This is a genomic window from Campylobacter estrildidarum (assembly GCF_005406205.1).
Taxonomy (GTDB): Bacteria; Campylobacterota; Campylobacteria; order Campylobacterales; family Campylobacteraceae; genus Campylobacter_D; species Campylobacter_D estrildidarum.
Genome location: NZ_NXLZ01000002.1, coordinates 115,343 through 163,417, shown reverse-complemented (window position 1 = coordinate 163,417; position 48,075 = coordinate 115,343). Strand labels below are relative to the sequence as shown.

The 48,075-nt window shown below is 28.9% G+C and carries 51 protein-coding genes, 2 tRNA genes and 1 pseudogene (1 of these 54 running past the window's edge); 23 read left to right on the top strand and 31 right to left on the bottom strand.

Annotation, left to right across the window (positions count from 1 at the left end; translation table 11 throughout):
- Nucleotides 1-182: 182 nt before the first annotated feature.
- Nucleotides 183-258 (bottom strand) — tRNA-Met (locus CQA69_RS02050).
- Nucleotides 259-270: 12 nt separating this feature from the next.
- Nucleotides 271-345: transfer RNA gene (locus CQA69_RS02045), tRNA-Gln, on the bottom strand.
- 109 nt (nt 346-454) lie between these two features.
- On the opposite strand from CQA69_RS02045, the gene CQA69_RS02040 reads away from it, so the two are divergent.
- From CQA69_RS02040 to lpxD, 3 genes are all read left to right on the top strand, one after another.
- A complete protein-coding gene (locus CQA69_RS02040) occupies nt 455-1,474 on the top strand; it encodes a bifunctional 3,4-dihydroxy-2-butanone 4-phosphate synthase/GTP cyclohydrolase II (protein ID WP_137620179.1) in 1,020 nt (339 codons plus the stop codon).
- Nucleotides 1,475-1,485: 11 nt separating this feature from the next.
- On the top strand, nt 1,486-1,929 hold the full coding sequence (locus tag CQA69_RS02035; protein WP_137620178.1) for a GatB/YqeY domain-containing protein: 444 nt from the start codon (nt 1,486-1,488) through the stop codon (nt 1,927-1,929).
- A 185-nt stretch (nt 1,930-2,114) separates the two neighbouring features.
- A complete protein-coding gene (gene lpxD, locus CQA69_RS02030; protein WP_137620177.1) occupies nt 2,115-3,068 on the top strand; it encodes a UDP-3-O-(3-hydroxymyristoyl)glucosamine N-acyltransferase in 954 nt (317 codons plus the stop codon).
- Here the strand turns inward: lpxD and queA are convergent, their stop codons facing one another.
- From queA to hemW, 4 genes and pseudogenes are all read right to left on the bottom strand, one after another.
- Nucleotides 3,069-4,097: a tRNA preQ1(34) S-adenosylmethionine ribosyltransferase-isomerase QueA gene (gene queA, locus CQA69_RS02025; protein ID WP_137620182.1), complete on the bottom strand. Its 1,029-nt coding sequence runs from the start codon at nt 4,095-4,097 to the stop codon at nt 3,069-3,071.
- Complete coding sequence (gene tatC, locus CQA69_RS02020; RefSeq protein WP_137620176.1) at nt 4,097-4,828, bottom strand: twin-arginine translocase subunit TatC; 732 nt, start codon at nt 4,826-4,828, stop codon at nt 4,097-4,099. Before tatC ends, queA begins: the two co-directional genes overlap by 1 nt.
- Nucleotides 4,821-5,227: pseudogene (gene tatB / locus CQA69_RS02015) on the bottom strand (Sec-independent protein translocase protein TatB). Before tatB ends, tatC begins: the two are co-directional and overlap by 8 nt.
- A gap of 59 nt (nt 5,228-5,286) precedes the next feature.
- The gene (gene hemW / locus CQA69_RS02010; RefSeq protein ID WP_137620174.1) at nt 5,287-6,354 is read right to left on the bottom strand and encodes a radical SAM family heme chaperone HemW; all 1,068 of its coding nucleotides are present in this window, start codon (nt 6,352-6,354) and stop codon (nt 5,287-5,289) included.
- A gap of 101 nt (nt 6,355-6,455) precedes the next feature.
- Here hemW and CQA69_RS02005 point away from each other — a divergent pair, with 101 nt between their 5' ends.
- Genes CQA69_RS02005 through cmoA form a run of 10 tightly spaced genes read left to right on the top strand, consistent with a single transcriptional unit; the run spans nt 6,456 to nt 15,590 of the window.
- Complete coding sequence (locus CQA69_RS02005; protein ID WP_137620173.1) at nt 6,456-6,926, top strand: RNA pyrophosphohydrolase; 471 nt, start codon at nt 6,456-6,458, stop codon at nt 6,924-6,926.
- Complete coding sequence (locus CQA69_RS02000) at nt 6,926-8,128, top strand: aspartate kinase (RefSeq protein WP_137620172.1); 1,203 nt, start codon at nt 6,926-6,928, stop codon at nt 8,126-8,128. The genes CQA69_RS02005 and CQA69_RS02000 overlap by 1 nt, the downstream gene beginning before the upstream one ends.
- On the top strand, nt 8,125-8,661 hold the full coding sequence (locus CQA69_RS01995) for a HobA family DNA replication regulator (RefSeq protein ID WP_137620171.1): 537 nt from the start codon (nt 8,125-8,127) through the stop codon (nt 8,659-8,661). The genes CQA69_RS02000 and CQA69_RS01995 overlap by 4 nt, the downstream gene beginning before the upstream one ends.
- 5 nt (nt 8,662-8,666) lie before the next feature.
- Nucleotides 8,667-9,272 carry a DNA polymerase III subunit delta' gene (locus CQA69_RS01990; RefSeq protein WP_137620170.1) on the top strand — a complete coding sequence of 202 codons (606 nt, stop codon included), beginning with the start codon at nt 8,667-8,669 and terminating at the stop codon, nt 9,270-9,272.
- A 1-nt stretch (nt 9,273) separates the two neighbouring features.
- Nucleotides 9,274-10,416 carry a dihydropteroate synthase gene (gene folP / locus CQA69_RS01985; protein WP_137620169.1) on the top strand — a complete coding sequence of 381 codons (1,143 nt, stop codon included), beginning with the start codon at nt 9,274-9,276 and terminating at the stop codon, nt 10,414-10,416.
- A gap of 1 nt (nt 10,417) precedes the next feature.
- Nucleotides 10,418-12,358 carry an NAD-dependent DNA ligase LigA gene (ligA, locus tag CQA69_RS01980; protein WP_137620168.1) on the top strand — a complete coding sequence of 647 codons (1,941 nt, stop codon included), beginning with the start codon at nt 10,418-10,420 and terminating at the stop codon, nt 12,356-12,358.
- On the top strand, nt 12,355-13,329 hold the full coding sequence (locus CQA69_RS01975; RefSeq protein WP_137620167.1) for a hypothetical protein: 975 nt from the start codon (nt 12,355-12,357) through the stop codon (nt 13,327-13,329). Before ligA ends, CQA69_RS01975 begins: the two co-directional genes overlap by 4 nt.
- Complete coding sequence (gene tlyA / locus CQA69_RS01970; protein WP_137620166.1) at nt 13,326-14,075, top strand: 23S rRNA (cytidine-2'-O)-methyltransferase TlyA; 750 nt, start codon at nt 13,326-13,328, stop codon at nt 14,073-14,075. Before CQA69_RS01975 ends, tlyA begins: the two co-directional genes overlap by 4 nt.
- Nucleotides 14,041-14,889 (top strand): bifunctional riboflavin kinase/FAD synthetase, encoded by an 849-nt coding sequence (locus CQA69_RS01965; protein WP_137620165.1) that lies wholly within the window; start codon nt 14,041-14,043, stop codon nt 14,887-14,889. The genes tlyA and CQA69_RS01965 overlap by 35 nt, the downstream gene beginning before the upstream one ends.
- Complete coding sequence (gene cmoA / locus CQA69_RS01960) at nt 14,886-15,590, top strand: carboxy-S-adenosyl-L-methionine synthase CmoA (RefSeq protein ID WP_137620164.1); 705 nt, start codon at nt 14,886-14,888, stop codon at nt 15,588-15,590. Before CQA69_RS01965 ends, cmoA begins: the two co-directional genes overlap by 4 nt.
- A 2-nt stretch (nt 15,591-15,592) precedes the next feature.
- Here cmoA and CQA69_RS01955 read toward each other — a convergent pair whose 3' ends face one another.
- The 4 genes from CQA69_RS01955 to nth form a co-directional block, all read right to left on the bottom strand.
- On the bottom strand, nt 15,593-15,817 hold the full coding sequence (locus CQA69_RS01955) for an EexN family lipoprotein (protein WP_137620163.1): 225 nt from the start codon (nt 15,815-15,817) through the stop codon (nt 15,593-15,595).
- Nucleotides 15,818-15,911: 94 nt separating this feature from the next.
- Complete coding sequence (locus tag CQA69_RS01950) at nt 15,912-16,550, bottom strand: trimeric intracellular cation channel family protein (protein ID WP_137620162.1); 639 nt, start codon at nt 16,548-16,550, stop codon at nt 15,912-15,914.
- A gap of 9 nt (nt 16,551-16,559) precedes the next feature.
- On the bottom strand, nt 16,560-17,210 hold the full coding sequence (locus CQA69_RS01945; protein WP_137620161.1) for a DNA/RNA non-specific endonuclease: 651 nt from the start codon (nt 17,208-17,210) through the stop codon (nt 16,560-16,562).
- The gene (nth, locus tag CQA69_RS01940; protein ID WP_137620160.1) at nt 17,210-17,833 is read right to left on the bottom strand and encodes an endonuclease III; all 624 of its coding nucleotides are present in this window, start codon (nt 17,831-17,833) and stop codon (nt 17,210-17,212) included. The genes CQA69_RS01945 and nth overlap by 1 nt, the downstream gene beginning before the upstream one ends.
- Before the next feature lie 86 nt (nt 17,834-17,919).
- Between nth and CQA69_RS01935 the strand changes: the two genes are divergently transcribed.
- From CQA69_RS01935 to CQA69_RS01915, 5 genes are all read left to right on the top strand, one after another.
- On the top strand, nt 17,920-18,741 hold the full coding sequence (locus tag CQA69_RS01935; protein WP_137620159.1) for a peptidylprolyl isomerase: 822 nt from the start codon (nt 17,920-17,922) through the stop codon (nt 18,739-18,741).
- The gene (fbaA, locus tag CQA69_RS01930) at nt 18,741-19,805 is read left to right on the top strand and encodes a class II fructose-bisphosphate aldolase (RefSeq protein WP_137620158.1); all 1,065 of its coding nucleotides are present in this window, start codon (nt 18,741-18,743) and stop codon (nt 19,803-19,805) included. The genes CQA69_RS01935 and fbaA overlap by 1 nt, the downstream gene beginning before the upstream one ends.
- Before the next feature lie 86 nt (nt 19,806-19,891).
- On the top strand, nt 19,892-21,310 hold the full coding sequence (locus CQA69_RS01925) for a MotA/TolQ/ExbB proton channel family protein (protein ID WP_137620157.1): 1,419 nt from the start codon (nt 19,892-19,894) through the stop codon (nt 21,308-21,310).
- Nucleotides 21,307-22,260 (top strand): OmpA family protein, encoded by a 954-nt coding sequence (locus CQA69_RS01920; RefSeq protein WP_137620156.1) that lies wholly within the window; start codon nt 21,307-21,309, stop codon nt 22,258-22,260. The genes CQA69_RS01925 and CQA69_RS01920 overlap by 4 nt, the downstream gene beginning before the upstream one ends.
- A 9-nt stretch (nt 22,261-22,269) precedes the next feature.
- Nucleotides 22,270-23,130, top strand: a complete 861-nt coding sequence (locus CQA69_RS01915; protein ID WP_137620155.1) for a 1-aminocyclopropane-1-carboxylate deaminase/D-cysteine desulfhydrase — start codon at nt 22,270-22,272, stop codon at nt 23,128-23,130.
- Here the strand turns inward: CQA69_RS01915 and CQA69_RS01910 are convergent.
- Entirely contained in the window at nt 23,123-23,593 is a 471-nt protein-coding gene (locus tag CQA69_RS01910; RefSeq protein WP_137620154.1) for a low molecular weight protein-tyrosine-phosphatase, read from the bottom strand. The two genes, CQA69_RS01915 and CQA69_RS01910, sit on opposite strands and share 8 nt — an antisense overlap.
- 55 nt (nt 23,594-23,648) lie before the next feature.
- On the opposite strand from CQA69_RS01910, the gene CQA69_RS01905 reads away from it, so the two are divergent.
- Nucleotides 23,649-24,833: an MFS transporter gene (locus CQA69_RS01905; RefSeq protein WP_137620153.1), complete on the top strand. Its 1,185-nt coding sequence runs from the start codon at nt 23,649-23,651 to the stop codon at nt 24,831-24,833.
- 17 nt (nt 24,834-24,850) lie between these two features.
- On the opposite strand, the gene CQA69_RS01900 is transcribed toward CQA69_RS01905, so the two are convergent.
- The 6 genes from CQA69_RS01900 to CQA69_RS01875 form a co-directional block, all read right to left on the bottom strand.
- Nucleotides 24,851-25,336, bottom strand: a complete 486-nt coding sequence (locus tag CQA69_RS01900; protein WP_137620152.1) for a DNA-deoxyinosine glycosylase — start codon at nt 25,334-25,336, stop codon at nt 24,851-24,853.
- Nucleotides 25,333-27,477 carry a polyribonucleotide nucleotidyltransferase gene (locus CQA69_RS01895; RefSeq protein WP_137620181.1) on the bottom strand — a complete coding sequence of 715 codons (2,145 nt, stop codon included), beginning with the start codon at nt 27,475-27,477 and terminating at the stop codon, nt 25,333-25,335. Before CQA69_RS01895 ends, CQA69_RS01900 begins: the two co-directional genes overlap by 4 nt.
- 69 nt (nt 27,478-27,546) lie before the next feature.
- Nucleotides 27,547-29,598: an LPS-assembly protein LptD gene (locus CQA69_RS01890; RefSeq protein ID WP_137620151.1), complete on the bottom strand. Its 2,052-nt coding sequence runs from the start codon at nt 29,596-29,598 to the stop codon at nt 27,547-27,549.
- On the bottom strand, nt 29,588-30,040 hold the full coding sequence (locus CQA69_RS01885) for an RDD family protein (RefSeq protein ID WP_137620150.1): 453 nt from the start codon (nt 30,038-30,040) through the stop codon (nt 29,588-29,590). The genes CQA69_RS01890 and CQA69_RS01885 overlap by 11 nt, the downstream gene beginning before the upstream one ends.
- Nucleotides 30,037-31,287: a phosphoribosylamine--glycine ligase gene (gene purD, locus CQA69_RS01880; protein WP_137620149.1), complete on the bottom strand. Its 1,251-nt coding sequence runs from the start codon at nt 31,285-31,287 to the stop codon at nt 30,037-30,039. The genes CQA69_RS01885 and purD overlap by 4 nt, the downstream gene beginning before the upstream one ends.
- 232 nt (nt 31,288-31,519) lie before the next feature.
- Complete coding sequence (locus CQA69_RS01875) at nt 31,520-32,980, bottom strand: hypothetical protein (protein WP_137620148.1); 1,461 nt, start codon at nt 32,978-32,980, stop codon at nt 31,520-31,522.
- A gap of 154 nt (nt 32,981-33,134) precedes the next feature.
- On the opposite strand from CQA69_RS01875, the gene CQA69_RS01870 reads away from it, so the two are divergent.
- Complete coding sequence (locus tag CQA69_RS01870; protein WP_137620147.1) at nt 33,135-33,692, top strand: class I SAM-dependent methyltransferase; 558 nt, start codon at nt 33,135-33,137, stop codon at nt 33,690-33,692.
- Here the strand turns inward: CQA69_RS01870 and guaA are convergent, their stop codons facing one another.
- Entirely contained in the window at nt 33,693-35,228 is a 1,536-nt protein-coding gene (gene guaA, locus CQA69_RS01865) for a glutamine-hydrolyzing GMP synthase (protein ID WP_137620146.1), read from the bottom strand. It abuts the gene before it with no gap.
- Nucleotides 35,229-35,367: 139 nt separating this feature from the next.
- Here guaA and CQA69_RS01860 point away from each other — a divergent pair, with 139 nt between their 5' ends.
- A complete protein-coding gene (locus tag CQA69_RS01860; RefSeq protein ID WP_137620145.1) occupies nt 35,368-35,841 on the top strand; it encodes a hypothetical protein in 474 nt (157 codons plus the stop codon).
- Nucleotides 35,834-37,651, top strand: a complete 1,818-nt coding sequence (gene uvrC / locus CQA69_RS01855; protein ID WP_137620144.1) for an excinuclease ABC subunit UvrC — start codon at nt 35,834-35,836, stop codon at nt 37,649-37,651. The genes CQA69_RS01860 and uvrC overlap by 8 nt, the downstream gene beginning before the upstream one ends.
- Here uvrC and CQA69_RS09265 read toward each other — a convergent pair.
- The 10 genes from CQA69_RS09265 to CQA69_RS01820 all read right to left on the bottom strand — a co-directional run bounded on the left by CQA69_RS09265 (nt 37,627) and on the right by CQA69_RS01820 (nt 44,397).
- A complete protein-coding gene (locus tag CQA69_RS09265; RefSeq protein WP_281275558.1) occupies nt 37,627-37,755 on the bottom strand; it encodes a hypothetical protein in 129 nt (42 codons plus the stop codon). The two genes, uvrC and CQA69_RS09265, sit on opposite strands and share 25 nt — an antisense overlap.
- Before the next feature lies 1 nt (nt 37,756).
- On the bottom strand, nt 37,757-38,158 hold the full coding sequence (locus CQA69_RS09120; RefSeq protein WP_342773380.1) for a hypothetical protein: 402 nt from the start codon (nt 38,156-38,158) through the stop codon (nt 37,757-37,759).
- Nucleotides 38,145-38,303 (bottom strand): ankyrin repeat domain-containing protein, encoded by a 159-nt coding sequence (locus CQA69_RS09295; RefSeq protein ID WP_342773379.1) that lies wholly within the window; start codon nt 38,301-38,303, stop codon nt 38,145-38,147. The genes CQA69_RS09120 and CQA69_RS09295 overlap by 14 nt, the downstream gene beginning before the upstream one ends.
- A gap of 98 nt (nt 38,304-38,401) precedes the next feature.
- A complete protein-coding gene (locus CQA69_RS09115; RefSeq protein ID WP_246023101.1) occupies nt 38,402-38,740 on the bottom strand; it encodes a hypothetical protein in 339 nt (112 codons plus the stop codon).
- A 100-nt stretch (nt 38,741-38,840) separates the two neighbouring features.
- Nucleotides 38,841-39,743 (bottom strand): radical SAM protein, encoded by a 903-nt coding sequence (locus CQA69_RS01845; RefSeq protein ID WP_137620143.1) that lies wholly within the window; start codon nt 39,741-39,743, stop codon nt 38,841-38,843.
- Nucleotides 39,740-40,762 carry a uroporphyrinogen decarboxylase gene (hemE, locus tag CQA69_RS01840; RefSeq protein ID WP_137620142.1) on the bottom strand — a complete coding sequence of 341 codons (1,023 nt, stop codon included), beginning with the start codon at nt 40,760-40,762 and terminating at the stop codon, nt 39,740-39,742. Before hemE ends, CQA69_RS01845 begins: the two co-directional genes overlap by 4 nt.
- A gap of 197 nt (nt 40,763-40,959) precedes the next feature.
- Nucleotides 40,960-41,277: an invasion antigen CiaC gene (gene ciaC, locus CQA69_RS01835; RefSeq protein WP_137620141.1), complete on the bottom strand. Its 318-nt coding sequence runs from the start codon at nt 41,275-41,277 to the stop codon at nt 40,960-40,962.
- Nucleotides 41,278-41,329: 52 nt separating this feature from the next.
- Nucleotides 41,330-42,520, bottom strand: a complete 1,191-nt coding sequence (locus tag CQA69_RS01830; RefSeq protein ID WP_137620140.1) for an MFS transporter — start codon at nt 42,518-42,520, stop codon at nt 41,330-41,332.
- A 9-nt stretch (nt 42,521-42,529) separates the two neighbouring features.
- Complete coding sequence (pdxA, locus tag CQA69_RS01825; protein ID WP_137620139.1) at nt 42,530-43,630, bottom strand: 4-hydroxythreonine-4-phosphate dehydrogenase; 1,101 nt, start codon at nt 43,628-43,630, stop codon at nt 42,530-42,532.
- The gene (locus CQA69_RS01820) at nt 43,627-44,397 is read right to left on the bottom strand and encodes a pyridoxine 5'-phosphate synthase (RefSeq protein ID WP_137620138.1); all 771 of its coding nucleotides are present in this window, start codon (nt 44,395-44,397) and stop codon (nt 43,627-43,629) included. The genes pdxA and CQA69_RS01820 overlap by 4 nt, the downstream gene beginning before the upstream one ends.
- Nucleotides 44,398-44,453: 56 nt before the next feature.
- Here CQA69_RS01820 and CQA69_RS01815 point away from each other — a divergent pair, with 56 nt between their 5' ends.
- Nucleotides 44,454-45,413 (top strand): Ppx/GppA phosphatase family protein, encoded by a 960-nt coding sequence (locus CQA69_RS01815; RefSeq protein ID WP_137620137.1) that lies wholly within the window; start codon nt 44,454-44,456, stop codon nt 45,411-45,413.
- On the opposite strand, the gene CQA69_RS01810 is transcribed toward CQA69_RS01815, so the two are convergent.
- The 3 genes in view from CQA69_RS01810 to glyS are tightly spaced (each overlapping or abutting the next) and all read right to left on the bottom strand, a layout consistent with a single transcriptional unit that may run on beyond the window.
- Nucleotides 45,408-46,358 carry an SAM-dependent methyltransferase gene (locus tag CQA69_RS01810; RefSeq protein WP_137620136.1) on the bottom strand — a complete coding sequence of 317 codons (951 nt, stop codon included), beginning with the start codon at nt 46,356-46,358 and terminating at the stop codon, nt 45,408-45,410. The genes CQA69_RS01815 and CQA69_RS01810 overlap by 6 nt on opposite strands.
- Nucleotides 46,348-47,178, bottom strand: a complete 831-nt coding sequence (pgp3, locus tag CQA69_RS01805) for a peptidoglycan metallopeptidase Pgp3 (protein WP_137620135.1) — start codon at nt 47,176-47,178, stop codon at nt 46,348-46,350. The genes CQA69_RS01810 and pgp3 overlap by 11 nt, the downstream gene beginning before the upstream one ends.
- Nucleotides 47,175-48,075: the 3' end of a glycine--tRNA ligase subunit beta gene (glyS, locus tag CQA69_RS01800; protein WP_137620134.1), read on the bottom strand. The gene runs 1,091 nt beyond the window's last position; 901 of the gene's 1,992 nt are visible here — the last part of the coding sequence; its start codon lies off the right edge, out of view — the gene reads right to left on this strand; it ends in the stop codon at nt 47,175-47,177. The genes pgp3 and glyS overlap by 4 nt, the downstream gene beginning before the upstream one ends.

Below are 48,075 nucleotides of genomic sequence, written 5' to 3'. Positions count from 1 at the left end.
AATAGAGTCAATAAGAAAATTTAACTAGGTCAATAATAAAGTCAATAAAAAATTTTTGTAAAGTATAATAAATTAAAATAAATTAAAGATAATCTAAAGTAATATAATGTTTGTCAAAATGTTATTTTGCGGCAAGACAAAAACAAATAAAAAAAGTTAAAAGAAATGAAAAAATAAACAACTGGTTGCGAAGGGGAGATTTGAACTCCCGACCTTCGGGTTATGAGCCCGACGAGCTAACCACTGCTCTACTTCGCGATAAGTAAATTATGGATGGGGTAAAGGGATTCGAACCCCTGAATGACAGGACCAAAACCTGTTGCCTTACCGCTTGGCGATACCCCAGTGTTTTGAGTGTATTAAAAGATTTTAAGAAAGGAGATTATATTAAAATTTAATTTATTTGTCAAGCAAATAAGGTTATAATTTTTATAAATTTTAATGTGGAGAAAATATGAAATTTATAAACATCGAGCAAGCTATTGAAGAAATAAAGCAAGGTAAGATGCTTGTAATGGTAGATGCAGAAGATAGAGAAAATGAAGGAGATTTAATTTTTCCAGCTCAATTTAGTACAAAAGAAAATGTTAATTTTATGATTAAAGAAGCAAGAGGTGTTGTTTGTGTAGCACTTGGAGAAGAGCTTGCAAGAAAATTTGAGCTTCCTTTAATGGTGCCAAAAAATACCTCCAATCACGAAACCGCTTTTACTATAACTGTTGATGCAAAAAATGCTACTACTGGAGTGAGTGCTTACGAACGTAATATGACTATAAAAATTTTTGCAGATGATGATGCCAAGGCAGATGATTTTGTCCGGCCTGGTCATATAAATCCATTAATAGCTAAAAGTGGAGGAGTATTAGAACGAACAGGACATACAGAAGGAACTGTCGATCTTTGTCGTTTGGCTGGTTTAAAAGAAGCTTGTGTGATTTGCGAAATAGTCAAAGATGATGGTGATATGGCTCGTAGAGAAGATTTAGAGAAATTTTGCGAAAAACATAATCTCAATATGATTGCAGTTTCTGATATTATAGAATATAGATTAAAGCATGAAAGTCTCATTACTTTAAAAGAAAAAAGCGATAGTTTTTTAGCAGGTCTTAAGGCTAAAAAATTTGTTTTTGTTGATCATAATAATATACAGCATGTTGTATTTGCTTTTGGAGAAATTCAAAAATGCACCAACGTAAAATTTCATATCAGTGGAAGGGATTTTGAGCTTTTAACGTCGGATAAATTTTCAAAACTTTTAGAACAGATTAAATTTTTGCATGAAAATAGCGGGGTGATTGTTTTCATGCAAGGAGAAAAATCAAGTGCAACTCAATTTAAAAATTATGGCATAGGGGCGCAAATTTTAAGATATTTCAAAATAGAAGAAATCAAACTTTTATCTCAAAGTTGTGATAAAGATTATATAGGTTTACAGGGCTTTGGATTAAATCTTAAAGCTTGTAATTTTAATTAAAAAGGAAAAACATGGCACTTAAAGAACAAATTTTAAACGATATTAAAGAAGCGATGAAGCAAAAGGAAGATTTTAAACGAGATGTTTTGAGAACTTTAAATGCAGCATTAAAACAGGTTGAAGTTGATGAAAGAATAACACTTGATGATGAAAGAATTTATAAAATTATATCAAGTGAAATAAAAAAACGCAAAGATGCAATTGAACTATATTCTAAAGGAGGGAGGGAAGATTTAGCTCAAAAAGAGAAAAATGAAATTTTAATTCTTGAAATTTATTTACCAAAACAATTAAGCGACGAAGAATTAAAGAGAGTGTTAAAAGATTTAATTGAAAAACTAGGAGTAAGCTCTTTGAAAGATCAAGGGCTTGTCATGAAAGAGGTAAAAGTTCAATTTGGAGCCAAGGTAGATGGAAAAAGAGCAAATATGATATTAAGAGAAATTTTAAGCTGATTAAATATCATTGGTGATTTTGATATTTTTGGTACAAAAAAAGACTATTAAAAATGATTTTATAAAAAAATTTTATATTTTGTAAAATAAAATATTATTGTTAATTTTTAAATTTGATGCCAACTAGAAAGTTTATGATGATATCATTTTAAAATAATTAAACATTTATTTTAGCGAGGTTTAAAATGAAATTAAAAGAAATAGCAGAATTTTTAAGCTTAGAATATAACGGAGAAGATATTGAAATCACTGCTTTAAATTCTCTATTAAGGGCAAATTTTACAGAGCTAACATATTGTGATGGAGAAAAAAATGCTAAAGATATTCCCAATACTGGAGCCGCTGCTATATTGGTAACCAAAGAATATGAAAATTTAGTTCCAAAAGATACGAAAGTATTGATCACTCAAAATCCACATTTAAGTTTTGCTTTTTTAAGTAAACTTTTTGCAAAACCTTTGTTTGAGCAAGTTAAAGAAAAAAAACAAAATATTGCTAAGAGTGCTAAAATTATGCCTAATGTTTATATAGGCAATAATGTTGATATTGGAGAAAATGTAGTTATTATGGCAGGAGCTTTCATTGGCGATAATGTTAGCATTGGAGATGAAAGCGTGATCCATCCTAATGTAGTGATTTATAATGATAGCAAAATTGGAAAAAAATGCCATCTTTTAGCAAATTGCGTTATAGGAAGTGATGGTTTTGGTTATGCACACAATAAAAATGGAGAGCATTATAAAATCTATCACAATGGTAATGTTATTTTAGAAGATTTCGTAGAAATTGGAGCTTGCACGACAATTGATAGAGCCGTATTTGATAGTACAATTATTAAAGCAGGAACTAAAGTAGATAATCTTGTTCAAATAGGGCATAATTGTGATATTGGACAAAATTGTATTATTGTGGCACAAACAGGTATTTCAGGTTCAAGTCAATTAGGAAGAAATGTGGTTATGGGTGGTCAAAGTGCTACAAGTGGACATTTGAAAATAGGAGATTTTAGTACAATAGCCGCACGAGGTGGAGTGAGCAAAAGCCTTGAAGGAGGTAGAGTTTATGGAGGTTTTCCTATCATGCTTCAAAAAGATTGGCTTAAGCTTCAAGCCAAAATTGCTATAAAATTTAAAGAATGATTATAAAATAAGCATAGCATCGCCATAAGAGTAAAATCGATATTTTTCTTTTATGGCTAATTCATAAAGTTTTAAGCATCGCTCCCTACCTATAAAAGATGAAACAAGCATGATAAGAGTTGATTTAGGCAGGTGAAAATTAGTTAAAAGATAATTTTGTCTTATGGGCGGATTATTTGGGTGTAAAAATAAATCACAAAATCCATTTTCTTTATGTGTTCTTGCGTAATATTCTATACTTCTTGTTACCGTGGTTCCAATACCTAAAATAGGTTTTTTTGAATCAATAATTTCACAAGCTTGTTTTGGAATGCTAAAAAACTCGCTATGCATTTTATGCTCTTGTATGTTTTCGCATTCTACATTTTTAAAAGTGCCTGCGCCTACATGCAAAGTCAGATGATAAATTTCATGCTTTTTATTTAGATCATTAATCATATCTTCGCTAAAATGTAAACTTGCTGTAGGAGCGGCTACTGCGCCTAAATTTTTAGCAAATATACTCTGATAATCTTCAATATCCTTAGCATTATCTGCTCTTTTGATATAAGGAGGTAGGGGAATATGTCCTATTTTATCAAGAAGTTTATAGAGTTCATTTGTGTTTAAGATTTTATCATTTTGATAAAAACAAACTTTACGCATTCCATCTTCTAGAATTTCAATAACTTCTGCTATTAAGTTTTTTTCGAAATGTAAAATTTCATTGATTTTTACACGCCCTTTAATTTGAACTATAAAGCTTGGTTTTTTTGAATTTAAAAAGGGTTGATGTAAAAAAAGTTCTATTTTGCCACCGCTTTCTTTTCTTCCATAAATTCTTGCTTTAATCACCTTAGTATCATTAAAAAATATAGTACAATTTGGTAAAAAGTCTTTTAAATTTGCAAAAGTTGTATGATAAATTTCTTGATTTTTTCTTTTATAAATTAAAAGCTTGGCGTTTTCTTTAGGAACTGCTGGATAATTTGCTATAAGCTCTTGTGGTAAATTGTAGTTGTAATGTGAGAGAATAAGATCTTCATTTATCACTTTTCATCTTCTTTTGGAGCTGGATTGACTTTTTGAACGATCAAAATAGAAAGTCCGTAAAGTCCGCAAAGTGGTCCTGCCATCAAAAATTGAGATAAAAAATCAGGTGGAGTCATAAAAGCAGAAAAAATAAAAATAATTAAAACAGATATACGAAAATGACGTTTTAAAAAAGCATCATCAATTAGGCCTATTTTTGCAAAGAAAAATGCAATAACTGGCATTTCAAAAGCTAAACCAAAGGCAATAATGACCTTAATAAAAAAATCAACATAAGTTCCTAGAGTGATGACTGGGTTGAAACCTTCATTGAGACTAAAGTTAATCAAAAATTTAAAAGCTAAAGGTACAACAATAAAATAACAAAAACAAGCACCCAAAGCAAACATAACACTTGCAAAACTTACAAAAGGGATAACAAGGCGTTTTTCATTATCATAAAGCCCAGGCGCAACAAATTTCCAAAATTGCCAAAAGATAATAGGAATACCAAAAACAAAAGCAGCAAAAAAACTTACTTTGATAGTTGTAAATAAACCTTCTTGCATTTCTATAACATTGATGTGTTTTGAAAATTCTGGTAAAACTTCCACAAGAGGAGTTTTTAAAATTTCTAAAATATAATTACGAAAGCCGAAACATACTAAAAATAGTACTATAATAGAAATTACGCTTATAAAGAGACGTTTTCTAAGTTCTATTAAATGAGGTTTTAATTCTTCAAACATTTATTTTTCCGCTTTTTCTTCTAATGAGGTAAGTTTAGGTTTTTCATCAGAATTTAAATTTTGCCCACTAAGATTACTTGATGGATTTTCTCTACTATCAAAAGTTAAATCCACTTTAGTTTTTTCTAAAATGTCTTTTTTTAGATCATCAAATTCCTCAAAACTAAGTTTTTTGCGTATATTTTCATTGCTAGCTGAGAATTCATCTTTATATTTTTTAGCCTCTTCTTTAAGTTCATTGATGCGAATTTCTTTTTCTATACTTGATTTCGCATCGTCTATATTTTTTTTTAAGGCTTTTAAAATTTTAGCTATTTGCACGATGGCTTCAGGAAGTTTATCAGGACCTAAAACTAAAATTGCTACAATTAAAATAATTATAATTTCACCAAAACTCATTCATTAATACTTTATCTTAGAAATATTTTAGATGGTTATTTTACTTAAAAAACTTAAATTTAAGATGAGAGATACAAAGCAAGTTCGTCGCTGAGTAAAAAATTGGGATTAAAATATCTTTTTTTTTCATATTTAAGTTTTTTTTCTTTAAGTAATAATAAAGCCTTTTCTTTTTGTTTGAAATCTAATTTTTTTTCTTGAATACCTACTATGCTTCTAAGCCCTAAAAATAAGTGCTCTAGTTCTAAATTTTTAGAATTTAATTTTTCTACATTTCTAAAAGCGGGGTTTTCTATATAAGATTTTAAATTATTAGCAGTGTAAAAACGTTGATTTTTATAAAATCCTACAGCACTCAAACCACAACCTATATAATTATTGCCTTTCCAATAACTAAGATTATGCTTACACATTGTGTTTTTATTTTTAGAAAAATTACTGATTTCATATTGAAAAAAACCAAGATGAGTTAATTTTTGAATAAAAAATTTCATTAAATTAGGAGCGTTTTTCTTAAAGTTTTCTTTTTTAGCAAAAGCAGTTTTTGGCTCTATAGTAAGATTATAAGCGCTTAAATGAGTGATTAAAGGTTTTATTTTTTCTAAATTTGAAAGTTCAAATTCAAGCATTTTTTTATCGTCCATTTTAGTGTCGTATATGAGATCTAAATTGATATTTTTTAATCCTGCTTTATCTGCATTTTCTAAAGCTTTGAAAATTGTATCTTGATTGTGAATTCTTCCAAGAAATTTTAGCTTTTTAGGATGAAAACTCTGCGCCCCAAAAGAAATGCGATTTATTCCTAAATTTTTCATTGCTTTAATCCAGTTTAACGTTGCTGAATTGGGATTAGCTTCGCATGAAATTTCTACGTTTTGAGACAAATAGGGATGTAGAGTTTTAAAAATAGACTCATAATATTTTGCATCAATACAGCTTGGTGTACCTCCGCCTATAAAAAATGTTTTTATTTGATTATATTTTATATTAAATTTTTCCAACTGAAAATTAATATCTTTATTTAAAGCTTGAAAGTAAGATTTTTCATAATTATCTTTTTTTAAACTTGTAAAAGCACAATAATTGCATTTGCTTTCACAAAATGGAATATGGATATAAAAATGCATAAACAACCTAATAATTTTAATTAAATTTGTTAATTTTAATCAAAAATTGATTTGACTTTGGTTAAAATGATAATGCTTAGTATAGGTTTGAGGTAAAGCAATTGGAAAAAGAAAAAAAATATAGACCTAATGTCGCGGCTATTATTTTATCAAGCACTTATCCATTAGAGTGTAAAATTTTTATAGCAAAAAGAAGCGACATGGATAATATTTGGCAATTTCCACAAGGTGGTATTGATGAAGGTGAAGACGCCAAAAGTGCTTTATTAAGAGAACTTAAAGAAGAAATTGGTACAGATGAGATTGAAATCATTGCTGAATATCCAGAATGGTTGAGCTATGATTTTCCAGAAAGAGTTGCTAAAAAAATGTATCCTTATGATGGGCAAATTCAAAAATATTTTCTGGTTCGCTTAAAATCTGAATCAAAAATTAATATTAAGACTAAACATCCTGAATTTAGTGCTTATCAATTTGTTAAAGTAAAACAAATTTTTGAAATGATCCATCATTTTAAAAGAAATATTTATATTAAAGTAATTAAATATTTTAAAGAGAAAGGTTATATCTAATGCTTATAGTTCAAAAATATGGCGGAACGAGTGTTGGCAGCTTAGAACGCATTGAAGCAGTTGCAAATCGAGTTATAGAGAGTGTAAAACAAGGAAATCGGCTCGTTGTTATAGTTTCCGCAATGAGTGGAGTCACCAATACACTTATAGAACAAGCACAATATTTTAGTAAAAATCCCAATGGAAAAGATATGGATATGCTTTTAAGTAGTGGTGAGCGTGTTACAAGTGCTTTATTATCCATTGCTTTAAACGAAAAAGGATTTGATTCTATTGCTTTTTCAGGAAGAAAAGCAGGGATTATTACAGATAATGTTTTTACAAAGGCTAGAATTTCTTATATTGATACAGGAGCCATTGAAAATGCCTTAAATGAAGGAAAAATCGTTGTTATAGCAGGTTTTCAAGGAGTTGATGAAGAAGGAAATGTAACCACTTTAGGACGCGGTGGAAGTGATTTAAGTGCAGTTGCTGTTGCTGGAGCATTAAAAGCTGATTTATGCGAAATTTATACCGATGTTGATGGAGTATATACAACTGATCCACGTATAGAACCCAAGGCTAAGAAGTTAGATAAAATTTCTTATGAAGAAATGCTTGAACTTGCAAGTTTGGGAGCTAAAGTTTTGCAAAATCGTTCAGTTGAACTTGCTAAAAAATTAAATGTGAATTTGGTTACTAGAAGTAGCTTTAATAATAATCAAGGAACAATAATTACAGAAGAGGATAAAATGGAACAAGCTTTAGTGAGCGGTATTGCTTTAGATAAAAATCAAGCAAGAATAACTTTAAGAAATGTAGAAGATAAACCAGGAATTGCAGCTGAAATTTTTTCAGTTTTAGCAAATGAAAATATTAATGTGGATATGATTATTCAAAATGTAGGTGTAGATGGAGCTACAAATTTAGGTTTTACTGTGCCTCAAAATGAATTAGAATTGGCTAAAAATGCTATGAAAAAAATTTTACATACCGATACCATAGTGGAAAGCGATAGTGCTGTGGTAAAAGTATCTATAGTGGGTGTTGGAATGAAGTCGCATTCTGGGGTTGCAAGTAAAGCTTTTAAAGCTTTAGCAGATGAAAATATCAATATAGGAATGATTTCTACAAGCGAAATAAAAATTTCTATGATAGTGCATGAGAAGTATGGAGAACTTGCTGTAAGAGCACTTCACGAGTGTTATGGACTTGACAAATGAGTGATTTTTTGAGTTTTACACTTGAGAATATCCGTAATGGCGGAACTTTTATGGCTTGGATGGAGTCACGTCGTTTAGAATGGGCTCCTTTAATGCAAGTAAAACTTAAATATTTACTTGAGGGACGCACTTTTATTTTGATGTGTGATGAGCAAAGATCTTGGTATGAAGAATACTTTTTAAAAAATATTAATACAAAAACTAATCGTCCTATGTTGCCTTTTGTATCCTTAAACGCTTTGTGCAAAAAAAAGATACAAAAATCTGAAGAAATAGCTTTGCTTAATGATTTGCTAGATGTTACTTTTCCTAATGGATATATTTATTTTTACATAGGCTCTACTATGGATGAAAAATCTCTTATAGCTAAATCTAAAAACGATAGTTTGTTGTGGCTTTTTGATGAACAATTACAAAATAGCTTTTTTCTTAACTCTAAAGATAAAGATCTTGATGTTAAGCTTATAAGTCTTTATAAACTTTTGGATTTAAGTTTAGATGCGATTTTGTTTTCTAAGGTTAGTTTGGGATAATTTTTGTGTTTACAAGTAAAATTATAATCAGTGAAGATTTTGAGCGTATCAAAGAAGAAATGATTGAAAAATACGGATATAATCGTTTAAGATTGATTCCTAAAACCCCTGCAAATGATTTTTTGCTTGATGATGCAAGATTGGTTGAAAAAGAAAGTTATATAGCAGAAATTGATGAAAAAATTATAGTTTTAATGGCGCATAATTTTAGAATAGAAGCACAAAATTTTTTATTAAAACTTCTTGAAGAGCCGCCACAAAATGTCAAATTTCTTATAGTTGTCCCTTCTAAAAATTTACTTTTACCTACGATAAAATCACGTCTTATATGTGAAAAACGTAATATACAAAAATCTAAAAATAGCTTAAATTTGAAATTAGATAAAATGGATTTAAAAACATTGTTTGAATTTTTACAAGAAAATGAGAATTTAGACAAAAATGAACTTATGGAAAAAATCACTCTTTTAACTGAACAAATGGTCAAAATTAAAGATTTTAATGCTAAAGAACTTGAAAATTTTTATGAAAGTTATGAGTTAGCAAAGCTTAATTCTAAAAGTTCTTTGATCTTGTCTACACTTTTGCTTAATTTTTATACAAAGAAGTAAAATGAAATTTTATAAAATCAACCCTGATATAGATTTTAATATGATTTGCTCTTTTATAAGTCCTCATAGGTTTGGGCAAAAAATTATGAGTCAAAAAACACAAATTCATTTTATATTGATTAAAAATTTAAATGCAGCAGCTGCTAATATTTTAAAACAAGATGCTTTAAGAGTGGGGGCTGAATTGGTAACTCATAAAGAAGTTATTACTGCTAAAATAGATCATTCTAATGCACTTTTAATGGCAACAAAAGAACAAATTCAAAAAATAATATCAAAAGAAAAACTGCAAGATTTTGGACTTAAAAAGTTAGCTCTTTTTTTGGAAAAAGATTTTTTAAAGCCTAAAAAAGTAGAACTTATGGCGGTTATGAATATCAACGAAGATAGCTTTAATGCCAATAGCCGCGTTAGTGAAAACGAGTTTGAAAAAAAACTCAATGAAATTTTAGCTTTAAATCCTGATTATATAGATATTGGCGCAGTGAGTTCAAGACCGGGGAGTTGTTATTGTGGTAAAGAGGAAGAATTTAAAAGACTTAAAAATATTCTTGATTTAATTTATGCAAAAAAATATTATGAAAAAAGTATTTTTAGCTTGGATAGTTTTGATGAGTATTGTTTAGAATATGCTTTAAGTAAAGGTTTTAAATTGATCAATGATATCACAGGTTTAAAAAATGAAAATTTAGCCAAACTTGCAAATGAATATAAGGCAAAATATTGTTTGATGCATATACAAAAGGATCCAAGTACCATGCAGGATAATCCTTATTATGAAGATATACTTGATGAAATCAGTTTATTTTTTAAGGAAAAACTTGAAATTTTAGACAAATATGGAGTAAAAGAAAGTATTTTAGATGTCGGAATTGGTTTTGGAAAAAGTGCGGAGCATAATATGATTTTAATTAAACATTTGGAGCATTTTTTGCAGTTTGGTAAGCCTTTGCTTGTAGGTGCAAGTCGCAAAAGTGTAATTAATGCTTATTTTTCAAGTGAAGTTAAAGATCGTTTAGCCGGAACTTTGTATTTGCATTTAAAAGCTTTTGAAAATGGAGCAAGTATTATAAGAGTGCATGATCTGTATGAACATCAACAGCTTTTTGCCTTAGCAAATGCAATGAGAAATATAGGGATTTAAAATGACTAAAGAAGAATATTTAAGCAAAGTAGCTTTAGCTAATGAATGGATGAGGGCTTATTATGAAAAAGATGAGCCTTTGGCAAGTGATGAAGAATATGATGTTTTAATTAGGGAATTAAGAGAGTTTGAAATTCAAAATAAAAACGATATTTCGCCAGATTCTCCGACACAGAAAATAGCTCCTGTTATACAAAGCGAATTTAAAAAGCTTGCTCATTTAAGTCGTATGTGGTCGATGGAAGATGTTTTTGATGAAGAAGAATTAAGGGCTTGGGCAAAGCGTGCAAGGTGTGAAAATAATTTTTTTATAGAGCCAAAATTTGATGGAGCAAGTTTAAATTTACTCTATGAAAATGGTCAGCTTATTAGCGGTGCTACAAGAGGTGATGGAGAAGTTGGCGAGGATATTACATTAAATGTTTTTGAGATTGATAATATTCCAAAAACGATTTCTTATAAAGAAAAAATAGAGATCCGTGGCGAAGTTGTGATTTTAAAAGATGATTTTGAAAAAATCAACGAAAAAAGAGCTCAGTTAAATCAAAGTTTATTTGCCAATCCAAGAAATGCAGCAAGTGGAAGTTTAAGACAGCTTGATACAAGAATCACCAAAGAAAGAAATTTAAAATTTTATCCTTGGGGAGTTGGAGAAAATTCTTTAAGTTTTAAAAAACATAGTGAAGTGATGAATTTTATTAGAGAACTCGGTTTTTTAAAAGATGATTTTGTTAAACTTTGCAAGGATTTAGATGAGGTTTTATTATCTTATAAGGAGCTTTTATCCTTAAGAGATCAAAAACCTATGATGATGGATGGTATGGTAGTTAGAGTTGATGATTTAGCACTTTGTGAAGAACTTGGCTATACGGTTAAATTCCCAAAATTTATGGCAGCTTTTAAATTTCCAGCTCTTGAGAAAACTACGCGTTTAATTGGGGTTAATTTGCAAGTAGGAAGAAGTGGAGTGATCACTCCTGTTGCTGTTTTAGAACCTGTAAATTTAGATGGAGTTGTGGTTAAATCTGCTACTTTGCATAATTTTGATGAAATTGAAAGATTGGATGTAAAAATCAATGATTTTGTTAGCGTTATAAGAAGTGGGGATGTTATACCTAAAATTACTAAGGTTTTTCAAGAAAGAAGAAATGGTTTAGAGTGCGATATTTCTCGTCCTAAATTTTGTCCTACTTGTCAAAGTGAGCTTTTAGATGAAGGAACGCTTATAAAATGTCAAAATATTGATTGTCCTGATAGACTTTTAAATTCGATCATACATTTTGTTTCTAAGAAGTGTTTAAATATAGACGGGCTTGGAGAAAATATAGTTGAACTTTTATATAAAAATAAAAAAATCAGCACAATTGAGAGTATTTTTTCTTTAAAATATGATGATTTTGAAGGTCTGGAAGGATTTAAAGAAAAAAAAATCAATAATATTTTAAACGCTATAGAAAATGCGAAAGAATGTGAGTTATTCCGTTTTATTACAGCTTTAGGGATTGAGCATATAGGAGAAGTAGCGGCTAAAAAATTAAGTTTGAGTTTTGGCTTAGACTGGCATAAGCAAAATTTTGAAGCTTATGCAAATTTAGAAGGTTTTGGTGAGCAAATGGCAATAAGCTTGTGTGATTTTACTCGTGTCAATCAAAGTCGAATTTGTGAATTTTATAATATTTTAAAATTAAAAGTCGAACGATTAGAGATTAAAGACGACAGCTCTATTTTAGGAAAAACTTTTGTAATCACTGGAACACTTTCTAAACCAAGAGATGAGTTTAAGGCTTTGATAGAAAAATTAGGAGGAAAAGTCAGCGGGTCGGTTTCTAAAAAAACAGATTTTGTACTCTTTGGAGAAGAAGCGGGATCTAAACTAAGTAAAGCAAAAGAACTTGGCGTAAAATGCATTAATGAAAGTGATTTTCAAGAGCTGATAAAATGATCGCTTTATTAGCCTTGTTCGCTTTTATTTTAACGTGGCAATTTTTTAATTATGCTTTTATTTTTTTGATTTTTATTTTTTATGCTTTTATGAGAGAATTTTTGATTTTTTTAAAATTTAGAAAAAATGTTTTAAAAGAAGCTACAATAGTTAAAAACAGTTTGATTTATCGAATTACTTCCGGAGATTTTTATCTTTATATTATAAGTTTTTTTATGGCTTTATTTGCTACTTTTTCTTTATTTTCAAATTTAATTACATCCCAAAAACAAGATTTTTTATTTTTGTTTATTTTTTTACCTTTATTTTTACTTTTTTTTAAAAAAAAGTTTCATTTGCAATTTATAGATAATGCGTATAATGATTTTAGAATTATCGTTATAACAAGTTTTTTTACTGCTTTTATTTATAGTCTTTTTAATTTATTTTTTGTCAAACAGGTTGATTTTAACTTGAATGACTTTTATCAAAATATGATTTATTATAAAAATTCTAGCTTTTTTATTTTTGATTTTATTTCTCAATGTTTAGCTATATTGAATGGCCTAAAAGAGTATTTTTTGTTTTCTTTTGGTATTATTTGGTTTAAGATTTTTAATTTTATTTTTGATTTTTTAAATTTTTTTATACTTTCTTCTTTTATATCTTATCTTTATAATTTTGCATTTAAAAAAAATAAAATTTATATTTTTATATTTTCTTTTTTAATAGCCATTACCTTATTTTTTTCTAGAGAAACTAAAAATGAAAGTGTTAAAACATATCATAAGGAAATATTTTTTATGGTAAATAATCTTTCTTTCTTAAAAGAACAGAATTTAAGCACTTTAAAAGAAGATAAAGATAAATTGGATAAAAATTTAAGACAAGTAAGGGAAATTTTAAATAAAAATGCTTTTGAAATTGGAATATGGTGGTTTTCTAAAGAAAAAGAAGATTTGCAAAAATCTCTCAACGAAAGCCTAAAATGAGATATGATCTTTTTGTAGCCAAACGATTAAATATCAGTAGAAATAAGGCTTTGGAATTGATAGAAAATGAAGAAATTTTGCTTAATTCTAAAATTTTTAAGTCTTCTTTTAATATAAAAAATTTATTTAAAAACAATACTTTGAGCGAAGAAGAAATTTTATCTTCTAAGGAATTAAATTTAGAGCCTTTGAGTAAAACTTATGTTTCAAGAGCAGCTTTAAAACTAAAGAATTTTTTACAAGATAAAGATATTGATATTAGGGATAAAATTTGTCTTGATATAGGTTCTAGTACAGGAGGGTTTGTGCAGATTTTATTAGAAAATCAAGCTTTAAAAGTCGTTGCTCTAGATGTGGGAGATAATCAACTCCATTCTAGTTTGCGAGATAATGCTAAAATTAAAATCGTTGAAAATACAGACTTAAGAGCCTTTGAAAGTAAAGAAAAATTTGATATTATCACTTGCGATGTTAGTTTTATTTCTTTACACCATTTAATGTTCTATATTGATAGCTTAGCTTTAAAAGATATAATCTTGCTTTTTAAACCTCAGTTTGAAGTTGGAAAAAATGTAAAAAGAAATAAAAAAGGTGTTGTTCAAGATGAAAAGGAAATTCAAAAGGTAAGAAAAGAATTTGAAAAAGCTTGTATGCGTTTAGGCTGGGTTTTAAAAAATTGTGAAGAATCTAAGATAAAAGGAAAAGAGGGGAATGTTGAATATTTTTACCACTACTGCAAAAAATAAAATAAAATCTTTAGCCATCGGTTCTTTTGATGGTTTGCATTTAGGACATCAAAAGCTTGTAGATTTGTTAGATGATTTTGGTGCGCTTTTAATTGTAGATAAATTTCAAGGTAGAAAGCTTTGTACTAACAAAGAAAAGGGGTGTTTAGCAAATAAACAGATTATAGAAATTGATTTTGAAAGTATTAAAAATTTAGACGGTAAAGAATTCTTAGACTTTTTAAAAAAAGAATTTACTTCTTTAGAATATATTGTAGTGGGTTATGATTTTTGTTTTGGTAAAAATAAAGCATACAAGGCCAAAGATATAGAAAACTTAAGTGGAATAAAAACAGTTATAGTAGATGAGTTTTGCATAAATGGATTTAGTGTGCATACAAGCTTGATTAAGGAATTTTTAGTTAAAGGTGATATTGAGAAAGCAAATCTTCTTTTAGGAAGAAATTATTCTATAAAAGGTGAGCATATCCAAGGACAAGGACTTGGTTCAAGAGAGCTTTTTGCAACTTTGAATTTAAAATGTGATGATTATGTTTTACCAAAAGAGGGTGTTTATGTTACTTTAACCCAAATAAAAAATAGGATTTATAAGAGTATAAGTTTTTTAGGAATACGTTCTAGTGATGGAAATTTTGCTATTGAAAGTCATATTTTAGAAAAATTTGATCAAGATATAAATTGTGGTGAAATCATAGAAATTCAATTCATATCTTTTTTAAGAGAAAATCAAAAATTTCAAGATTTAATACAATTAAAAAAACAAATAGCTAAAGATATACAATTGGCTCAAGATCGTTTGAAGGATTTGAAATGAAAGATGAAATTTTTAAAGAAAGTCAAAAAAAACAGTTTGAATTCGATAAAAATGTAGCTAGTGTTTTTGACGATATGATTAATCGTTCTGTGCCTTTTTATAAAGAAAATTTAGAGCTTTGTGCTCAGTTGATTGCTAAGATTGTAAGTAATGGTGCTAAAGTTTGTGATTTGGGCTGTTCAAGTGCTAATTTTTTAATTTTTTTAGCTAGTTTAAGAAAAGATTTTCAGCTTTTTGGGATAGATAATTCTTTACCTATGCTTGAGATAGCGAAATCAAAAGCCAATGCGTATGGTTTAAATATAGAATTTATTGCAGGAAATTTGTGCGAATTTAACTTTTTTGATAGTGATGTTTTTATTGCAAATTACACTTTCCAATTTATAAGACCTCCAAAAAGACAAGAGCTTGTAAATCAAATTTATAAAAATTTGAATAAAAATGGTATTTTTATAATGAGTGAAAAAATTCTTTTTGAAGATGCTTTTTTGTCTAAAAATATTATTGAAATTTATGCTGATTACAAGCAAAGTCAAGGATATTCTAAATTTGAAATTGCTACTAAAAGAGAAGCTTTAGAAAATGTTTTAATTCCTTATAGCGAAAAAGAAAACATTTCTATGCTTGAAAGTGCCGGATTTAAAAAAATAGAAAGTATTTTCAAATGGGCAAATTTTGAAAGTTTTATAGCTTTTAAATAAAATTAGTTTTCGCTACTTTCATTTTCTTCCCAATCCTCCTTAGGAATAGCTACACTAAAAGCATTAACGCAATCTTGACTGATGATGGATTTGAGTCTGCACTCATCACTTCTTTCTTTGGCTTCTTGTGGATGAGTTTTGTAATATTCCACGCTTTTGGTCTGCTCGCAAGCTGTTAAAATTATAGTTATGATAAATAAAAATATTATTTGTTTAAAAAATTTCATCGTTTATTTGTCCAAATGTCATTAATTTGTATGATATTTTTACATCTATTATATAAAAATAAAGCTAAAATTTTTTATTTTTTAAATAAAAAATTCATTTCATTTCATTTTCATTATAAGAGAATATAGGTAAAGCCCATTGGAATTTTATAGCTAGAAGTCTCATTAAAACACCGATAAATAAGGTAATTAAAGTGCAAATTAGAGTATTAATTTCCAGCCAAACTACTGCAGTATAATAAATTGCACCTGCTATAATTGCAACACCTGCATAGATTTCTTTTTGAAATACAAGTGGAATTCTCATACACAAAATGTCTCTTAAAATTCCACCAAAAACTCCTGTAATTACAGCTGCTGAAACGGCGATAATAAAACCATAGTTTAATTTCATAGCAACTTGTGCTCCAAGTATGCTAAATACAACAAGTCCTATAGCATCAAGAGTTAAAAACAAATGTTCCAATCTTGTGACAATTCTTGGAATTTTAGTAGCCATAAGAGCACAAAAACAAATCAAGAGAACATACTCTGGGTGCTTTACCCAAGTAAGGGGATAATGTCCTAAAACTACATCGCGTATACTTCCTCCACCAATGGCAGTAACTAAAGCGATAAATATCACTCCAAAAAGATCCATTTTATGTCTTCCTGCTGCTAAAGCTCCAGTCATACCTTCTGCTGAAATACCTACAATATAAAGCACAGTAATAGTCAATTCGTTAAGATCCATAATAACCCTTTAAAATTGCTCACAAGAAATTTTATAATTTGTGATTTTTTCATCATCAACTTCGTGATTTGGTACTTGATAGCATTCTTTAAATTGAGGTGTTTGAATGATTTTAATATAAAAGCTCGGTATTGCAATATTATTTTTAATACGTCTTGGATTTTTGTCGTAAAGAATAAGATTGAGAACTTCTACGCTTTGAAATTTTAAAGCCAATTTTCTTTCTCTTTGTTCGATTTCATTCCAAACTTTAGCATTAATTTGCTCATTTTGTGGAGTGATATTGCTCATTAAAAAAACTGAATTTTGAGCAGCTTTGCTAAAACGAAATGAAGCATTGGACGCTGTATGTCCACGAGTATATCCACTGTGTTTGTAATCACTCCAAGTGGTGCGATATTTTTTAGGAATATTTGTATCATCTTCAAAACGAGCACGTTTTTTTATTTGCTTTGATTTCAAATTTGAGCTTTCAACTTTATAAGCAACCGCTTTTGTACCTTTTAAGCTGTAATCATAACAATTAATATAAAAAAATTTATTTAAAACTTGAGAACAATTGAAAGCGTTAAAATAAGATGAAAAATTTTTATTAGGTTTATAGGCTTCTAAGGCAAATACATTTAAAGAGAATAATAGTAAAAAGGTTAAAAATTTCATCAAATTTCCTTATCTGCACTTGTGCAAAGATGATTTAAAAAACATTCTTTACACAAAGGTTTTTTGGCTTTACAGGTGTATCTTCCAAAAAGCACCATAGCTTGGTGAAGAAAGTTAAGATTGTCTTTAAAAATATGCGTTAAATCTTCTTCTGTAGCTTCTGGAGTTTTTGCTTTGCTTAGATTAAGGCGATGGGAAACTCTAAAAACGTGAGTATCTACTGCCATAAAATTCGCTCCACACCATTCTATTAACACAACATGAGCAGTTTTTTGTCCAACGCCAGCTAAAGATTTTAAATCTTTCTCATTTAAAGGAATTTCACCATTAAAATTTTCACATACAGCCTTTGCCATTTTGATAAGATTTTGGGCCTTATTATTAAAAAAAGAACAAGTTTGTATATAGCTTTTTAAACTTGATAAATTGGCCTTAGAAAGACTTTTTATATCAGGATACGCTTTGAAAAGTTCAGGGGTGATAAGATTAACTCTTTTGTCGGTGCATTGAGCCGAAAGCATTACGCAAACTATAAGTTCATAAAGATTTTTAAATTTTAATTCCGTTGTAGGTTTTTCAAAATTTTTTAAAAATAATTCTTTGATTTTTAAATTTCTTTTCATTTTTTTATTTTAGTTAATTTGCTTTAAACCAAGTTGAGATATAATTAATTTACATTAAAAATATTTCAATAATAAAGGAAAACCAGATGAAAAAAATTTCTTTAGTTGCAGCAGTTTTAGTTTTCGGTGTAGCCTTAAATGTAAATGCGGTTACGGTAGCCACAGTAAATGGCAAAAACATCAGTGATACAGAGGTAGGCGATTTTTTTGCTCCTATGCTTAGAGGACAAGATTTTAAAACTTTACCAGAAAATCAAAAAAAGGCACTTACGCAACAATATATCATTCAAGATTTAATTTTACAAGATGCTAAAAAGCAGAATTTAGAAAAAGATCCGCTTTACATAAAAGAGCTTGAGCGTGCAAAAGATAATATATTAGTGAATGTATATCAAGAAAAAATTTTAAACTCAATTAAAGTTGATTCAGCTAAAGTAAAAGCTTTTTATGATCAAAATAAAGATAAATATGTAAGACCTGCATCAGTTCAAGCTAAACATATTTTAGTTTCTAGTGAAAAAGAAGCTAAAGAAATTATTAATGAATTAAAAAATTTAAAAGGTAAGGCTTTAGATAACAAATTTAGTGAAATTGCTAAAGCAAGATCTATTGATCCAGGTTCAAGAAATCAAGGGGGAGAGCTTGGTTGGTTTGATCAATCAACTATGGTAAAACCTTTTACAGATGCGGCTTTTGCTCTTAAAAATGGTACCATTACAACTACTCCAGTAAAAACAAATTTTGGTTACCATATTATCTTAAAAGAAAATTCTCGTGCAAGAGAGCAAATTAAATTTAGTGACGTTAAAAAAGGTATTGAAAATGGGCTTAAATTTGAAGAATTTAAGAAAATTATCAATCAAAAAGGACAAGAGTTATTAAAAAATGCTAAAGTGGAGTATAAATAATGGGTATTTTAAATATCGTTGAACCAGGAGTTATAAGCGGTAATGAACTTAATAAGATTTATGAGTATGCTAAAACAGAGGGATTTGCAATTCCTGCTGTAAATGTTGTAGGAACAAATTCTATTAACGCTGTTTTAGAAGTTGCTAAAAAAATAAATTCGCCTGTAATAATTCAGTTTTCCAACGGAGGTGCTAAATTTTATGCTGGTAAAAATTGTCCCAATGGTGATGTTTTAGGAGCTGTTAGTGGAGCTCAACATGTACATTTACTTGCTCAAGCTTATGGAGTTCCTGTGATCTTACATACTGATCATGCTGCTAGAAAGCTTTTGCCTTGGATAGATGGTTTAATTGCTGCAAATGCTGAGTTTAAAAAAAGTCATGGACGAGCTTTATTTAGCTCTCATATGCTTGATCTTAGTGAAGAAAGTTTAGAAGAGAATTTAAGTACTTGCGAAGAATATCTTAAAAAACTTGATGAATTAGGAATTTGTCTTGAATTAGAACTTGGTTGTACAGGTGGGGAAGAAGATGGAGTTGATAATACAGGTATTGATAATGCTAAGCTTTATACTCAGCCTGAAGATGTAGCTCTTGCTTATGAAAGACTTGGAAAAATCAGTGATAAATTTTCTATTGCAGCAAGTTTTGGTAATGTACATGGGGTTTATAAGCCTGGCAATGTGAGTTTACAACCTGAGATTTTAAAGAATTCTCAAAAATTTGTAAAAGAAAAATTTGGATTAAGTAGTGATAAGCCTATAAATTTTGTTTTTCATGGTGGAAGCGGAAGCGAATTGAAAGACATTAAAGATGCAGTAAGCTATGGTGTAATTAAAATGAACATTGATACAGATACTCAGTGGGCATTTTGGGATGGAGTTCGTGGATATGAAGCGAAAAATCGTGCTTATTTGCAAGGTCAAATTGGAAATCCAGAAGGAGATGATAAGCCAAATAAAAAATATTATGATCCGCGCGTATGGTTAAGAGCCGGAGAAGAAAGTATGATTAAACGCTTAGAAATTGCTTTTGAAGATTTAAACTGTATTAATAAAAACTAAGCTTTGTGCTTAGTTTTTATTTCACTTTAAAGATTATTTTTGTTAATAATTTTTAAAGTGAAATTTTTATCTAGGAAATTGTTCATATGGAAGTAAAATCAGAAGAAATTGCAGAACTTATTTTGCCAGAGAGTAAGGAAAGAAAAGGCTATTTAGTTTATTTAAAAATTATTTTTATCCCAGCTTTGCTTTATGTTTTGATTTTGCTAGGTTATTTTCATATTATAAATTTTGAAGTTGAGTTACATACTGTGATTATGACAGGTATTATTTTTTTTACCGCACTTATTTTTGCACGCCATAATTCTGAATATGCTTATAGTATTTTTGAGCAACAAAAAGATGAATTTAAACAAGCTCTAAAAAGATATATCATGAAACACTTTCTTGCAATAGGAAAAGATACAAAATCTAATGCTAATTTTGATGATTTTGCTTATAGTTATATTAAAGAAACAAGAAATGAAAATTTTGCTAGTATTGGTTCATCTATTTTTCCTATGATGGGGATTTTAGGAACCTTTGTTAGTATTGCAATTTCTATGCCAAATTTTAGCTCTAGCAATACAGTAGCTTTAGAACAAGAAATTGCAAATTTATTGAACGGGGTTGCAACTGCGTTTTATGTTTCAATTTATGGTATTTTTCTTGCTCTTTGGTGGATTTTTTTTGAAAAATTTGGTAAGAGTAAGATAGAGCGTTTGCTAAATCGTCAGAAAAATTCTACAAGTGGTTTTTTTTGGACAAAAGAGGAGCTCGATCAAAGATATTTAAGCGAAAGTTTGCAGCATTTTGAAAAAATTGGTGCAATTTTTAAGCAGGTAAGCAATCAAGATTTTTTTGCAGAGCTTGACCATGCAATTGATAGGAAATTTCAGATGTTTCAAGATATGCTTAATGTTGAAGAAAAGGCTATAAGATTAAGCGGAGAACATATAAAGCAAACTATGGGAGAATTAAGTAGAGCTCAAAGGGATCATCGCGATCTTGGTAAAATGTATGGCGAAATGTTAAATGGTATAGGCGTGTTAAATCAAAGCTTAAAAGAAGTTAATACGCGTATGTCAGAGCAATATAATCGTTTACTGGATATTAGCAATGAAAAAATTCAACATTTTGATAAGACCTTAAATGCCTTTAGTGAGGAAGTAGAGCGTTTTGGTCAAAATTTTGAACTTTACGAAAAGGCAATGCTTGAGAATCAAGAAAAGATATTTGAAGGTTTTAAAGCGAGTCTTTTTGAAGGAATGCATAAATTTAAAGAAGTTTATGAAGAAGAAAAAAATATCGATGCGAAAATTAAAATGATGGATGATTTAAAACAGGAAATTAAAGACTTAAATGAAGAAACTAATAAGATGATGAAAAAAATTGGCAAAGAGATAGAAGAGCAAGAAACCAATGTTGAAGAAAATGAAAATATAAAACAATTAGAACTTGTGAGAAAAGATGAGTCAGAAAAAGAATTAGAATTAGAAAAAACAAATGAAGAAAATAAATCATGAAAAATGATTTTAAAGAAGATAATAATTTTTGGATAGCTTATGCTGATTTAATGGCAGGTTTGCTTTTTGTTTTTATTTTACTTATCGGTGCTATTGTGGTTAAATATGTTTTAACGCAAAGCGATTTAAGAGAGATTAAAGATAATCTTAATAAACAAGAGGCGCGCTTGCAAGAAAGTAAAGAAGAATTAAAAAATAAAGAAGCAATAGTTTTTAAACTAAGTTCTGATTTAAGCAATGCTTCAAGTGCTCTAAATCTTGCAAACTTACAAAAAGCAGAACTTGAGGCAAATATAACTAACTATAAGCAATTAAGTAAAGATCTTAATTTAACTCTTGATAGCAAAGATAAACAAATTCTTATTTTACTTGGACAGCTCGAAAAAAAAGATAAAGAATTGAAAGATCTACAAGATAATTTTGAAGAAGCTAAAAAGAAAGTTCAAAGTTTGGGTTTAATTCGTCAAAATTTAAGCCAAGAGCTTCAAGGAAAGCTTGATAGCAATATAACTATAGACGATAAAACAGGTGCTATTTCTTTACCTGCTGAAGTTTTGTTTGATAAAGATTCTTATGTCTTAAAAAATGAAGCAAAAGCAAGTTTGAGAAAAATTTTAAGTGAATATTTTGATGCAATAATGAATGATCCTAAAATTTTATCAAATATTGAAAATATTGTTATCGAAGGTCACACCGATAGTGATGGATCTTATATTTATAATTTGGATTTATCTCAAAAGAGAGCTTATGAGGTTATGAATTTCATTTATAGTTTCTATAAAGATGTGAGACTTCAAAAGCTTTTGATGGCTAGCGGACGTTCTTTTTCTGATCCAATACTTGTAAATGGTATAGAAGATAAAAATAAAAGTCGTCGTATAGAAATAAAATTTAGCATTAAGAATGATAATGCTTTAAAAGATGTGGAAAATTTTTTTGAATTCCATTAAATTTTATAAATGTTACAATCTACCATAGATAAGATTTGTTTTAAGGGATTTGAATTTTATATAAAACGTGATGATTTGTTAGGAGAAATTAATGGCAATAAAGCTAGAAAGCTTGCTTTTTATTTTTCTCAAGTTTATTCTAAAAATCAACGTTTTATCAGTTATGGTGGTATTCAAAGTAATGCATTGGCTACGCTTAGTATTTTTTGTTTGAAAAGAAACATCAAATTAATTTTTGTTTGTAGAAAAATTCCAAATTTCTTAAAAGAAAATCCTTGTGGAAATTATGCTTTAGCCTTAAAAAATAAAGTTGAAATTATAGAAACTAATAATATTAACCTGAAAAAATATGCACTTTCTTTATGCAATAAAGAGGATATTTTTATTGAACAAGGTATAGCAAATTTAAACGCGGAATTGGGTTATAAAGAATTAGCAAATGAAATTAAAGAACAAAGTATTGATTTAAATTTAGAATTTGATATTTTTTTACCATCTGGAACTGGAACTTCTGCTGCTTTTTTAGCTAAACATTCTAAATTTAAAATTTTTACTTGTTCTTGCATAGGCGATGAAAGTTATTTAAAAAAGCAAATTTTAGAATTAATACAAGATTATGATTTTTCAAATTTAGAAATTTTAAAAAGCAATAAAAAATATCATTTTGGAAAACCTTACAGAGAAATTTATCAACTTTATAAAGAGTTAAAACAAGAATGTAATATAGAATTTGATTTGCTTTATGATATGATAGGTTTAAACATTGTTTTACAAAGAAAATGGGAAAAACCTTTGCTTTATATACATCAAGGAGGTATTTTAGGTAATGTTTCTATGTTGCAAAGGTATGCTTTTAAAGGTTTTAAATAGTTTTAGATTCTTTAAGAATATAGTCTAAAAGATTGTTGCAAGCTAAAGAAATGATTTTATAAGTTTCATCAAAATTTCCACTATACCAAGGATCTGGAACTTCATTATATCCTAGCTCAGAGGCAAAATCTGTCATTTTTAAAAGTTTATTTTGGGTATTTTTAAAATTTTTTAAGACATTGTTAAAATTAGAATTATCCATAGTGATTATGAAATCACTTTCGTCGCAAAGTTTTTGAGTGAGTTTTTTACTTACGAAATTTTGATGTTCTATATTCAGATTTGTGAGTTTATTTTTTGTACCAAAATGCATTCCTTCTCCGTCATGTTCTCCAGAAGTTCCTGCACTTGTAATGATAAATTTATTTTGTAAATTTTTCTTTTTAATCAAATCTTTCATTACAAATTCAGCCATAGGGGAACGACATATATTTCCTAAACATACAAAGGTTATTTTTTTCACAGCATTTCCTTAACTTTTTAATCAAAAATTATAAAAAGTATCATACAATAAAATTATGGAAAAATTCAATAAAACTTTATGGATATGCTGGTTTGGAGTTTTTACTACAAGTATGGGACTTAGTCAAATTGCTCCTATTTTGCCTTTATATATAAAAGAATTAGGGCATGTTAATTTAAATGAAATTGCATTTTATTCTGGACTTGCATTTGGAGTTACTCCTCTTGGAATGGCTATTTTTTCACCTATTTGGGCTTTTTTGGGTGCAAAATATGGCTATAAAAATATGTTACTTCGTGCTAGTTTAGGAATGTCAATTTTAACCTTATGGCTTAGCTTTGCTCATAGTGCAACTGAAGTTGTTTTAATTCGTGCTTTAACAGGTATAGTTTCTGGTTTCACTTCAGCGGCTGTTGTTTTTATAGCAGTAATTGCACCCAAAGAAAGAGTAGCTTACGCTTTAGGAACTCTTTCTACAGCCTCAGTAAGTGGTAGTTTAATTGGTCCTTTATTTGGTGGATTTGTAGCAGAATTTTTTAAAATTAGTACTGTATTTGATTTTGTAGCGTTTTTAATAGCTTGTTCTTTTGTGACAATTTATTTTTTTATTCACGAAGATAAAAAAAATAAAGAAGTTCAGCAATACACTGATAAGAAAAAAGAAAATAAAATTCTTATTATAGTTCTTTTTGCGACAACTTTTGTAATTCAATTTGGAACTTTTGGGGTGATGCCAATTTTAAGTATTTTTGTAGAACAAATTCATCAATATGGAAATTTAGCCCTTTGGTCTGGGATTGTTGTAGCCTCAAGTGGAATTAGTAACCTTTTTTTTGCACCAAAAATAGGAAAATTTGCAGATAAAATAGGGCCTAGTAAAATTATTTTTGTTTCTTTATTGTTTTGCGGAATTTGCTTTTATTTGCAGTCTTTGACCACAAATGTTTATATGCTAATTATTGTTCGCTTACTCATAGGAGTGGGACTTGGCGGTCTTTTACCTTGTGTTAATGCTTTACTTAAAAAAAGCGTTGATGCAAAGAATTTGAGTGTTGTATTTGGCTTAAATCAAACTTGTCAATTTTTAGGCAATTTTTGTGGAGCCTTTGGAGGAGGAATTATAGCAGCTTATTTTAAGATAGAATTTGTTTTTGCTTTTGTATGCTTTGTTTTTATAATCAATGCTTTAATTTTTTTAGTATTTGAAAAAAAATATATTTTTTCAAACATGGGTTTATGATTTAGAAAAAAGCTTTTTTAGTTTTGTGAAAAATTTTTAATTTTACTATATTCACATAAGAGTCGATCAAGGGAAAAATTCAAATTTGCTGGAGAAGTTGATGGTAGAGCGATAACATCTAAATCAGGATAAAATTTTTTAAAAAAGCGATAAGCACTTTGTCCTGTGGTAAAGATGTGTTCTATTTTGGCATGATTAAAAATAATATTTAAATCATTAGCCTTAGCATAACTTATGGTTTTATCATCGGAATTTTTTATTTTACAACTTTGAAGTATATCCCAAAGGGCTATTTTTTGATTTTTTAGAAATTTTTTTTGTTCTTTAATGTTTGATAATTTTACAGAGAATAAAATTTCAAAAATAGGCCAAAACCTATTTCTTGGATGTTGATAATAAAAACCATCTTTTCTAGATTGGATTGAAGGAAAAGATCCTAGGATTAAAATTTTAGAATTTTTATCAAAAAAAGGTTTTAAAGGATGAGTGATAAACTCACTCATTCACATAAATCCACAGAAATTTTTCCATTTTTAATTTCACTTACTTTTACTCTTAAAATATCTTGCTCTTTAATATTTAAATGTTTGATTTTAGAATGATGTATCAAGCCATCTATATCATCTTTAAGTTCTACAAAGGCTCCAAATTGAGTGATTTTTTTAACCACTCCCTCAAATTCTTGACCAATTTCAAAATCTGATATTTTCTTTTCCTTGAATGATTTTTTATGAGACTTGTGAGATGTTGTGATATTGATAATGTAATTTTTAGCAGCCATAATTTGTTCATTATCGCAGCCTGAAATTTTTACCTCACCTTTATCTCGGTCAAGATCAATGGATACATTAAATTTCTCTATAATTTCTTTGATGGTTTTACCCCCTTGACCTATAATATCAACGATTTTAGATGGTTCAATACTAAATAGTTCTATTTTAGGTAATATTTCTTCATTGACAACAATTTCTTTTGCTGCTTTTTCCATAATATCTAAAATATGCAATCTTCCTTCTTTGGCTTGATAAAGAGCGATTTTTAGCTTTTCTTGATCGATTCCGCCAAGTTTGATATCCATTTGCAAGGCAGTGATACCATTTTTGTTTCCAGCAACTTTAAAATCCATATCTCCGTCGTGATCTTCAAGTCCCATAATATCGGTTAAAACTGCAAATTGATCATTTTCAAAAATTAAACCCATTGCAACCCCAGCAATAAGATCTAAGCTAGGAACTCCAGCAGCACGTAAGGCTAAAGATCCACCACAAACTGTAGCCATAGAACTTGATCCATTGCTTTCTAGAATTTCACTGACTAAACGAATAACATAAGGATAATCTTGTGGCACACTTGGATATAAAGCTCTTTTTCCTAAATTTCCATGCCCTAACTCTCTTCTACTTGGTGCTTTAATCGGACTAGCTTCACCGACTGAAAAACCTGGAAAATTGTAATTAACCATAAAGCGTTCGCTTATAGGATTTTTTTCATTGAGTAAATCTATCATTTGAGCATCATTATCCCCACCCAAAGTTGCCACTACCAAAGCTTGAGTTTGACCACGTGTAAAAAGACAAGATCCGTGAGCATTAGGGAGTATATTTGTTTCTATGCTAATAGGTCTTACTTCTTTTAATCCTCTACCATCTGCCCTTTTTCCTTCATTTAGGATTTGAGATCGTACAATAGTGCGTTTAACCTTATTTAAAGTGTTGAGTATGCTTTCTTCATCCCATTCTTTAGCGATTTCTAGTTTCATAATTTCTTTAGCGATTTTATTTAATTCGCTAGCTCTCTCACTTTTTGCCATTTGATTAATAGCTTGCTTAATATCGTTATAAAAATTATTTTCCAAAAAAGTGAAAATTTCTGGATATTCAATTTCATCTTTTAATTCTATAGGATTATTTTTTTTGTGTTTTATGAAAGTTTTTTCATAAATACCCGATCCTTCTAAAATGGCTTTTTGAGCTATACTTAAGGCTTCTAAAGTCTCATCTTCGCTTAACTCATTCATAATTTGATTTTCTGGTATAGGTGTTCGATCAGTTTTTATCATTGCAAATTCATCACTAGGTAAAGCTCTCATTTCTATCATTAAAAGTTCATCTTTCACTCCAGAAACATAAAGATCTAAAGTGCTTTTTTTGAGTTCTTCATTGCTAGGATTTAAGATAAAGTTATCATCTATACGCCCTATACGGACACCGCAAACTGGAGCTTTTATAGGAATATCGCTTAAATAAAGAGCTACACTGGCTGCATTTAGACTCATTACTTGTAAATCTGTTTGAGAATCTACTGAAAGAACTATGACAACGATTTGAGTAGGATAAGCATACCCCTTTGGAAAGAGCGGACGTAAAGATCTATCTATAATTCTAGCTGTAAGGGTTTCAGCATCGGTTGGTTTAGTTTCTCTTTTGACATAACCCCCTGGAATTTTACCTGCAGCATAAGCTTTTTCTATATATTGTACAGTTAAAGGTAGAAAGTCTTCTTCAACTGGCTTTTCTTCTCTTGCAACAGTTGCCAAAATAACGCTTTTTCCTTGTCTCATCAGAACAGCACCTGAAGCTTGTCTTGCCACTTTATCTATATCAAAAATTTCTATATTTTTGTTAATTTGAATTTCGTATTGCATAGTTTGTCCTTTTTTTCCAGATATTAAATTAGTTAGATTTTTAAAAATATTAAGCAAAGTATCCTTCCTTTAAATTTTACTTTCAGTTTCAGCTAGTGAAAAATCGTATTTGATCCCACCTATTGGATAAAAATTAAATACAAAATAAACCCCACTTTGATTTTTAGCGGTGATCCCAGCACTTGTGAGCTGTGGATCAATTCTTTCTCTATACATTAAAGAATAATTCCAGCATTTACGCTGAAAAGTATAACCCAATTCCCACATATTTGCATGTGCTCTTTGAGTATCTAGCCAAATTCCTCCAAATAGATTATAATTTGGCGTGACAATATAATTTGCGCGTGTTCCTATAAAATTGTATTTGCCATATTCATTATTTTGATAGGCATGTGAAAAATTCCAGTTAAAATCAAAATTGGTGCTAAATTCGATTTGATTGATTACATTTGTAAATTTTTGTTTCTCATAAGAATAAAATGTTTCATTGTTAAAATTAATATAGTCATTGTAATAATAAGTCAATAAATTTTTTAACTCATCAAAATGTTGCTTTTTGTTTAAATACTCAAGGTTAAATTTATGCTTTAATTTTTTTTGACCTAGTTCATTGTAAAAATATTGGACTGTATAAAAATTGATTTGATCATCTTTTTGAGCAGATTCTTCAAGATAATTTTCACTAATGCTTCCAGATTTTGCCCCAATAAATAAATATTCTAAGCCAAAGTTCAAGGTGTGAAAAAAATCACCATAATTCTTAGAAAGATCAGTATAAAAATTAAAGCTATGGGTATTTTGAAAATAATACTCATGCTTTTTTTCTGGAATTTTAGAATAATTTATAAAAGAAGCAAATAAGCTTTCTGTAAAGGTAAAATGCAATAAATCTTCAAAAAAAGTATTATGATAGGAAATAGGGAGTTCTAAATTAATTTGATTTGCATAAGGATCAACAGGGCGATAAAAATTATGAAAAGTTGCGTCAAAAGAATAACGTAAGCGTTCATCAAATAGATTATTTAAAAATCGGTGATATTGAAAACTCGGATATTCTTGCAAGGTTGTTTTATTACTTAATTTAGATGTATCGATGTAATATTTTGCGTAAGCTCCATAATAATTATTTTCATCTGCTAAAAAATAATTAATCTTAGAGGTGACTAATGAAGCAAGATCATAAGTATTATTTGAGCTAAGATTGAGATAATCTATATCGTTAAGATAAGTTGCATCTATCCATAAGCCTTCTTGGACATTATCTCCCAATAAAGCCTTCATTAAATTATTTCTAGCATATTTTAATTCAATTCCAGAGTGAATTTTATTTTTTAAATTTTCTTTATAATAATAAGAAGATTTTTCTTTAAAACCACCAAAATTTAATTCGCCCGTAGAATAAAGAGAATCTACAAATCTCAAAGTAGAATAAAGTCCAAAACCTCTATCAGTTCTAATTTGGGGGTTTAATTGCAAATCCCAATTTTCATCGGTTGCTATATAAATAGGTTGTTCATAATAAAAACCTTCATTCCTTTTTAAAAAAAATTTAGGGACTAAAAGTCCGCTTTGTCGATGTGTATCTGCGCTAAATCCAAAATAAGGAAGATAAAATATTGGAAAATTTTTGACATATAATCTTGCATTATATAAATGAACAAAATTATTTTTTCTATTAAGCCAACCTTTAGAAAATCGGATTTCCCAATCTGGATCTTCAACATTGCAACTAGAAACGGCAGAAATTTTACTTTCGAAAAAGTTGTCATTTAAATAACTTTTTTTACTTTGAAACCAAACTTCTAAATTGTTATTAGAAAAGAAAAAATTATTAAAATATGCTTCATTGGAATTTAAGTTTATTTTTGCATAATTTGAGTGTGAGCGCTCATTTTGCCCTCTTAAGATATTGACATCACCGAAAAGCTCTATATCTCCGCTTTTTTGATTATATATTGCCCTATTTGCGGTAATAAAATAAAAATCTGAAAATACAATAACGTCATTGTTTGCGGTAAGAATATCCCCTTCTTTTTTTGCATCAAGCGCATAAATATCAACTTGAGTTGCATTTAAAAAAATACTTGTGAAAAATAAAGATAGTAGAATTTTATGCCACATTAACTACTATCGTCCTTGATAAATAATCTTCCCATGTTTTACGCAAATCATTACCTAAAGCCCAAGCAAAACCTAACATAAATGCCATATCGCTCAATTGCCTAGTAGCTGATCTTATGCAGCTTTGCATTAAATTTGGTTTATCTAGAAGATCTTCATCTAAAATGATAATTTTGCACGCTATTTTTCCGAGACTTGCCCCATATAAATAAGTAAAAATTGCTTGATATGTAAAATGAAGCAAAATAAAGCCTAAATAAAAATTACCTAATATTTGAGTTGTTTCTAATAAATTTTTTGTTTGAAGCAATTGATCATAAAAAATTACACAAACGATTAAGGAAAGTATAAAATTATCTATAAAATAAGCTAATATTCTTTTTCCAAAACTAGCAATGCTTAAATTTTCACGTTCTAAACGAGTTATTAAATCTTCTTTCATGGAGCAACCTGATAAGCAATATCTTTTCTAAATTGTTTTCCTTTAAATTGAACATTTTCACAAAGCTCATAAGCTTTTTTTTGAGCCTCTTTTATGTCTTTACCTACACCAACACATACTAATACACGTCCCCCATCAGCCATTAATTTACCATTATCTAAGCTAACTCCAGCATAAGAAATATGCGTGTTTTCTGGAATATTTTTTATAGAAATTTCTGTTTTTTCAGAGCTTTTATAAGGGTAATTTTCACTAGCGCAAACAACTCCTACGGCATAAGCTCTTTTTATATTAATTTTTATATTTTTTAAGCGTTTTTGAGTGGCTGCTAAAATAAGCTCTAAAGGATTTTCAATTAAAGGCATTAAAACTTCGCATTCTGGATCTCCAAAACGCACATTAAATTCTAAAACATAAGGTTCTTGATTTACAACCATAATTCCTATAAATAAGACTCCACTAAATTCACTGCCTTCTTTTTTCATTCCAGATAAAGTAGGGATGATAATGTCTTTTTTGATTTTTTCAAGCAGAGTTTCATTTGCTAAAGAGCTGGGCGCATAAGCTCCCATACCACCAGTATTTGGTCCTTTATCTTGATCTAGGAGTTTTTTATGATCTTGTGCTGCGGGCAATAATACAAAATCATCTCCATCACACACAGCAAAAATACTTAGTTCGAAGCCATCTAAAAATTCTTCTACAACTATAAATTTTCCTGCATCTCCAAAACTTTCTCCACTAAGCATTTTAGAGGCTGCTTCCACAGCTTGATTGTGGGTTTGTGCGATAATCACACCTTTTCCAGCACACAATCCATCTGCTTTTACGACTATAGGCGGTGTTAAATTTAAAATAAATTCTTTGGCTTTTTCTAGATTATTAGTATTTAAAAATTTAGCCGTTTTAATATTATATTTTTGAAGAAAATTTTTCATAAAGGATTTTGAAGTTTCAAGCATAGCTGCGGCTTTGCTTGGTCCAAATATAGAAAGATTGTGTTGTTTAAAAATATCTACAATCCCTTCGGCTAAAAAATTTTCACTACCCACTATACAAAGATCGATTTCATTTTCTTTTGCGTATTTTGCTAATTCTAAAGGCTTTTTAAGATTTATATTGATTCCAAGATTTTGAGTAGCACCATTTCCAGGTGAAAAATAGAATTTTAAATTCTCATTTACTTTTTTTAAGGCTAAGGCTATAGAATATTCGCGAGCACCGCTACCTAAAATCATTATTTTCATTTATTCTCCTCATAAACCCAAGCAGCCGTTTGTGAAAGTTGACCCCAAAAAGTCAATAAAACCGCTAGGCAATTTTTAAAGGCTGCAACTTCTCACTTCTTTCGAAATTCAAACGACGCCACAGACACGGTAAATCGCACATCACAGTAAATAAAAATGTGTTGGATCACTTTAAATATACGCACCGCTTAGGCGAGTAATTATAGCCTTATTTAGCTTAAAATTCTATGTTTTAAATGAGTTTAAATTTGGTTTTTCCCGTTTTATCAAAATGTTTTCCTTGTAAGATTATATCTGCTACACTTTCCCAAACATGCTTTTCGTCAATATATACTATATCAAAAGTATTATCACGCATTAAAGATTGATAATTAACTTTTTTAGGAGCGTATTTTACAATATAATATGGATTTTGAGAGAAATTTTCAATTTTCAATTTACAAAGCAAATCCAAATCAGAAGTTACAACTAAAAATTTTCTTCTTTGATCCTTAGCGATTTTTTGAATATAAACAGAGAGTTTCTGATCAAAAGGATTTAGAGCGGATTTGTTTAACCTACTTAAATAATGTTCTGCAAATGAAAGGGAGCAAAAAGAATTTTCTATATTGCTCATTGTAAAATAAGAATTCTTAACACCTGAAGATTTTAAGGATAAATGCCAAATTTTAGTATCCATAATGGTTGCACATAAATTAAGTCCTGTTACAATTTTTTTAAAAAGTTTTTCCCGTGAAAGTTTGAAAGCATTTTCAAAAATATTGTAGTTTTTCTTATAAAAATCTTCTTGTAAAGCCCCAAGCCTTTTAAGAGTAGTTTTATAATTTTCTGTTTCTTTTTGTAGTTTTTCTAGTTTTTCTTGCTTGGCTTTAATTTTTTCTGGATCCGCATTGGCTGCATTAGACTTAAGATTGATTTCAGATTGTAAAGTTTTCATTTGTGCTTCAATAGAAGCGAGTCTATTTTTTCTCGTGTCTATAGTTGCTAAAAGGGCTTGGTAGTGACATTGCAAAGATAAAAAAGTTTCGTTAAAAATTTTAGCTATATTAGGTTTACGATCCGCAATTATTTGTTTATATGAATTTTCTAAGTGCATCATAATACTTTTTAAGGCATTAAATTGAGTTTGATCAATACTATTATCCATAAAAATTAAAGTATCATAGGCCTTAAATAAAAATCTTTTAACAATAACATAATCTAAAACGCATGGAATATCTTTTTCATCTTCTAAATTAGATTGTAAAGTTTCCACAGATAAAATTTCATGGGCAAAATATTTTTGTATGGCTTGAGGAATAGTAAGAGATAAGGGTATTTTTTCTATAGAATCAAAATCTATAGTTCTATAAAGTTCTGCAACATAAGCACTTCTTCTTGAATTTTGCAAATCTTCTAATTCATCATCATTATCTGTTTTCCAAAAATCATTTTCTGTGATAAAATCTCCTTCTTTAAATTCTTGAAATTTAGAAGGCTTTATTCCAGTAATAGTTTTACTAACAGGAGCCTGACTTCCATCCTCGTTTTTTGTTTCTACAGAAAGAGTTCTGAACTCTACTAGCATTCCAACGGTTGGCATACTCTTCTTATCATTCCAAATTTGACGATTAAAATCAAAAAAAGTATTTGCCGAATTTGTAACAGTTCCTCGTCCGGTAGAATCCATATAAATAGCTATTTTCCCGTGCATATTTCATCCTTGAAGTGTTGTAAAACATAATTTTAACTTTATTTTTATAAAATTTTAATAATAGATTTAAGATTTTTATTATTAAATTTCACATTAATTTCATTCTATTTTTTTATAATTATTTTTTAGGATATTTTATTTTTTAAGGGTAATTATGTTTTTTTATTATTATTTAAAAAATCCTAAACAAGTAGGTGCCTTATGTCCTAGTTCTAAAAAGTTAAGAAAGGTAATAACGCAAAATATAGGTTTAGAAAGTGTTAGAAATATAGTTGAAATAGGACCAGGAACGGGAGCATTTACAGAAACTATACTTAAGAAAAAACATAAAGATGCTAAATTTTTTGCTGTAGAAATCAATGATAAAATGGCAAAAAAACTTTCTAAAAAATATGAAAATTTAGATTTGCAAATAGGAAATGCTGAAAATTTAGAGCATTTTTTATACGAAAGGGATATGCAAAATGTTGATATTGTAGTCTCTGGAATTCCTTGGGCTTTACTTAAAGATGATGAGCAAGAGAAACTTTTAAATGTGATTTATAGAAATTTGTCCAAAGGTGGATATTTTACAACCTTTGCTTATATACTTCCAAGTCCATCTAGTAAAGCTTTTCGTTCAAAAATTTTTAAACTTTTTAGCGAAGTAAAAATTTCAAAAATAGTTTGGCAAAACGTTCCACCAGCTGTAGTGTATTATTGTAAAAAATAATCATTCCCACTCAATTGTTGCAGGCGGTTTGCTCGATATATCATATACTACGCGATTGATCCCTTTTACTTCATTGATAATACGACGACTGATATTTTCTAAAATTTCATAAGGTAAATGAGAAAAGGTTGCAGTCATTCCATCGCTCGCATCTACAATGCGTACACAAACGGCATTATCGTAAGTGCGATTATCCCCCATAACACCGACGCTTTTTACATTTAAGAGTACACAAAATGCTTGCCATGTTTTATCATACCAACCTGTGCTTTTTAATTCTTCAAGTAAAATAACATCTGCTTGTCTGAGTAATTCTAAACTAGGACGATTAACTTCACCCATAATACGTATAGCAAGACCAGGTCCAGGAAAAGGATGACGATAAACAACTTCTTTACTTAAGCCTAGTTCCAAACCTAAAGCCCTTACTTCATCTTTAAAGATTTCTTTTAAAGGTTCGATGAGTTTTAGATTCATTTTTTCAGGCAAACCTCCGACATTGTGATGACTTTTAATAGTCTTACTAGCACCGATAACTGAACTTTCAATAATATCAGTATAAAGAGTGCCTTGGGCGAGATATTTAACGTCGCTATGCTTTTTTGCTTCTTGTTCAAAAACTTCTATAAAGGTGTTTCCTATGATTTTTCTTTTTTGTTCAGGATCGATCACTCCAGCTAAGCGACTTAGAAAAATTTCACTCGCATCAATGCTTATAAGATCTGTTTTTAGTGTGTTTTTAAACATAAATTCTACTTGCTCACGTTCATTAGCACGCAACAAGCCATTATCTACAAAAACAACAATTACTTGTTTTTTAATTGCACTTGATAAAAGCGCTGCCACAACGCTACTATCAACCCCGCCACTCACAGCACATAAAACTTTATCATTTCCAACTTCTTCACGAATTTTTTCTGTTTGAGTTTTAGCAAAAGAGCCCATATTCCAAACACTTTCGCAATTGCAGGCGTATTTAGCAAAATTTTTCAAAATATTTTTACCAAATTCGCTGTGCTGAACTTCTGGGTGAAATTGCAAAGCAAAGAATTTCTTTTCTTCATTAGCAAAGACACAAAAAGGACTATTTTCACTCGTTGCTAAAACTTCAAAGCCTTGAGGTAAATTTTCTACTTTATCAGAATGACTCATCCACACAGTTTGTTTTTTAGGTAAATTTTTAAACAATGCGCTATCTTTTTGAATTTCTATGGTTGCTTTTCCATATTCTTTATGTCCTGCTGGAGCAACACTAGCACTAAAATGATGCGCCATCAGTTGCATACCATAACAAATTCCAAGAATAGGCAAACCTAAATCAAAAACGCCTTTGTCGCAAAAATAAGCATCTCTTGCATAAACACTTGCTGGGCCGCCGCTTAATATAATGCCTTTAGGTTCTTTTGCCTTAATATCAGCTAAGCTTACATTAAAGGGTAAAATTTCCGCATAAACCCCTTGTTCTCTTAATCTTCTAGCGATTAATTGTGTGTATTGAGAGCCAAAATCTAAAACTAAAATATCTGCTTTTTTCATTATATCACCACCTATTGAGTTGTTCATATTTTTTAATGCTTTTTATAGAGCCATTTTGTTCATAAGTCGTGTATTGTGGATCGCCTTTATATCCACAAGAGCACAAAAAAATTAAGAAAAAAAATGATAAAATTATTTTATGGTAAAAATTCAAAATCAAAAAACGATTAAAAATGTTAGTGCTATTGTTAATGATTTGATGAGTAAATCTCATTATAAACCTTTAAAAACCTTGTTTTTTTGTAAGGATTTTTTAAATTCTTTACCACCCGCAAAGCAACGTTTAATAGCTAGGATTTATATAAAAAATGATATTTTAAATATTATTACTTCACATCCTGCAGGCTTTCAAGAATTAAATCATGATAATAGCAAAATTTATATTAAAATTCTCATAAAAAAATACGCCCAAGTGTATCCTTTAAGTGGTTTTTCAAACATAAAAGATATCAGAGTGATGACGCAAAAATATAGCTTTAGTGTTAAAAATGAAGAAAATATCAAAAAAAATCCATACATAGAATTAAGTTTGGGCTGTTTTAAAAATACTTTAGAAAATAAAGTGTTAGCACATAAATTTGAAGAATTAAGGCAAATTATAAAAAATGCTTGAAAAATCATCCAAAAATATTTTAGAAAAAGAACTCCGAACTTTACCCCAAAAATCAGGAGTATATCAGTATTTTGATCAAAATGGAAAACTTTTATATGTGGGCAAGGCTAAAAATTTAAAAAATAGAGTTAGAAGTTATTTTACTTTTCATCCTAGATTATGTGCAAATAGTAGAAATTCTTTAAGGATACAAAAAATGATAGAAGAAACTGCACATTTAGAATTTATTACGACTAATTCAGAGGCAGATGCTTTGATTTTAGAAAATTCTTTTATCAAACAATTGCATCCAAAATACAATATACTCTTAAGAGATGATAAAACTTATCCTTATATTTATATAGATTTTAATGAAGATTTTCCACGTTTTCAAACTACAAGAAAACTTATAAAAAAAACTAAAATTAGATATTTTGGCCCCTTTTTTAAAGGAGCTAAAGAGCTTTTAAACGCCCTTTATTTGTATTATCCTTTGAAGCAAAAAGCAAATTGCAAAAGCCCTTGCATTTTTTATCAAATCCATCGTTGTTTAGCGCCTTGCGATAATAGAGTAAGCCAAGAAGAATATAAAAAAATTTTAAATAATGCTGTTAATGCACTTTTAAATCCTAGTATTTTAATTAAAAATTTAGAAAAACAAATGCTTAGTCTAGCTCAAAATGAAAATTATGAAGAGGCAGCTAAGGTAAGAGATCAAATTAACACTATTAAAGATTTAGAGGTAAAAATTCAAATCGATATTGCTAAATTAGAAGATTTTGAGATCTTTGCTATTGTTTTTAAAGATTCCATACTTTCGACTATTCGTTTTGTGGTGCAAAATGGAAAGATTATCAGTGTAAATTCTAAAACGACGTTTTTAAAGAATACTCTAAATTTTGAAAAAAATGAAATTTATAAACAACTCATTTTAGAGAATTTTAGCACCGATACCCCTTTAGTTGCCCATACTATTTATATTTATGAAGAATTTGATGATAGAGAGCTTTTAGAGGAAATTTTAAGTAAGCGTTTTGAGAAAAAAATCAATATTAAAATGCCAAAAATAGGAGAAAAAAGAAAAATTTGTGATCTTGCTTTTGAAAATGCACTTTTAAATATAGAAAAAGAACAAAAAGATAGCAACTTTAAAATACAAAAAGAAATTCAAGATTATTTTGAGCTTGAAAATTTTCCAAATCATATTGAAATTTTCGATAACTCTCATTTACAAGGAGTTGCAAATGTTGGAGCTATGGTAGTTTATAAATTTGGAGTATGGGATAAAAATTTATATAGAAAATTCCATCTTAAATATAAAAATGATTATGATCAAATGCGTGAAGTTTTAACGCGTAGGGCTTTAGATTTTCAAGACAATACTCCGCCTGATTTATGGCTTATAGATGGTGGAAAAACTTTACTAGAACTAGCAAAAGATATTGTTCTAAGTAGTGGTGCAAATATAGATATTTTAGCTATTTCTAAAGAGAAAATCGATGCAAAAGCACACAGAGCCAAAGGAGGTGCTAAAGATAAAATTCATTCTTTAAAAGGTGAATTTTCTTTAAATGTAGATGATAAAAAATTGCAATTTTTGCAAAAACTAAGAGATGAAGCCCATCGTTTTGCTATAAGTTTTCATCAGAAAACAAAGAAAAAACAAGATTTGGAAAGCTCTAAGCTTATCAAATTGGGTTTAAGTGCTGGTTCTATACAGAAACTTTTAGCTTATTATGGAAATTTTGAATCTATTTATAAGGCAAACTTTGATGAGCTTTGCGCCCTTGTAGGTAAAACTATGGCTCAAAAACTCAAGATATTTAAGTAACTAGAGCGTGTTTTGTTTAAAGCACTGCTATAACCATAGTTTTTATATTTTAATTCCTTATCACATAGCATTAATTCAATCTCTCCTGTATGTATAGTGATCATTTTATGCCTTGATAACTTCTATGTTTCTATGAAAAACTAAAGGAGTTTTTTCTAAGATAGCAAGATAATTTTCCTCAAGTTGTTTTTCGTGTTCTTTTTGTATTTTATCTTGTATTTTTCCTTTGCTTCGCATTTCATTTTCAAATTCTTCAAGTTTTTCTTTACTACCTAAAAGCTCTAAAGAACTTTTAGCTCCTGCTTTAAGAAGGTATTTTTTTATGGTTTCACTTTTATTGCCTATAAGATCAAGAGCTGAATCTCCAAAATTATCAAAAACATTGACATTAGCTCCTGCTTCAATGAGTTTTTTAACTGTGCTAGAATAGCAATTTCTTACCGCTGCTATCAAAGCACTTTCTCCATAAGAAATCGCTCCTTTATCTGTAATTTCATTGTTTACCACTATCAATTAAGGCATTGGCAAATTTTTGCTCTTCAAAAACAAGAAGCTTGTGTAAAAAATTTTCACCCTCTGAGTTTTTAAGATTAGGATCTGCTCCTAGTTCCAATAAAAAAGATAAAAGTTCTAATTTATTGGCTCTTTCTATTTTACTAGCGGAATCTAGAGGACAAGTTTGAAAGATTAAAGATTTATATTCTCCATCACTATCATAAAAGTAAGCATTGATATTAACTCCTTTATCTGTTAAAAGCTTGATAATTTTTTTGTTTTTTCTAAATCGAGTTCATCATCATTCCAACCAATTGTATTGCACGCAAGTAAAAAATTCAACCATCTTTGATCTTTGACAAATTGTAAAACAAATTCAAAAAATTCATAATCATAACACCAATCATTACGAAATAATACATCTAGCATTGCTACTCTGCCAAACAATGGATCCAACTTAAGAATATCCTCACCTTTAGGATCTCTTATGATGCAAACCACAATACCTTCTTTGTTGATAAATTCTTGCCATTCTTGATAATACCTATCTTTAACACTATGCTTGATTTCTGTATCAAAAAACCATTTAAGCATAGGATTAGCTTTAAATTCTTCATAAGAGATGATTTTTTCGTTAGTTATTTGGGTTTCTCCTTTTAGTAAATTTATCAAAATTTTTAAATATTACTCTGTATTAAGCTTTGTAAAATTGGACACCCGCAAGATTAATGATTTTTACTTCATTTTTTTGGATTAATTCTTGTAAAAGAATTTTAGATTTTTCGCTAAAAGTATGTTCTACATCAATTTCACTTTGTGCTCTTAAATGAAGGAATTTTAGCAATTCTTCTTTATTTAATTCAAGTTTTTGTTCTTTATAGTTTCTTCTTGCTAGAAAAACGGGTGCACAAGTGATTAATTTTGAAAGTTCGTGAAGTTTTTTTTCATCTATTGGTTTGACTGCGTAAGCTGGAGGTCGATCGATGCTACTTAGATCTATTCTTGTTGGAGATATTTTAGCTAAAGCTTTATTAAGAGCTATAAATTCTTCTTCATTATCATTTAGATCTTTAACCACCAAAATTTCCATAATAAGATCGCCTTGAAATTTTGTTTTAAATTCTGCCATTTTTTGAATCATTAATTCTAAATCAATGTTTTTTAAAGCTCTATCAATGCGATAAAAAGTTTTAGAAATAACACTATCTAAACTGAATTTAACTACATCAAGTTTTAACAAACTTTGAAATTTATTTTGATCAAGTACGGCTGTACCATTGCTTAAGATAAGAAGTTTTTTATTTTTAGCAATTTGGCGTAAAGATTTGATTAATTCATCCAAATGAGGGTAAAGACTTGGTTCGCCATTAGCGGTTAGTGTAAGAAAATCAAATTTAATTCCTTTATCAATAATCGTTTGAACTTCCGAAATGATTTGTGTAACTTCTACGATTTCATCTTGTTTCTCTTGTGCTTTTTTAGCTTCAAGTTCGCAATAGATGCAATCAAAATTGCATTGTTTTTTGCTTGGGCTTAAATCCACCCCTAAAGATCTTCCAAAGCGTCTAGAGCTTACAGGTCCAAAAACAATTTTCACTTAGCCGAACTTTCTTGAACAAGCTTGATAAAATATTTAGCATTTTCAACAGGGATATCCGGTAAAATTCCGTGTCCTAAATTGAAAATATGTGCTTTATTTTTCATAATTTGTAAAATTTGATCTACGCTTTCTTTGATGGAGTTTTTATCGTATAATCTACAAGGTTCCATATTGCCTTGAAGAGTATATTTGTGTGATAATTTATCACGTGCTAATTCTAAAGGAGTGCTCCAATCAACTCCAAAAACATCGAAATTTCCTTTAATTTTATCCAAATAACCACTGATTCCTTTAGGAAATAAAATGACAGGTATATTAGGATATTTGTTTTTTATAAAATTAGAAATTTCAAGCATATAATTAAAAGAGAAATTAAAAAATTCATTGCATTCTAAAGCACTTGCCCAGCTATCAAAAATTTGAATAGCATTAGCTCCTGCTTTAATTTGTTCTTCTAGATATAGTTTTAAAACTTCTGTAAGACTTGATAAAATCAAATGTAAAAGTTCTGGGTTTTGATAAAGCATTTTTTTGCATTTTGCATAGTTTTTACTTCCGCCACCTTCTATCATATAAGTGGCTATAGTCCAAGGGCTTCCACAAAATCCTATAAGTGCTTTATCTTTTGGAAGTTTTTCTCGAGTAAGTTTTAAGGCGTCATAAACATAATTTAATTTTTTATGAGCGTTTTGAGTATCTAGTTTTTTTAGATCCTCTATGCTAGAAATCGGATCTTTAAATACAGGTCCTTCTCCTTTTTCAAAACGTAAATGCATTCCCATTTCAAGAGGAACAACCAAAATATCCGAAAAAATGATTGCTGCATCTACGCCTAAAATTTCTACGGGTTGTAAGCTTACTTCAGATGCTTTTTTATAATCTTTACATAAGGAAAGAAAATCTCCAGCTTGTTTGCGAACTTGCATATATTCGGGCAAATAGCGTCCAGCTTGACGCATCATCCAAATAGGAGTGTAAGGCGTTGATTTTTTAAAACAAGCATCAATGAAAATCATAATTTTCCTTTATTTTTGGAAAATTATAACAAAAATTATTGAAAAATTAAATTATTATTTCATTTTAGATTTAACAAATTCTTTATCTCTTTAAGCGAAGTTTTAAATAAAACTTTTTAAAAAAAAGTTATAAATTTTGGAATTTTTGCGAGAATTGTAATAATTCTCGCTTGTATAATTTGAATTTATTTTCATATTTAAATATTTTTACTCGCGACATTTCCCGCATCTATAGTTGCAAAAAGTTTGTTGAGTAAAGTTTCTTCATTTTTTTTGTATTGATCCTCTCTCATTTTTTGCCATGCATAAGATCTAAAATCTTCTCTAATTGCTCCAAGATCTAAATCTTTATTGTTTAATTCGCTTGAATTTGATTTTTCTTTATCTTCTTTTTTTTCTTTGTTCTTCACTTCATTTAGATTAGCTTGAAATTCATCTACTGAAGATGTTTTTTCTTTAATTTTAGTACTTGAACTAAAAGTAAAGTTAGATGTTTTTTGATTTTCTATAGTCATTGCATTTCCTTTGTTTGATTTTTAAAACAAAAAAGCAATTTTCGTTCCACTTTTATTTTTTAATTTTTTTAAAATGTTCAAAGTTTATTTTATCTTTTGCAAACATAAGTGAGAAAATCAATGCGGGTAATACAAAAAGCGATGAAAAAAGTGCGTTAAATTCTATACCTATATTTGCCAAAACAAAGCCTCCTATAAAACTTGCTAAGGCTATACCAACGTTAAAAGCTGCTTCATTAACACTAATAGTACTATCTATGATCTTATAAGTATGTCGTTTGGCTTTTGTAATGCTTAGCATTTTTAAAGCCGGTATAGTTGAAAAAGAGAAAAATCCCATTAAGGCTATATTTAGGATAATTAAAACTTGAATATGCATAGTCAGTAAAAAACTCAAAAACACTAAAATTTGTATGCTTAAAATTAATCTTAATGAAAAAATTGCACCCTTTTTATCAACCATTTTTCCACCCCATAAATTTCCACAAATCGCACATATTCCATATAAAAGTAAGATATAAGCTGTGCTTTGTATTTTAAAACCACTGACATCGACAAGTAATTTTTGCAAATAAGTATAAAGAACAAATTGTGCCCCACAACTACAAAGAGTAATAGTGTAGGTTTTAAGCAAATTGCGGTGAGAGAATGCTGGAGCAAGGTTTTTAAGACTTGTAGGATTTGGAATTAAATTTTTAGGCATCATATGCCAAACTCCAGCAAAAGCAAACATTGTGATACAAAATATAAGCAAAAAGATAAATTTAAAACCAAAATAATGCCCCACAAAAGTTCCTAAAGGAACGCCTGTAACAAGGGCAACGGTAAGTCCTGTTACCATGATGGCTAAAGCACTTGATTTTTTTTCATTTGGAACAATAGTGGAAATTGCAAGTGTAGCAATGACAAAAAATACGCCGTGTTGAGTTCCTGCAATAAAACGAGCTAGAGCTGTGAGATAAAAATTGTTACTGAAAAAGATTATTAAATTAGCTAAAGCAAAAACTCCAAGATTAATTAAAAGTTGGGTATGTCTGTAAAAATGACTTAAAATAATGCTAATAATAGGAGCACCTATAACAACGCCTATTGCATATAAAGTTGTGAGATAACCAGCAGTTTTTGCATCAATTTGAAAATAATGCTGCACATCAATCAAAACTCCTGCCATAACGAATTCAGTAACACCCATACAAAAAGCACTTAGGGCTAAAGCAAATAAAGCTTTTTTATGATTTTGCATTATATTTTCTTAATTGAGTTTTCTATAATGTTGTATGCTAAATTTTGCGGCTTCAAGATAGCTTTGCATATTAATTTTCATATTTTTATAAGCCTTATCAAATGCGGTTCCGTGATCAACACTTACACGAATAATAGGTAAATTTAAGCTCACATTGATACTTTTTTCAAAATATAAAGCTTTTAAAGGAGCTAAAGCAAGATCGTGATACATAGCCACTAAGCGATTACAATTTTTTAGGCTTGCTTTAGTAAAAGCTGTATCGGCAACTAAAGGATAGGGTAGGTATATTTTTTTTTCTTTGAAATTTCGGATTAATTCTTTTTGCAAATTTTCATCCTTTAAAGCTTGATGGAAAATTTTTTTATCTTTTTTCGATTGTAAATAAGCATTGATAAAACTGATCGCTTTAATAATAATTTCTTCTTCTTTTCCACCTATTACCCCATAATCCCCAGCGTGAGGATTAAAGCCTAAAATTCCTATTTTTTTAAAATGGGTTTGTTCGTAAAAATTCTTTAAAAAAATACTTAATTTTTTAAAAGTGATTTTTTTACTCACTTTTGCTAACGGGATGTGTTCGGTAAATAATCCAACAAAGAGTTTATTGCAACCTAACATCATAATGGCATCTTTTTTAAAAAAATGCCTTAGAGCGTCTGTATGTCCTTTATAATTTATTTTTGCCAATTCCCAAGCTTTTTTATGTATGGGTAGAGTTAGTAGAGTGTGGGCATATTTTTTAAACACAAAATAACTTGCGGCTTTAAAACTTAAAAAAGAGTATAGCCCGCTTTTATCATCAATTATTCCAGGATTTATTGTAAAATTTTCATCAACTTTAAAACCTAAAGGTAAAGAAAAGCAGTGAATTTTTAATCCATTTTGATTTTTAATCAATTTAAAATTAAAATCTTGATCATCTTTGAAATAAACAATATGGGCATTTGAAATATTTAAATTTAAGATTTGTAATACTTGGTATAATAATTTTTCATGGATAAAATAATAAGGTTCGCAAATTTCACATAAGCTTTCGTGAGAACGTATTAAAATTTCAGGACCTATCCCATTAAGATCGCCGACACTAATTGCAATTTTCGTTTTCATTGAACAAGAGCTTTCATTTCTAAAATAGCTTTTTTAAGTCCTACAAACACAGATCTTGCTATAATGCTTTGTCCTATGTTTAATTCACAAATTTCATTAATTTTTGCTATTTCTTGAACATTTTTATAATTAAGCCCATGTCCGGCAGCGACTTTTAAGCCAAGCTCTACACCTTTTTTAGCACAAAGTTTTAATTCTTCTAATTCTTCTTCTAAATGTATTTGGAGTTTTTTTCTATCTATCTGCAATTCTTTAAGTGCAAAAGCTGTATGAGAGATATTGGTAAAAAGAGCATTGTGTAAATTTGCATAAAGTCCGGTATGAAGTTCTACAAAATCAGCATTTAATTCATAAGATTTTTCAACATCATTTAGTTTTGGATTAATAAAAAGAGAAACTTCTATATTTTCATTTTTGAGTCTTTGGATGCTTTTTTTTAGATCAGGGTGGTTTAAATTTAGGCCTCCTTCTGTGGTGAGTTCCTCTCTTTTTTCTGGAACTAAAGTAACGCGTGAAGGCTTTAGCTTAAGGGCTAAATTTAAAATTTCTTCATTGATAGCACACTCTAAATTGATAGGACTTTTGCAAAAATGAATAAGATTTTTTAAATCAAAATCTTGAGCGTGGCGACGATCTTCTCTTATATGTAAAGTGATTTGATCTCCAAATTTTGCCACAATGAACGCTGCCTCTAAAAGATCAGGATCATTAACCATTCTTGCTTGTCTTAAGATAGCAATATGATCGATATTTACACCCAAAAGCATAATGATTCCTTTAATAAGTTTTTGTTATTATACTCCAAAAATTGCAAGGAAAAGTAATGCTTGGTATTGATTTGGGATCAAACACTTTAAGAGCGGTCGAAATGGATGAAAAATTTAAAAAAATAAAAGAATATGAATTCATTATAGGTGCAGCAAAAAATTTATCTAAAAGTGGGCAAATTTCAGCCGAAGCTATAGAAAAAATAAAAGAGGCTTTGAGTGTTTTATCTAAAGAACAAAATTTACATAAAGCAAAAGCTGTTGCAACTGCAGCTTTTAGAAAGGCAAGCAATACGGATGAAATTTTTAAAGATTTAAAGGAGCAATTTGGGATTAATTTTAAAGTTATTGATGCTAAAACAGAAGCCAAAATTAGCGTTTTGGGAATGAAAAATGCTCTTGATAATTTGGGCATAAAAGGGCATTTTGCTTATTGTGATTTAGGAGGTGCTTCTTGTGAGTTATCTTTTGATGAGCATTTTCAAAGTTTTGATTTTGGCATTATAAGTTTTTATGAAAAATGTAATTTTAAAAATGATTATTTTACTTTTTCTTTTAGAAAAATATTGAAAAAATATCCTAAATTTCCCTACAAATTAAAAGATAAAAAATTAAAAATTCACTTATTAATTCAAGATAAAAAATTAAAAAATATAGCACTTAAAGCTTTTGATGAGGTTAAAGAGCTTAAAAAAGTTTTTAAAAAAAGCAAAATTAAAAAAGTGGTTTTAAATTCAGGTGTTCCTACAGCTTTGGCTGCTTTAAAATGCGGTTTAGATTATGAAAGATATGACGCTAAAAAGATCAATGGAAAAATTTTACACACTCAAGATTTTTTTAAATACGCATTTAAAATTTGGAATATGAGTGAAGAAGAGGCAAATTTTTATCTTGGAAAAACACGTAAAAAATATTTAACTGCGGGTTGTTTTTTATTTTTTGCTATTTTTGATGAAGAAGAATTTATAGTTATTGATGAAGGTTTAAGAGAAGGTCTTTGTATAGCGAATTTATAGTTTTGCAAATTCAAAAAAATGAAATTTTTCATCAAAATTAAAAAATAAAATTTTGCCTTGAGAGAGTAAATTTTCATAACTTTTCATATTTTTATTTTTGGTATATTCTAACAATTCTTCAAAGCCAAAATCGATTAAAGCTTGACTTTGTTTTTTAAAATGCAAAAGCTTGAAATTTAAATTTTCAATAACAATCTTTAAATGATTAAAATTCACATTATAGGTTATATCGCTTTTTCCAAAAAAATCTTTTAAAGGAACTTCAAAAAGGTTAAAAACTTCGTGTTTTTGATAAATTCTTATACTAAAACGATCATTGTCAAGAGTCCCATAATCAAAACCTGCAAAGATAAATTTTTCACTGACTTGATCGAGTTTTTTAAGAAAATTTTCAAGTTCTAGACTTAATTCTCCTTTTTTTAAATTAAGCTTTTCGCATTTTTCCTTCAAAGCTTTATCTATAGGTTTAAAAATGATTTGATAATCTTGTACATAAGCCATTTTATTATCATCTATAAGTTCGCAAGTAAAGCTATCAAAAAGTTCATTACAGAAGAAAAAGGCATTTTTAAAATGACATTCTTCTAAATTGTTTTTGTGAGTAAAATCAATACTTTCTAGGGTTTTTTGTTGTAAAATTCTTAATTTTTCATGAGGCTCAACAATAAAAAAAGAAATTTGAGAAAAAATTTCAGGCCTAAATTCAAGCAAAGCAGATAAAAAATCACGGCTTAAATAACCCTCATTTGCCCCAATTTCAACAATTTCTAAAGGAGGTTTTATAATACCATCATCAATCAGTTTTAAAAAATGTTTTGCTAGTAAAGTTCCAAAAAGATTTCCTACACTTACGGCGGTAAAAAAATCCCCTTTTTTACCTATTTGAGCAACATTTTTATAGTAGTTTTCGTGAAGCCAATTATTAAAAAAATCACTAAATTTCATTAAAGAGTGCATTAAATTTTTTTACAAAATCTAAAGGATCTACTTGTTTTTGTGCGGCAAATATTCCAAAGTGCAAGTGTGGTCCACTCACTCTTCCAGTAGCTCCGCTTAGACCTATAAGTTTTCCTTTTTTAACTTTTTGTCCTTTTTTTACATTAATCTTTGAAAGATGATAATATTGAGAATAAATTCCAAATCCATGATCGATGACTACAGAATTTCCAGAATAATATCTATTTTTGGCAATTTTGACTATACCAGAATTTGCAGCATAAATTGGAGTTCCACTTGCAGCCCTAAAATCTGTTCCGCTATGATAGCTTGCAACTTGATTATTAAATACCCTAGCTTTTCCAAAATCACTTGTGATAAAACTTGTAAGGGGTATTGTAAAAGTCCCATCATATAAAGCTTTTGGCGTATAAGAAGTGTAGATAGCATTAGCTTCTTGCAATTCTTTTTTGATACGTTCTTGCACATTTTTAGGTGGAAAAATTTTATTTTTTGCCACCTGTATTTTTTCGCTTTTGTAATTTCCTTCTAATGCGTTGATGATGAATTCTTGCTGTTTATTTTTATAAATAGCGATTAATTTTGTGCTTTTTGGAGGATTTTTATAGGGTAGGGCAAAAATGGCAAGGATTTTATTTTTATTTTTTGGATGATTAAAGGTTGGAATTGTTTTATTTTGGTTTTTTAATTCTATAAAATTATTTTTTTCAAGTTCCAAAAATATAGCTTGTCCTTTGATAAGTTTTATTTCTTGAGCTCCAAAAACACAAGTAAAGAAACAAAAAATTAAAGTCAATATTTTTTTCATAAGCTAAGCTCCTTGATGTCTGCAATTTTTAGAAATTCTTGATAGATATTATATACCAAAGCTTGGCGGTTATTTTTAAGTTTTTCATCTTTATCGTTGATCATAACAGCTTCAAAAAAAGCATCAATTTCTGGTTTTAAAGCGAATAAATTGTTCAATCTTTCTTTAATAGTATGTGCTTCTAAGCTTTTTTGAAATGCGATATAAAGTTTTTTTTCTGTTTCTATAAATAAATTTTCATCAATATTGTTTGTAGTTTTTTCAGCTATATTTGCAAGGCGTTTAAAAGTGCTAAAATAATCACTAAAATTGCTTTTTTGACTGATTTTTGCCAAAGCTTTAATGCTTTCATCGATGGAAATAATATCAGAATTTTTTGAAGCAAGAACTGCTTTGATAAAGCTAGGATTTAGATCATAAAAAGTATAAAGTCTTTCAAAAATAAAATCTTTTAAAATTTGCAAATCAAAATTTTGATAGTTTTTTGAGGCTTTTTCTAAAAATATATTGATATCAAAATTTTTATTTAAATTTAAAAGTATTTTTAAAATTCCATTAGCGGCACGTCTTAAAGCATAAGGATCTTTTGTCCCGCTTGGAATTTTTCCTATACTAAAAAGTCCCAAAAGTGTGTCAAATTTATTAGCTAGGGCAACTATACTTGAAAATTCGGTACTTGGAAGATCTGATTTTTCAGAATTTGGCAAATATTGTTCTTTTATAGCTAAACAAATTTCATAATCAAAACCCATTTTTGAGGCATAATAACTTCCTATAATTCCTTGCAAATCTGTAAATTCATAAACCATTTGAGTTGCTAAATCCGCTTTTGCATAATAAATAGCTTTAGAAATATTTTCAATCTTATCATTTTGAAAAAAATCGCATAAAATTTTT

Excerpts from the sequence above, each read along its gene's own strand:
- CQA69_RS02040 (WP_137620179.1), top strand. The coding sequence starts at position 455 with ATGAAATTTATAAACATCGAGCAAGCTATTGAAGAAATAAAGCAAGGT.
- CQA69_RS02035 (WP_137620178.1), top strand. The coding sequence starts at position 1,486 with ATGGCACTTAAAGAACAAATTTTAAACGATATTAAAGAAGCGATGAAG.
- lpxD (WP_137620177.1), top strand. The coding sequence starts at position 2,115 with ATGAAATTAAAAGAAATAGCAGAATTTTTAAGCTTAGAATATAACGGA.
- tatC (WP_137620176.1), bottom strand. The coding sequence starts at position 4,828 with ATGTTTGAAGAATTAAAACCTCATTTAATAGAACTTAGAAAACGTCTC.
- hemW (WP_137620174.1), bottom strand. The coding sequence starts at position 6,354 with ATGCATTTTTATATCCATATTCCATTTTGTGAAAGCAAATGCAATTAT.
- CQA69_RS02000 (WP_137620172.1), top strand. The coding sequence starts at position 6,926 with ATGCTTATAGTTCAAAAATATGGCGGAACGAGTGTTGGCAGCTTAGAA.
- CQA69_RS01995 (WP_137620171.1), top strand. The coding sequence starts at position 8,125 with ATGAGTGATTTTTTGAGTTTTACACTTGAGAATATCCGTAATGGCGGA.
- folP (WP_137620169.1), top strand. The coding sequence starts at position 9,274 with ATGAAATTTTATAAAATCAACCCTGATATAGATTTTAATATGATTTGC.
- ligA (WP_137620168.1), top strand. The coding sequence starts at position 10,418 with ATGACTAAAGAAGAATATTTAAGCAAAGTAGCTTTAGCTAATGAATGG.
- CQA69_RS01975 (WP_137620167.1), top strand. The coding sequence starts at position 12,355 with ATGATCGCTTTATTAGCCTTGTTCGCTTTTATTTTAACGTGGCAATTT.
- tlyA (WP_137620166.1), top strand. The coding sequence starts at position 13,326 with ATGAGATATGATCTTTTTGTAGCCAAACGATTAAATATCAGTAGAAAT.
- CQA69_RS01965 (WP_137620165.1), top strand. The coding sequence starts at position 14,041 with ATGTTGAATATTTTTACCACTACTGCAAAAAATAAAATAAAATCTTTA.
- cmoA (WP_137620164.1), top strand. The coding sequence starts at position 14,886 with ATGAAAGATGAAATTTTTAAAGAAAGTCAAAAAAAACAGTTTGAATTC.
- CQA69_RS01955 (WP_137620163.1), bottom strand. The coding sequence starts at position 15,817 with ATGAAATTTTTTAAACAAATAATATTTTTATTTATCATAACTATAATT.
- CQA69_RS01950 (WP_137620162.1), bottom strand. The coding sequence starts at position 16,550 with ATGGATCTTAACGAATTGACTATTACTGTGCTTTATATTGTAGGTATT.
- CQA69_RS01945 (WP_137620161.1), bottom strand. The coding sequence starts at position 17,210 with ATGAAATTTTTAACCTTTTTACTATTATTCTCTTTAAATGTATTTGCC.
- nth (WP_137620160.1), bottom strand. The coding sequence starts at position 17,833 with ATGAAAAGAAATTTAAAAATCAAAGAATTATTTTTAAAAAATTTTGAA.
- CQA69_RS01935 (WP_137620159.1), top strand. The coding sequence starts at position 17,920 with ATGAAAAAAATTTCTTTAGTTGCAGCAGTTTTAGTTTTCGGTGTAGCC.
- fbaA (WP_137620158.1), top strand. The coding sequence starts at position 18,741 with ATGGGTATTTTAAATATCGTTGAACCAGGAGTTATAAGCGGTAATGAA.
- CQA69_RS01925 (WP_137620157.1), top strand. The coding sequence starts at position 19,892 with ATGGAAGTAAAATCAGAAGAAATTGCAGAACTTATTTTGCCAGAGAGT.
- CQA69_RS01920 (WP_137620156.1), top strand. The coding sequence starts at position 21,307 with ATGAAAAATGATTTTAAAGAAGATAATAATTTTTGGATAGCTTATGCT.
- CQA69_RS01915 (WP_137620155.1), top strand. The coding sequence starts at position 22,270 with ATGTTACAATCTACCATAGATAAGATTTGTTTTAAGGGATTTGAATTT.
- CQA69_RS01905 (WP_137620153.1), top strand. The coding sequence starts at position 23,649 with ATGGAAAAATTCAATAAAACTTTATGGATATGCTGGTTTGGAGTTTTT.
- CQA69_RS01900 (WP_137620152.1), bottom strand. The coding sequence starts at position 25,336 with ATGAGTGAGTTTATCACTCATCCTTTAAAACCTTTTTTTGATAAAAAT.
- CQA69_RS01895 (WP_137620181.1), bottom strand. The coding sequence starts at position 27,477 with ATGCAATACGAAATTCAAATTAACAAAAATATAGAAATTTTTGATATA.
- CQA69_RS01890 (WP_137620151.1), bottom strand. The coding sequence starts at position 29,598 with ATGTGGCATAAAATTCTACTATCTTTATTTTTCACAAGTATTTTTTTA.
- CQA69_RS01885 (WP_137620150.1), bottom strand. The coding sequence starts at position 30,040 with ATGAAAGAAGATTTAATAACTCGTTTAGAACGTGAAAATTTAAGCATT.
- purD (WP_137620149.1), bottom strand. The coding sequence starts at position 31,287 with ATGAAAATAATGATTTTAGGTAGCGGTGCTCGCGAATATTCTATAGCC.
- CQA69_RS01875 (WP_137620148.1), bottom strand. The coding sequence starts at position 32,980 with ATGCACGGGAAAATAGCTATTTATATGGATTCTACCGGACGAGGAACT.
- CQA69_RS01870 (WP_137620147.1), top strand. The coding sequence starts at position 33,135 with ATGTTTTTTTATTATTATTTAAAAAATCCTAAACAAGTAGGTGCCTTA.
- guaA (WP_137620146.1), bottom strand. The coding sequence starts at position 35,228 with ATGAAAAAAGCAGATATTTTAGTTTTAGATTTTGGCTCTCAATACACA.
- CQA69_RS01860 (WP_137620145.1), top strand. The coding sequence starts at position 35,368 with ATGGTAAAAATTCAAAATCAAAAAACGATTAAAAATGTTAGTGCTATT.
- uvrC (WP_137620144.1), top strand. The coding sequence starts at position 35,834 with ATGCTTGAAAAATCATCCAAAAATATTTTAGAAAAAGAACTCCGAACT.
- CQA69_RS09265 (WP_281275558.1), bottom strand. The coding sequence starts at position 37,755 with ATGATCACTATACATACAGGAGAGATTGAATTAATGCTATGTGATAAG.
- CQA69_RS09115 (WP_246023101.1), bottom strand. The coding sequence starts at position 38,740 with ATGCTTAAATGGTTTTTTGATACAGAAATCAAGCATAGTGTTAAAGAT.
- hemE (WP_137620142.1), bottom strand. The coding sequence starts at position 40,762 with ATGATTTTCATTGATGCTTGTTTTAAAAAATCAACGCCTTACACTCCT.
- ciaC (WP_137620141.1), bottom strand. The coding sequence starts at position 41,277 with ATGACTATAGAAAATCAAAAAACATCTAACTTTACTTTTAGTTCAAGT.
- CQA69_RS01830 (WP_137620140.1), bottom strand. The coding sequence starts at position 42,520 with ATGCAAAATCATAAAAAAGCTTTATTTGCTTTAGCCCTAAGTGCTTTT.
- pdxA (WP_137620139.1), bottom strand. The coding sequence starts at position 43,630 with ATGAAAACGAAAATTGCAATTAGTGTCGGCGATCTTAATGGGATAGGT.
- CQA69_RS01820 (WP_137620138.1), bottom strand. The coding sequence starts at position 44,397 with ATGCTTTTGGGTGTAAATATCGATCATATTGCTATCTTAAGACAAGCA.
- CQA69_RS01815 (WP_137620137.1), top strand. The coding sequence starts at position 44,454 with ATGCTTGGTATTGATTTGGGATCAAACACTTTAAGAGCGGTCGAAATG.
- CQA69_RS01810 (WP_137620136.1), bottom strand. The coding sequence starts at position 46,358 with ATGAAATTTAGTGATTTTTTTAATAATTGGCTTCACGAAAACTACTAT.
- pgp3 (WP_137620135.1), bottom strand. The coding sequence starts at position 47,178 with ATGAAAAAAATATTGACTTTAATTTTTTGTTTCTTTACTTGTGTTTTT.